Source organism: Streptomyces sp. NPDC104313 (assembly GCF_055583985.1).
The window spans coordinates 1-57,671 of the sequence record NZ_JBVJMW010000025.1 but is presented as its reverse complement, the minus strand read 5'-3'; the positions used below and the strand labels follow the sequence as shown (position 1 = coordinate 57,671).

Genomic DNA, 57,671 nt, shown 5'->3' with positions numbered 1-57,671 from the left:
TGCCGTACGCGCAGTTCTTCGACGGCGGCCAGGCGCTGCACGGGCGCCCCGACAATCTGTTCGACGGAGGCGGGTCGGCGGGCTGTGTGAACCTGCGGCTCGCGGACGCGGCGGCTCTGTGGGACCTGCTGGACACCGACGACGCGTTGTACATCTGGGGTACCAAGCCGGGCACGGCCGACTGAACGCTGTGGGGCCCCGGGGAGACGTGCCCGGGACCCCACAGCGGTGCTTTTCTCCGTACCTGCTTCTCCGTGCTGTGGGCCGCGTCACGGATCTGGTCGGTGACCAGGTCGGGGTGGGAGATCATCGCCACGTGCGAGGAGTCGACCTCGACGGTGTGCGACTTGGCGCGCTTGGCCTCGAAGCGTTCCAGGTTCGGGGCGATGGCCTTGTCGTTCTTGGCGACGATGAACCAGGAGGGGATCGTCTTCCACGCCGCCTCGGTCGCGTTCGGTGCGAACCCGGCCTGGGCGACGGGCCGCTGCTCGACCGCCATCACGCGGGTCTGCTCCTGGGGGAGGTCGGCGGCGAAGACAGCGTGGAACTTGTCGTTCTGGATGTAGAGGTCCGTGCCGCTGGTGGTGCCGTCGGTGTACGGGACCGGCCGCAGCGCGGGCCCGAGCTCACTGCCCGCGAACTTCGTGGACAGCGTGGCGGGGTTCTCGCCCACGTCCGGCATGAACGCCGACACGTAGACCAGTGCCTTGACGTTCTTGTTCCCGGCCGCCGCCTGACTGATGACCGTGCCGCCGTAGGAGTGGCCGGCGAGGACGATCGGACCGTCGATGCTCTTGAGGATACTGGCGACGTACGCGGAGTCACTGAGCACACCCCGCAGCGGGTTCGGCGGGGCGACCACCGGATACCCCTGGTCCTGAAGCCGCTCGACCACGGCGTTCCAGCCCGACGCGTCCGCGAACGCTCCGTGGACCAGCACCACCGTCGGCTTCGTACTCCGGCCGGCGGGCTCGGGGTTCCCGGCGCCGGACGGATCCCCGCCGGCGAAGGCGGGCCCGGTCGCGAAGACCGCCGCCAGTGCCAGGGGCAACGCGCCCACACGCGCTATCCGGCGGCGCACCGGACGGGGGGAGAGGGGTGATACAGCCATGAGAGGTCTCACTTCCGCTGGAGAGCATGGTCACTCTCAGCATTGACGCGACTCCTCCAGGTCCGCGCCCCGGTCGCGGTGGTGGAGTGGAATTCTCGGCCGTGCAGGTGACAGCAGAGCATGTTCCGGGCAGCGGTAGGCCGCATGGGCGAACAGTGAGCGGATAGCGGCCAGTCCGGCATTCCGGGTGGTCACGCTGTTGTTCCGGTCGTGTGCGAGATGATCCAGGAAGCCGCCGACGAACACGGCGTCGATGTCGGTCAGCTCCAGAGCCGACGGCGGACGGCCGAGCTGCTGCCGCCTGACCCGCACGGCTCAGGCCACGATGTGTCAACTAAGAATCTCGGCCACAGCAGCCGCCTGGGCGGGCCGTACAGGCTTTGCATAAAACTGCGTGAATGCGTATAGTCATGCCATCAATCAGGAGGGTTGCCGATGGTGGTACGAGCAGCAGTGGCAGGGGCGAGCGGGTACGCCGGCGGGGAGCTCCTCCGTCTCCTCCTTGCGCACCCGGAGGTCGAGATCGGTGCCCTCACCGGGCACTCCAACGCCGGGCAGGCGCTCGGATCGCTCCAGCCGCATCTGCGGCCCCTGGCCCACCGGGTGCTGGAGCCCACCACCGCCGAGGTGCTCGCCGGTCACGACGTCGTCTTCCTGGCGCTCCCGCACGGGCAGTCCGCCGCCGTCGCCGAGCAGTTGGGGGAGGAGGTCCTCGTCGTCGACATGGGGGCCGACTTCCGGCTGAAGGACGCCGGTGACTGGGAGACGTTCTACGGGTCCCCGCACGCCGGGACCTGGCCCTATGGGCTGCCCGAGCTGCCGGGCGGGCGGGCCGCGCTCGCCGGGTCGAAGCGGATCGCGGTGCCCGGGTGCTACCCGACCGCCGTGTCCCTCGCGCTCTTCCCCGCGTACGAGGAGGGTATCGCCGAGCCGGAGGCCGTGATCGTCGCCGCGTCGGGCACCTCCGGGGCGGGCAAGGCGGCCAAGCCGCATCTGCTCGGCTCCGAGGTGATGGGCAACATGACCCCGTACGGCGTCGGCGGCGGGCACCGCCACACGCCCGAGATGATCCAGAACCTCGGCGCCGCCGCCGGTGAGCCGGTCACCGTCTCCTTCACTCCCACCCTCGCGCCCATGCCGCGCGGCATCCTCGCCACGTGCAGCGCGAAGGCGAAGCCGGGCGTGAGTGCCCAGAGCCTGCGCGCGGTGTACGAGAAGGCGTTCGCGGACGAGCCGTTCGTGGACCTCCTGCCCGAGGGGCAGTGGCCCGCCACCGCCGCGGTGTACGGCTCCAACGCCGTGCAGGTGCAGGTCGCCCACGACGCGGCCGCCGGACGGATCGTGGCCATCTGCGCCATCGACAATCTCACCAAGGGCACCGCGGGCGGCGCCCTCCAGAGCATGAACATCGCCCTCGGACTTCCCGAGGACACAGGTCTTTCGACGATCGGAGTGGCACCGTGAGCGTCACGGCAGCACAGGGATTCACCGCGGCGGGCATCGCCGCGGGAATCAAGGAGAGCGGGAACCCGGACCTGGCCCTCGTCGTCAACAACGGCCCGCGTCGCGCCGCCGCGGGCGTCTTCACCTCCAACCGCGTCAAGGCCGCCCCCGTGCTCTGGTCGGAGCAGGTACTCAAGGGCGGCGAGGTCACCGCCGTCGTCCTCAACTCCGGTGGCGCCAACGCCTGCACGGGACCCCAGGGCTTCCAGGACACCCACGCCACCGCCGAGAAGACCGCCAAGGTGCTGGAAGGGCACAGCGCCGGCGAGATCGCCGTCGCCTCCACCGGGCTCATCGGCCTTCTGCTCCCCATGGACAAGCTGCTTCCCGGCATCGAGCAGGCCGCCGCCGCCCTCAGCGAGCACGGCGGTGAGAAGGCCGCCATCGCCATCAAGACCACCGACACCGTGCACAAGACGGCCGTCGCGGGCGGCGAGGGCTGGACCGTCGGCGGTATGGCCAAGGGCGCGGGCATGCTCGCCCCGGGCCTCGCCACCATGCTCGTCGTCCTCACCACCGACGCCGATGTGGAAGCCCCCGCGCTGGATGCCGCCCTGCGCGAGGCCACCCGCACCACCTTCGACCGGGTCGACTCCGACGGCTGCATGTCCACCAACGACACCGTGCTGCTGCTCGCCTCCGGCGCCAGTGGCATCACTCCGGAGCGGGGCGAGTTCGCCGAAGCCGTACGGGCCGTCTGCGCGGACCTCGCCCGGCAGCTCATCGGCGACGCCGAGGGCGCGTCCAAGGACATCCGGATCGAGGTGATCAACGCGGCCACCGAGGACGACGCCGTCGAGGTCGGCCGGTCCATCGCCCGCAACAACCTCCTCAAGTGCGCCATCCACGGAGAGGACCCCAACTGGGGCCGTGTCCTCTCCGCCATCGGCACCACGAAGGCCGCTTTCGAGCCGGACCGGCTCAACGTCGCCATCAACGACGTCTGGGTCTGCGCGAACGGGGGAGTGGGCGAGGACCGCGACCTCGTCGACATGCGCTTCCGGGAGGTCAAGGTCACCGCTGACCTCGCAGCCGGCACCGAGTCGGCCGTCATCTGGGCCAACGACCTCACCGCGGACTACGTCCACGAGAACAGCGCGTACAGCTCATGAGCACAGCGCGGAAGCACACCGCACTCCCGAAGGCGCAGATCCTCATCGAGGCGCTGCCGTGGCTGACCCGGCACCACGGCAAGACCGTCGTCATCAAGTTCGGCGGCAACGCCATGATCGACGAGGAGTTGAAGGCCGCCTTCGCCCAGGACGTCGTCTTCCTGCGGCACGCCGGCCTCAAGCCCGTCGTCGTACACGGCGGTGGCCCGCAGATCAGCGCCCAGCTCGACAAGCAGGGCCTGGTCAGCGAGTTCAAGGCCGGGCTGCGGGTCACCACCCCCGAGGCGATGGACGTCGTCCGGATGGTGCTCGCCGGACAGGTCCAGCGCGAGCTCGTCGGGCTCCTCAACCAGCACGGCCCCCTCGCCGTCGGCATGACCGGCGAGGACGCCCACACCATCACCGCCACCCAGCACCGGCCCACCATCGACGGCGAGCTCGTCGACATCGGCCGGGTCGGCGAGATCACCGCCATCGACACCGGGGCCATCCAGGCACTGCTGGACGACGGCCGCGTCCCGGTCGTCTCCTCCATCGCCCGCTCCGCCGACGACCACCACGTCTACAACGTCAACGCCGATACCGCGGCCGCCGCGCTCGCCGCCGCCCTGAACGCCGAGACCCTGATGGTCCTCACCGACGTGGAGGGGCTGTACGAGGACTGGCCCAACAGCGACGACGTCATCAGCCGGCTCACCGCGAGCCAGTTGGAGAAGCTGCTGCCGGAACTGTCCAGCGGCATGGTCCCCAAGATGCGGGGCTGCCTGCACGCCGTGCGCAACGGCGTGGAGACCGCCCGCGTCATCGACGGCCGGGTCCAGCACTCGATCCTGCTGGAGATCTTCACCGACGAGGGCATCGGCACCATGGTCGTGCCGGACGCCCCCATCGACGTACACGCGGCACGGACGGCACACGAACAGGGGGCATCATGACCGGCACCCAGACCGGACTCACCTCACGCTGGCAGGGCGTGCTGATGGACAACTACGGCACGCCCCGCCTGCCGCTCGTCCGCGGTGAAGGCTCCTATGTCTGGGACGAGGACGGCACCCGCTATCTCGACTTCGTCGGCGGCATCGCGGTCAACGCGCTCGGCCACGCCCACCCCGCCGTCGTCGAGGCCGTCTCCACCCAGATCGCCTCGCTCGGCCACGTATCGAACCTGTTCATCGCCGAGCCGCCCGTCGCGCTCGCCGAGCGGCTCCTCCAGCTGTTCGGCCGTCACGGCAAGGTCTTCTTCGCCAACTCCGGCGCGGAGGCCAACGAGGCCGCCTTCAAGATCGGCCGACTCACCGGGCGCACCCACATGGTCGCCACCGACGGCGGCTTCCACGGCCGGACGATGGGCGCGCTCGCCCTCACCGGCCAGCCCGGGAAACGGGAGCCCTTCCGCCCCCTGCCCGGCGACGTCACCCATGTCCCGTACGGGGACGCCGACGCGCTCCGGGCGGCGGTGACCACCGACACCGCGCTGGTCGTCATCGAGCCGATCCAGGGTGAGGCCGGTGTCGTCGTCCCGCCCAAGGGCTATCTGGAGGCAGCCAGGGAGATCACCCGGGCGACCGGCACCCTCCTCGTCCTGGACGAGGTCCAGACCGGCATCGGCCGCTGCGGCCAGTGGTTCGAGCACCAGGCCCACCAAGGCGTCGAGCCGGACATCGTGACCCTCGCCAAGGGTCTCGGCGGCGGTCTGCCGATCGGTGCGACCGTCGCGTTCGGCCCGGCGGCCGACCTGCTGAAGCCGGGGCACCACGGCACCACCTTCGGCGGCAACCCGGTCGCCTGCGCCGCCGGACTCGCCGTCATCGGCACTCTCGCGGCCGATGGTGCGCTCGAGGAGGTCAAGCGGCTCGGGGAGAAGATCCGCGACGGCGTGGAGGCGCTGGGACACCCGTTGGTCTCCCACGTCCGCGGCTCGGGCCTGCTGCTGGGTATCGTGCTCACCGGACCCCTCGCACCGCAGGTGCAGCAGGCGGCCCAGGGAGCCGGCCTCCTGGTGAACGCGCCCGCCCCCGATGTCGTACGGCTCATGCCGCCGCTGATCATCGGTGACGCGGAGGTGGACGCGTTCCTGGAGATCCTGCCGAGCGCTCTCGACGCGGCACACGGGGACGGACGATCCGGAGCATGACCCTCCGGAGAATGAGGCGACGACGATGACCGAGGCGCAGGAATCCGAGCACGGCGGGCCGTCCGTGCCGCAGACCCGCACCGCCCGCCACCGCCGGATCGTGGACATCCTGAACCGGCAGCCGGTCCGCTCGCAGAGCCAGCTGGCCAAGCGCCTCGCCGACGACGGGCTGAGCGTCACCCAGGCGACGCTCTCGCGGGACCTGGACGAGCTGGGCGCGGTGAAGATCCGCAACACCGGTGGCGAGCTGATCTACGCGGTGCCGAGCGAGGGCGGATTCCGCACCCCGCAGGCCCCGCTGGGCGGCTCGGCCAAGGAGGAGCGGATGCGCAGGCTCTCGGCCGAACTGCTCATCTCGGCGGAGGCCTCGGCCAACCTCGTGGTCCTGCGCACCCCGCCCGGCGCGGCCCAGTTCCTCGCCTCGGCCATCGACCAGGCCGAACTGCACGACATCCTCGGCACCATCGCGGGCGACGACACGCTGATGCTCATCAGCCGCGACCCGAACGGCGGCCAGGCGCTCGCCGACCACCTGCTGAGGCTCGCTCAGAACGAGCGCTGAGCGGTCCTGTTCAGTAACGCGTGATCGCGGTCGGGCCCGAACGGGTCCCGACCGCGATGTGCGGGGCGCGCTGCGGGTCCGCCCAGGCGAGGATCTCCGCCATGGAGTCGGCCGGGACCGAGACGCACCCGGCCGTCGCCCCGCGCCCGTTCACGTGCAGGAAGATTCCCGCGCCCCTGCCCCGTACCGGACGGTCGTAGTTGAAGCCGATCACCAGCGCGCGGGCGTACCGCGTGCCATAGGAGACCAGGTGCTCGGCCTCCGCGGCCCGGCAGTGGCCGGGGCGCGGTTCCACCCAACGGTTGTACGCCTCCGAGTCGTTGTCCTGACACCACCAGGAGTCGTCGTTCACCTTCCGGTACGGATACGTCGTGCCGGCCGGGGCTTCCTCGATGCCGAAGGCGTACGGCAGGTCGTACAGCCCGGTGGGTGTGGTGCTCGTGCCCTGTTCCCGGCCGCTGCCCTCGGCCAGCCCGTTCGCTCCGAACCGCGCGGGCGCGGACCCGGCCTCCGTCCACCGGCCCCCGCGCCGCTCCCACCAGGTCACGGTCCCCGTCGTGGAGCCGGTGTCGGGGGCCTCGGCGGTGATCAACTGGGAGCCGCCGCCCGTGTCCGCCAGCCGGTCCGGGAGGAGCGGGCCATCGGCTCCCTCGGGCCCGGCCCCGAGGGAGCCGATGGACAGGGTGAGGAGTACGGCGAAGGTCAGCAGAGGTCGGCGCATGCTCCGGACCGTACGGCGGCCGGGGGGCGACGGCCCACCGGACCTGCTCCGGACGGCCCAGCGGCTCACTTCTCTCACCCACCGCTGTCCGCTGTGCGGCCCTCCCCGTCGTCGGATACGGATGCCGATGCTAGAGGCGTTCGGGCCGAAGAGCGTCAGCACTTTCCGCCCGCACGACCAAGTGCACCGCCCTGACCTGCCACTTTGACAAACAATACGGAGGACTGCATAGTTATACCCATCAGTGATTGCACCGTAAGGAGAAACCCGTGACCGAGCGCGTCGTACTCGCCTACTCGGGAGGCCTGGACACCTCCGTCGCCATCGGCTGGATCGCCGAGGAGACGGGCGCCGAGGTCATCGCCGTCGCCGTGGACGTCGGCCAGGGCGGCGAGGACCTGGACGTCATCCGCAAGCGCGCGCTCGCCTGCGGTGCCGTCGAAGCCGAGGTCGCGGACGCCAAGGACGAGTTCGCCGAGGAGTACTGCCTCCCGGCGATCAAGGCCAACGCCCTCTACATGGACCGCTACCCGCTGGTCTCGGCCCTCTCCCGGCCGACCATCGTCAAGCACCTCGTCGCCGCCGCCCACAAGCACAACGCCGGGATCGTCGCCCACGGCTGCACCGGCAAGGGCAACGACCAGGTCCGCTTCGAGGCCGGCATCTCCGCGCTCGGCCCCGACCTGAAGTGCATCGCCCCGGTCCGCGACTACGCGATGACCCGGGACAAGGCGATCGCCTTCTGCGAGGAGAAGAACCTCCCGATCGCGACCAGCAAGAAGTCCCCGTACTCCATCGACCAGAACGTCTTCGGGCGTGCCGTCGAGACGGGCTTCCTGGAGGACATCTGGAACGCGCCGATCGAGGACATCTACGAGTACACCGAGAACCCCGCCGCCCAGCGTGAGGCAGACGAGGTCGTCATCTCCTTCAAGGAGGGCGTGCCCGTCGCGATCGACGGCCGTCCCGTCACCGTCCTCCAGGCGATCCAGCAGCTCAACGAGCGGGCCGGCGCGCAGGGCGTCGGCCGGATCGACATGGTCGAGGACCGTCTCGTGGGCATCAAGTCCCGAGAGGTGTACGAGGCGCCCGGCGCCATCGCGCTGATCACCGCCCACCAGGAGCTGGAGAACGTCACCGTCGAGCGCGAGCTGGCCCGCTACAAGCGGCAGGTCGAGCAGCGCTGGGGCGAGATGGTCTACGACGGCCTGTGGTTCTCCCCGCTGAAGCGCGCCCTGGACGGCTTCATCAACGAGGCCAACCAGCACGTCACCGGCGACATCCGGATGACCCTGCACGGCGGCCGAGCCGTCGTCACCGGCCGGAGGTCCGAGGAGTCGCTGTACGACTTCAACCTCGCCACCTACGACTCGGGCGACACCTTCGACCAGTCCAAGGCGCAGGGCTTCATCGAGATCTTCGGTCTCTCCTCCAAGATCGCGGCCAAGCGCGACCTCGCCTGACCCTCCTTCGTTGTACAGCCGCCTCCCCGTCGTCACGCGGCAGGGAGGCGGCCGCATATCCGCACCTTGGCCTACGCCTTGGCCTTTGCCTTTTTGAGGAGCACGCAGTGAGCAGCAACAACGGTGACGTCCGGCTCTGGGGCGCGCGCTTCGCCGACGGACCGGCCGAGGCGCTGGCCAAGCTGTCCGCCTCCGTCCACTTCGACTGGCGGCTCGCACCGTACGACATCGCCGGCTCCCGAGCCCACGCACGCGTGCTCAACAAGGCGGGCCTGCTCAGCGAGGACGAGCTGACCCGGATGCTCGCCGGGCTCGACCAGCTCGAAGCCGACGTCGCGGACGGCTCCTTCACCGGGACCGTCGCCGACGAGGACGTCCACACCGCGCTGGAGCGCGGGCTGCTGGAGCGCCTCGGCGCCGACCTCGGCGGCAAGCTGCGGGCCGGGCGGTCGCGGAACGACCAGATCGCCACGCTCTTCCGGATGTACCTGCGCGACCACGCCCGGACCATCGGCGGCCTGATCGCCGACCTCCAGAGCGCGCTGGTCGCTCTCGCCGAGGCCCACGCGGACGTCGCGATGCCGGGCCGCACCCACCTCCAGCACGCCCAGCCCGTGCTCTTCGCCCACCATGTGCTCGCCCACGTCCAGTCCCTGTCCCGGGACGCCGAGCGGCTGCGCCAGTGGGACGAGCGCACCGCCGTCTCCCCGTACGGCTCCGGGGCGCTCGCCGGATCCTCGCTCGGGCTCGACCCGGAGGCGGTCGCCGCCGATCTCGGGTTCGAGCACGGCTCGGTCGCCAACTCCATCGACGGCACCGCCTCGCGGGACTTCGTCGCGGAGTTCGCCTTCATCACCGCGATGATCGGCGTCAACCTCTCCCGGATCGCGGAGGAGGTCATCATCTGGAACACGAAGGAGTTCTCCTTCGTCACCCTCCACGACGCCTTCTCCACCGGCTCCTCGATCATGCCGCAGAAGAAGAACCCGGACATCGCGGAGCTGGCCCGGGGCAAGTCCGGCCGGCTCATCGGCAATCTGACCGGCCTGCTCGCCACGCTCAAGGCGCTCCCGCTCGCGTACAACCGGGACCTCCAGGAGGACAAGGAGCCCGTCTTCGACTCCTGCGACCAGCTGGAGGTCCTGCTCCCCGCCTTCACCGGCATGATGGCCACCCTCACCGTCCACCGCGAGCGCATGGAGGAACTGGCACCGGCCGGCTTCTCGCTCGCCACCGACATCGCGGAATGGCTGGTCAAGCAAGGCGTCCCCTTCCGGGTGGCGCACGAGGTGGCCGGCGCCTGCGTCAAGGAGTGCGAGCGGGGCGCCATCGAGCTCGACCAGCTCACCGACGAACAGTTCGCCACGATCTCCGAGCACCTCACCCCCGAGGTCCGTACGGTGCTCCATGTGCGGGGCGCCCTCGCCTCCCGCGACGGCCGGGGCGGAACGGCCCCCTCCGCCGTCGCCGTCCAGCTCACCGAGGTGAAGGAAGACCTGGCCGTCCAGCACGCCTGGGCCACCGCCCGTCGGCGGTAGCGCCGGTCAGGTGCGCGCGGCGGCGATGTCGCACCGGATGGACGAAGGGTGTCGCGGGCCGCGCTCACCGGGGTAGGAGTAACCGAAACCCGACCCCGAGGAGCCCGCGATGCCCTTCGCCGCCCTGGCCGCCGCGACGACCCCGACCGCCCACATCGGGCTGGGCCTTGCCGCCGTCGGGAGGCCCGGCTACATCAATCTCCACCGAGACCGGGACCTGCCCGCCGACCGCGACGCCGACGCCCTGCGCGCCCGCACCCACGAACTGCTGGACGCCGCCTACGCCCAGGGCGTCCGGTACATCGACACCGCCCGCTCCTACGGCCGCGCCGAGGAGTTCCTGGGGGAGTGGCTGGACGCCCGGCCCTCGTTCACCGACCTCGTCGTCGGCTCCAAGTGGGGGTACACCTACACCGCCGACTGGGCCGTCGAGGCCGAGGAACACGAGGTCAAGGACCACAGCCTCGCCGCCTTCGAGCGCCAGTACGCCGAGACCCGGGCCCTGATCGGCGACCGGCTCAGCCTCTACCAGGTCCACTCGGTCACCCCGGACAGCCCGGCGCTCACCGACAAGGAACTGCTCGGCCGGCTCGGCGCCCTGGCCGCAGACGGCGTCACCGTCGGCCTCTCCACCAGCGGGCCCGCCCAGGCCGACGCGATCCGGGCCGCCCTCGCCGTCACGGTCGACGGCGAACCCCTCTTCCGTACGGTCCAGGCCACCTACAACGCCCTGGAGACCTCGGCCGCGCCCGCGCTCGCCGAGGCCCACGACGCCGGGCTCGCCGTGATCGTCAAAGAGGGCATGGCCAACGGGCGCCTGGCCGGGGACGAGGCCCCCGCCGTGTTCCAGGAGATCGCCGCCGACGCGGGCGTGGGCGGCGACGCGGTCGCCCTCGCCCTGGTCCTGCACCAGCCCTGGGCGGGTGTCGTGCTCTCCGGCGCCGCCACGGTGGGCCAGCTCGCCGGCAATCTGCACGCCGCCGTCGTCGACCTGGACGACGAGCAGCGGGCCCGCCTCGACGCCCTGGTCGAGGAGCCGGACGCCTACTGGCGGCACCGGGCGGGGCTGCCCTGGCACTGACGCCCGGTGCCGCCAGTAGGCGGCCGACCCCGACGCGGATGCCCGCCCTGCCCCGGCGCCGCCCCGGTCGGCCCGCCCGGCGTCGAACCCCGCCCCGCCGGCCTCAGGAGCGCGTCAGGACGACGAGTTCCCGGGTCGCCCGGGTCATCGCGACATAGCGGTCCACCGCCCCCTCGACTCCCGAGCCGAAGTCCTCCGGGTCGACGAGGACGACCAGGTCGAACTCCAGGCCCTTCGACAGCTCCGGGGTCAGCGACCGCACGCGGGGCGTCGCCCGGAACACGGGGGAGCCGATGACGCAGGCGATCCCGTCGTCGTTCGCGGCGAGCCAGTCGGCGAGTACGGTGTCCAGGTCCCCGACGGGGCCGTACGTGACGGGGATGCCGCTGCTGCGGACCGATACCGGCACGTTGGCGTCGGGGAGCACGGCCCGGACCACCGGCTCCGCCTCCGCCATGATCTCCTCCGGCGTCCGGTAGTTGATGGTCAGGGAGGCCGGCGTGATCCGGTCGAGCCCGACCCGCTCCAGCCGCTCCCGCCACGACTCGGTGAACCCGTGCCGGGCCTGCGCGCGGTCCCCGACGACGGTGAAACTCCGGGACGGGCACCGCTGGATCAGCATCTGCCACTGGGCGTCGGTCAGTTCCTGCGCCTCGTCCACGACGATGTGCGCGAACGGCCCGGCCAGCAGGTCGGGTTCGGCGCCGCTCGGCCGGTCGGCGGTGGCCAGGGACTCCCGCAGATCCGCCCCGCGCAGCATCATCAGCGCGCCCTCACCGTCCGCGTCCGCCTCCGCCAGGGTCTCGTCGGCGAGCAGGCCCTCGACGACCCGGTCCATCTGCTCGCGATCCGCGGCGGCCGCCGCCTCGTGCCGGCGCCTGCGCCCGGACGCCTCCGGGTCGCCGAGCCGCTGCCGTGCCGCGTCCAGGAGAGGCAGGTCGGACACCGTCCAGGCCTGGGCGTCCGGGCGCTGCAACCGCCCGACCTCCTCCGAGGTCAGCCAGGGGGCGCACCTGCGCAGATAGGCGGGTACGGACCAGAGGTCGCCGACCAGGTCGGCCGCCTCGACCAGCGGCCAGGCCCGGTCGAAGAGGGCGAACAGCTCCCGGTTCCGTCGCAGCGCGGCGCGCAGCTGTTCCTCCGGGGCATCGCCGTCGTGCTTGTCCACGAGGATCGTGAGCAGTTCCTCCCAGATCACCTCGCGCGCCTCGTTGTGCGGAGTACCCGGGTCCGCAGCCCCGAAAGCCGAGGCCCAGTCGGCGGCGCTCAGCCAGATGTCGGACCAGTGCGTCTCCACCCGTACGCCCCGGGCGGGCGGCTCCTCGTAGAACCGGACGGCCGGCTCGACCGCCTTCACCAGGTCCGCCGACGCCTTCAGCCGTGCCACCCCCGGGTCGGCCTCGGAGCTCGCCGCCGCCCCCTCGGCGACCAGGTCCCGCAGGGTGCACGTCTGCACGCCGTCCTCTCCGAGGCTGGGCAGGACATCGGCGACGTACCCCAGGTAGGGCTCGTGCGGCCCGACGAACAGCACGCCACCGCGGCGGTGGCCGAGGCGCGGGTCGGAGTACAGGAGGTAGGCGGAACGGTGCAGCGCGACGACGGTCTTCCCGGTGCCGGGCCCACCGTCGACGACGAGCGCGCCCCGGGAGCCCGCCCGGATGATGGCGTCCTGGTCGGCCTGGATGGTGCCCAGCACATCGCGCATCCGGGCCGACCGGTTGCCGCCCAGACCGGCGATGAACGCGGACTGGTCATCCAGCGCGGCATGCCCGGCGAAGCCCTCCGGGGCGAACACCTCGTCCCAGTAGTCGCTGATCCGGCCGCCGGTCCAGCGGTAGCGGCGGCGGCTCGCCAGGCCCATCGGATCGGCGTGGGTGGCCCCGAAGAACGGCTCGGCGGCAGGGGAGCGCCAGTCGAGCAGCAGCCGGCGGCCCGTGCTGTCGGTCAGCCCGAGCCGTCCCACGTACAGAAGTCCGGAACCGTCCGCGGCGACCATGTGCCCGAGGCACAGGTCGAGGCCGAACCGGCGCAGGGCGCGCAGCCGGCCGGTCAGCCGGTGGATCTCCACGTCCCGGTCCATCGCCTGCCGGCTTGCCCCGCCGGGCGCCCTGCGTTCGGCCGCGAGCCGCTCGGTCAGCTCGGCGATCGACTGTTCCAGGCAGTGGGCGATGGCCGCGAAGTGCTGCTCGTCATCGGCGATCAGCGCCGGGTCGGCCTTGGGGGAGAGGCGGTCGGGGAGGTCGAACGCGCTGGCGGTCAGGGGTTTCACGGCATCGGTTCCGATCTGCGGTGCGTACGGGGGGCGGCGTCCCACTCCGGCTACGGCGGACGATTCTGCGGCATATGGGGGGTCTTGCCGCAAGGCCCCCCATGCGCTATAAGTTGAGAGTGGCAAGGAGTGGATCTACCTCCGGCCACTTTTTTTATCTCCCGCCCCGCCCCGCCCCGCCTTCCCCTTGCCTGCCCTCCCCCCCCCATGGTGAGACGATGCTGTCTCAGGTGGGTTATGGTTGTCTCATGACTCTTGACCGTGAGCAGGTGCTGCGCTGCGCCGCCGCCCTGCTGACCCGAAAATCGACCGCCACCATGGACGAGGTCGCCAGGGCGGCGGGCATCGGCCGGGCCACCCTCCACCGTCACTTCGCCGGGCGCGACGCCCTGGTGAGAGCGCTGGAGGATCTCGGCATCCAGGAGTTCGAGGCGGCCCTGGACACCGCCCGGCTCGACGAGGACACCTCCGAGGAGGGGCTGCGTCGCCTCATCGCGGCCGTCGAGCCCAGCGCCGGACTGCTGTCCTTCCTCGTCAACGAGAACCAGCTCTTCGAGGGCGACGAGGTCAACGAGGGCTGGAACCGGGCCGACGCCCGCGTCTCCGCCTTCTTCCGCCGCGGCCAGGAACGCGGCGAGTTCCGTATCGACCTCACCCCCGCCTGGCTGACGGAAGCCCTCTACGGGCTCGTCAGTGCCGGCGCCTGGGCTGTCCAGACGGGACGGGTCGCCACACAGGACTTCCAACACATGATCGTCGAGTTGCTGCTCGGCGGAGCACGCCGGAGCGTAGAGCAATGACCAGCATCGATCAGAACCCGGACACCACGGACGCCGTACGCCGCCCGGGGCGGTGGATCGCGCTCGCCGTCCTCGTCCTCGCCGTGCTGCTGGTGGCCGTGGACGCGACCGTCCTCGGTCTCGCCACCCCGTTCCTCAGCGAGGACCTCGAACCGACCGGCACCCAGCTGCTCTGGATCGGTGACGTCTACTCCTTCGTCATCGCCGGCCTGCTCGTCTCGATGGGCAGCCTCGGCGACCGGATCGGCCGCAAGAAGCTGCTGCTGGTCGGCGCCGTCGCGTTCGGCGCGGTCTCCGTGCTCAACGCGTACGCGACTACGCCCGAGATGATGATCGTGGCCCGGGCGCTGCTCGGTGTCGCGGGCGCCACCCTGATGCCGTCCACCCTGGCCCTGATCCGCAATCTCTTCCACGACCCGCGCGAGCGCAGCCTCGCCATCGGGATCTGGGGTGCGATGGCTTCGGCTGGCGCGGCCCTCGGTCCGGTCGTCGGCGGGTTCCTGCTCGAACACTTCTGGTGGGGTTCGGTCTTCCTCATCAACCTGCCCGTGATGGCCGTCCTCGTCGTCGTCGGCATCAAGCTGATCCCCGAGTCCAAGAACCCGGCGCCCGGCCCGTGGGACATGCTCAGCGTTGGGCTCTCCCTGGTCGGCATGATCGGTGTCGTGTACGCCATCAAGGAGGCGGCCGCGCACGGGGTGAGCTGGGAGGCCGGGGTGGCGGTGGTCGCCGGCGCCGGTGCGCTCACCTGGTTCGTCCGCAGGCAACTGCGGCTTCCCGCGCCCCTGCTGGACATGAGGCTCTTCCACCACCGGGGCTTCTCCGGCGCGGTCCTCGCCGACCTGCTCACCATCCTCGGCCTGTCGGGTCTGATCTTCTTCCTCTCCCAGTTCCTGCAACTGGTGCAGGGCCGTGGGCCGCTGGAGGCCGGGCTCGCCGAGCTGCCCGCCGCGATCGGTGCGGTGACCGCCGGTCTGCTGGCCGGGTTCGCCGCCCGCCGCTTCTCGGTCCGTTCCGTCGTCTCGGGCGGTCTGGCCGCGGTCGGACTGGCCCTCGGCAGTGTGACCCTGCTCGACCAGAACACCGGGTATCCACTGCTCGGCTCCATGCTGCTGGTCGTCGGCGTCGGCGCGGGCTTCGCCTTCACCGTCACCGCCGATGTGATCCTCTCCAGCGTCCCGACGGAACAGGCGGGCTCCGCGTCCGCCGTCTCCGAGACCGCGTACGAACTGGGCGCGGCTCTCGGTATCGCCCTGCTCGGCTCCATCGTCACCGGCGTCTACCGTGGCTTCCCGACCCCGTCGGGCGTCCCCGCCGACATCGAGTCGGCCGCCCACGAGTCACTGGGCGGGGCGGTCGAGGCCGCCGGGGCACTGCCCGCCGCCCAGGCGGGGCCGCTCATCTCGGCGGCCCAGGAGGCGTTCGTCGACGGACTGCGGTCGGCCGCGGGTATCGGCGCGAGCGTACTGCTGGCCGCGGCGGTCGCCGCCTGGTTCCTGCTGCGGGGCCAGAAACTGGAGGACGGCGTCGAGCACCCGTAGGGCGGTCGACCTCAGAGCGGTGACGACGCGGGGCCCGCACCCCCTGAAGGGGTGCGGGCCCCGCGTCGTCACCGTCGTACGGGGTCAGGCGGCCTTCGCCTTCGTCGCGTACATGTCCACGTACTCCTGGCCGGACAGTCGCATCACCTCGGCCATCACCGAGTCGGTCACCGCCCGCAGCACATAGCGGTCGCGGTCCATGCCCTCGTAGCGCGAGAACTCCATCGGCTCACCGAAGCGCACCGTGACCTTGCCCGGCCGGGGCAGGCCCGCTCCGCCCGGCTGCAGCTTGTCGGTCCCGATCATCGCGAACGGGATCACCGGAGCGCCCGTCATCAGGGTCAGCCGCGCGATGCCCGTACGGCCCCGGTAGAGCCGGCCGTCGGGGGAGCGGGTGCCCTCCGGGTAGATGGCGAAGGCCTGCCCCTTCTCCAGCACCCGGCGTCCCGTCATCAGCGCCGCGACCCCGCCCCGGCCGCCGTCCCGGTCCACCGGGATCATGCCGCAGCCGGTGAAGAACCAGGCCATCAGCCGGCCCTTGAGGCCCTTGCCCGTGACGTACTCGTCCTTGCCGATGTAGAACACCGGCCGGTCGCAGCAGATCGGCATGATCATCGAGTCGATGAACGTGAGGTGGTTGCCCGCGAGGATCACCGGCCCGGTCCCGGGAATGTTCTCGACGCCTTCCACCTGTGGGCGGAACATCAGGCGCAGAATCGGTCCGAGCACTGCCTTGATGACCGTGAGACGGGACAACGGTTCCTCCGGTGTCGTGGCCTGGCCGGCCGCGATGGAATGGGTCGTACGGGCGGTGGCCGGTGCCGACGGGTGATGGTCGGTGCAGGTGAGGACGATACTCGCGGGTATGCCCTGATCGCACATCGGGTTCACCAAGCGGATACGCGGTGTTGACGTGTGTTTCCGCCATGTTGGCCGACGGTACGCCCTCTCGTACACCTCCCAGCCTACGATCGGGCCTCGCTCGACCGGTCCCGGACATCACCAAGCGAGGAGTTTTCATGACGGAGCGTGCGCGGACGACCCCCGCCCGGCGGACCCTTCTGGGCGCCGCGGTCCTCGGCACCGCCGCCCTGGGCCTGCCCGCCGCCGCCCAGGCCGCCGAGCGCGGCGGGGGGCACGGCGGCGGCCACGGATCGCTGCGCGATCTGCCCGTGCCGACGGTGATCGGCCACCGGGGGGCCAGCGGCTACCGCCCCGAGCACACCCTCGGCTCCTATCAGCTGGCCCTCGACCTGGGTGCGCACATCGTCGAGCAGGACCTCGTGCCGACCAGGGACGGCCACCTCGTCTGCCGCCACGAGAACGACATCACCGCCACCACCGATGTCGCCGACCACCCCGAGTTCGCCGGCCGCAGGACGACCAAGAGCATCGACGGCCTCGCCCTGACCGGCTGGTTCACCGAGGACTTCACCCTCGCCGAGCTGAAGACCTTGCGGGCCAAGGAGCGCATCCCGGGCAACCGCCCGGACAACACCCTCTACGACGGCCGCTGGACGATCCCCACCTTCGAGGAGGTGCTGCGCTGGGCGGAGAAGGAGGGCCGTAAGCGCTCCAAGCCGGTCTGGCTGTACGTGGAGACCAAGCACCCCACCTACTTCCGCAAGCTTGGCCTCGGCCTGGAGGAGCCGCTCGCCCGGCTGCTGCGCCGCCACGGCCGGGACCGCAGGAACTCCGCGCTCATACTCCAGTCCTTCGAACCCGGCTCGGTCCAGCGCCTCGCGCGCCTCGTCGACACCCCGCGCGTCGTCCTGCTGTCCGGCCCGAAGGAGCGCCCCTGGGACTTCGTCGAGTCGGGCGACCCGCGCACGGTGGCCGACCTGGTGAAGCCCGCCGGACTGAAGTGGCTGGCCTCCTTCGCCCAGGGCATCGGCCCCACCCTCGACCTGGTCATCCCCAAGGACGCCTCGGGACGGCTCACCACCCCGACCACGCTGGTACGGGACGCGCACGCCAAGGGCCTGCTGCTGCACCCGTACACGCTGCGCAACGAGAACAGCTTCCTGCCCGCCGACTTCCGGCGCGGCACCGATCCCAACGCCTACGGCGACGTGTTCGGCGCCTGCGCCGCCTACCTCGCCACCGGCATCGACGGCGTCTTCGCCGACCATCCGGACACGGCGCTGCTCGCGGCGGCGGACCACGCAGGGCGCTGACCCGGTACGGAGGCGGGCGCGGCGCACCTCTCGCACCTCTCTTGTACTTCTCGCACCTCTTGTACTTCTCGTACTTCTCGTGCCTCTCGTGGACGAGGTGTGCCGTCAGCCACCCGCCCCGGCATCCCCCGGTCGGGTGGTGCCGCGCCGCCGGGGCAACCAGCGGCCGTCACCGGCACGTCAGCCGGGGCATGACGCTTCTCGATCATGACCCCGGTCCGGCCTCTTCCACCGCCCTCGTCGTCCGAGCCTTACAACCCCTGGTGCGCGCGGAGGCGAGGGCCGAGGCCCCGGCCGCCGGGCTCGACCCCGCCGACCTCGAACAGAGCGTCTGGGTGCGGCTGCTGGAGCGCCCGGCCGCTGCCGGACCACCCGCCGACGCCGCCCGCTGGGTGCGCGACACCGTGAGGGGCGAGGCCCGCCGCGGACGCCGCACGGTCCGGCGGGAACGTCCGTACGCCGGAACGGATCCCGCCGCCGGACCGGCCGACTGCCCGGAACGCGCCGCCCTCAGGGCCGCCGAACGCCGGGCGTTGCGCTCCGCGATGGCCCGGCTGCCCGGCCGCTGCCCCCGGCTGCTGGAGGCGCTGCTCTCTCCCGGCGACCCGACCTACCGGGAGATCGCAGGGGAGTTGGGTATGTCACAGGGGAGCTTGGGTCCGATCCGTTCCCGTTGCCTTGGATGTCTGCGCAGAATGCTGGCTGCGGAGGTTGTCGCTCCTTCCGTGCGGGAAAGGAGCGGTAGGCAACCGGCGAACAGGTGAGCGGGAGGCGTGCACACATGGGCATGAGCGTGACCATCTCGGCGGCGACGGCACAGGACGTCGAGCAGATCTTCAGACTTCAGTACCTCTGCTTCCAGAGTGAGGCGGAGCTGTACGACAACTACCGGATCGACCCGCTCGTCCAGACCCTCGAATCTCTGCGCGCCGAGGTCGCCGACGACCTGGTGTTCGTGGCCCGGCTCGGGGACGAAGTCGTCGGCTCGGTCCGAGGGGGCACCGACCCGGACGGCACGGGCCTCATCGGCAAGCTCTGCGTCCACCCCCGGCTCCAGGGTCACGGCCTCGGGGCCCGGCTGCTGCTCGCCGCTGAGTCGGCGCTCTCCGGGGAGCGGGCGGCGACCCGCTTCCGGCTGCGCAGCGGACACCGCAGCGAGGGCAATCTGCGGCTCTACAGGCGGGCCGGATACGCCCAGGTCGGGGCCGTCACCGGAGCCGACGGCGTCCGGATGGTCCTGCTGGAGAAGGACGCCGCGGACCGGGACTACGTGGCCAGCGCCTGACCGTGCGCCGCGCCCGGTGGGGCCGTAACCAGAAGAACGGCGTCGGCGGCGGCGGGGTGGGGGCGAGCCCTCAGGCCGCCACCGTCGATGCGAGAGCAGGCACTCAGACCGCCACCGTCCTCGCGCGGCGCAGCCAGATCATCCCGGTGACCGGCAGGATCACCGGGATGAAGAGGTAGCCCATCCCGAAGTCCGACCACACCGTCGAGTCCGGGAAGGCGGCCGGCTCGGCCAGCGTCCACGCGCCGACGACCAGCACGCCGAGCAGCTCCGCGGCACAGCACACCAGGGCCGCCCGGCGGGCCTTCTCCCCGCCGCGCACCAGCGAGTAGGTGATGAAGCCGTACACCAGGGCCGCGACGGCCGAGAGCGTGTACGCCAACGGCGCCCGGTCGAAGCCCCTGACCATCTCGACGATCGTCCGCGAGGCCGCCGCGACCGTGAACACCCCGTAGAACCAGACCAGGACCCGGCCGGGACCGGTGCCCAGTTCGAAGGGCGGCCTCGGGGCCGCGTCCACCTCGGGGCGGTCGGTGTCGCTCACGTCAGTTTCCCCAGATGTCATAGAGCCGGACCTCCAGAACCGCCAGTACGACCGCGCCCGCCGCCACCGTGACCGAACCCCAGCGGGTCCGCTCGGTCAACGACAGGAATCCGGCCGCGGGCACGGCGGCGAACGAACCGATCAGATAGGCGATGAACACCGCCATCCCCTGCTCCGGCCGCTCCCCGCGCGCCAGCTGCACGACGCCCACGACCAACTGGGCCAGCGCCAGCACGGAGACGACCGCCATCCCGATGAAATGCCAGTCCTTCGTCGGCTGGTCCCGGTAGGCGGCATGTCCGCACCAGGCGGCGAGGGCGAGCGCGGCCACGGCGACCGCGACCGTCAGGGCGTCAAGCATGAGTCGAGGGTATTACGGACGGAACGCCCGCCCGCGTGCGGCCCCGGCCACCACCCGGGCGGCCACCGCCCGGGGCCGTACATCGTGGCCTTGACCACAACCGGCGCCAGACGTTCCGCTCCCCGGGCGCCCGCTCACCGCTGAACCCGACCGCGCGATCGCCCTGTCATCGCAGGTCACAGCCGCGCGTCGCGAATCGGCCGAGGCAACTGGAAGGTCATCATCCGGCCATCCAGCACTGTCCGCTATGCGGACAGTCGAGATCGCGGAGACCTCACGTCTGTTTTACTTGGCCCATGACCACGACGAGCAGCCGCACCCTTGCGACCGAGGCGATCAGCACGCCCGGTGCTCGTTGTATGTGTCGAATGCGCGCCTTCTGAGGGCCCCCGCCTGAGCCTCGCGCCCCGAAGCGAGACCGAGCCTGCGCCGTCCGCACCCCGCGGAACGAGCGCGCCCGCGCATGCGCTGCCCCCCCGGCCGACCGCCGCGTACAGCCATGCCGAGACCTCCCGGCCGACCAGCCCGCACAGTCTCTTCAGACGAATGCCCCGTGCCCGGCGGACACCGCGCCGCGCACTCGACAGTGACGGAAACCCCTGTGATCACCACGACGGGCCTCACGAAGGTCTACCAGTCGCGCGACCGTGAGGTCACCGCCCTCGACGGCGTCGACCTGCATGTCCGCGAAGGCGAGGTGTACGGCGTCATCGGACAGAGCGGCGCCGGCAAATCCTCCCTGATCCGCTGCGTCAACCTCCTGGAACGCCCCACCTCCGGCACCGTGACGGTGGCCGGCCAGGACCTCACCGCCCTCGCCGGCCGCGGCCGGCGGGCGAGCGCCGAACTGCGCCGGGCCCGCACCCGCATCGGCATGGTCTTCCAGCACTTCAACCTGCTGGACTCCCGCACCGTCCTGGACAACGTGGAGCTGCCGCTGGAGATCCTCGGCATCTCCGGCCAGGCACGCACCCGCAAGGCCAAGGACCTCCTCGACCTGGTGGGCCTCGCCGAAAAGGCGAAGTCCTACCCCGGCCAGCTCTCCGGCGGTCAGAAGCAGCGCGTGGGCATAGCCCGCGCCCTGGCGGGCGACCCCCAGGTGCTGCTCTCGGACGAGGCGACCTCCGCACTCGACCCCGAGACCACCCGCTCCATCCTCCAACTGCTGCGCGACCTCAACCAGCAGCTCGGCCTGACCGTCCTGCTCATCACGCACGAGATGGACGTCGTCAAGACCATCTGCGACTCCGCGGCGCTCATGCGGCGCGGCCGGATCGTCGAGTCCGGGACCGTCGGCGAACTCCTCGCCACCCCCGCCTCCGAACTGGCCCACGAACTGTTCCCGGTCGGCGGGACCGCCTCCGGCCCCGACCGCACGGTGCTCGACGTCACCTTCCAGGGGGAGTCGGCCTCCCAGCCGGTCATCTCCCAGCTCTCCCGTACGTACAACATCGACATCTCGATCCTCGGCGCCGCGATGGACACCGTCGGTGGCCGGCAGATCGGCCGGATGCGCATCGAACTGCCCGGCCGCTTCGAGGAGAACGTCGTCCCCATCGGTTTCCTGCGCGAGCAGGGCCTCCAGGCCGAGGTCGTCGAGGACGGGACAGGGCCGAAGACTCCCGCCGTGAGCGACGGGGCCGACGCGACCACCGCGCCCGAGGCCGCCGGCGTACCGGAGCAGACGTCCCCCGCACTCACCAAGGAGGTCGTCAAGTGACCTGGTCCGAAATGCAGCCCCTGCTGACCCAGGGCACCGTCGACACCCTCTACATGGTGCTGTGGTCCGCGCTGGTCACCGTCGCCGGCGGACTTCCGCTCGGTGTTCTGCTGGTCCTCACCGACAAGGGCGGCCTGCTGCGGAACGCCGTGGTGAACAAGGTCATCGGCGTGATCGTGAACATCGGCCGCTCCCTGCCCTTCATCATCCTGCTGATCGCCCTGATCCCCTTCACCACCTGGGTCGTCGGCACCTTCATCGGTCCCACCGCGATGATCGTGCCGCTCGCCGTCGGAGCCATCCCGTTCTTCGCGCGGCTCGTGGAGACGGCGATCCGCGAGGTCGACCACGGACTCGTCGAGGCGGTGCAGTCGATGGGCGGCTCCATCCCCACGATCGTCCGCAAGGTGCTCCTCCCGCAGGCCCTGCCCTCGCTCGTCTCGGGTGTCACCACCACCCTCATCGTGCTCATCGGCTACTCCGCGATGGCCGGCGCGGTCGGCGGCGAAGGTCTCGGCTCCAAGGCCGTCACCTACGGATTCCAGCGCTTCGACAACCAGTTCATGCTGATCACCGTCGCGCTGCTGATCGTCATCGTCACCGTGATCCAGCTGATCGGCGACCTCACCGTCCGGCTGCTGGCCCGCCGCGGCCGCACCGCCTCCTGAGGCCCGGCCCCCAGAACTCTCCGTCCCCACCGAGCCCGAACTCCTTGTCCGGGCGCACCACCACAAGAAAGAGGCACTTTTCGTGCGCAAGAACATCAAGATCACCGCTGCCGTCGCTTCCGCCGCCGCCCTCGCCCTGGGCCTGAGCGCCTGCGGTACGGCCTCCGACCCGGCGTCCAAGAGCGAGACCGGCGCGAACGCCGACACCTCCAAGGCCCTGGTCGTCGCCGCGTCCCCGACGCCGCACGCCGACATCCTGAACTTCGTCAAGAAGAACCTGGCGAAGAAGGAGGGCCTCAACCTGGAGGTCAAGGAGTTCACGGACTACGTCCTGCCGAACACCGCCACCCAGAACGGCCAGGTCGACGCCAACTTCTTCCAGCACAAGCCCTACCTGGACGACTTCAACGCGAAGCAGAAGACCACCATCGTGCCCGTGGTCGACGTCCACCTGGAGCCGCTGGGCCTCTACTCCAAGACGGTCAAGGACCTCAAGGACATCAAGGCCGGCCAGACCATCGCCGTCCCCAACGACACCACCAACGGCGGCCGCGCCCTCCAGTTGCTCGCCGAGAACGGCCTGATCACCCTCAAGGACGGCGTCGGCACCAACGCCAAGCTGAGCGACATCACCGACAAGAAGGGCCTGGAGTTCAAGGAGCTGGAGGCCGCCACCGTGCCCCGCGCCCTGGACGACGTGGACGCCGCCGTCATCAACGGCAACTACGCCATCGAGGCCGAGCTGAAGCCCGGCAAGGACTCCCTCGCCCTGGAGAAGGCCGAGGGCAACCCGTACGCCAACTTCCTGGCGGTCAAGGACGGCAACGAGAAGGACCCGCGTGTCGAGAAGCTCGCGAAGCTCCTCAACTCCGGCGAGGTCAAGAAGTTCATCGAGGACACCTACCAGGGCGCGATCGTCCCGGCCTTCGGTGCCCCCGCCAAGTCCTGACGCCCGTCCGGCACTTGCCGACGGAGCCCCGCACCTCCCTCCCGGAGGCGCGGGGCTCCGTCGTCCCGACCCGCCCACGCACACGGCGGACCCGATGCTGCATGCTGTGCTTTTAACCGGTCTTCGGTATGGAGCTGCGCATGACTACCACCTTTCCGTCCATCTCCATCAGCACGGACAGGTTGGTGATGCGCCCCTTCGAGATGGCCGACATCCCCGCGTACATCGAGATGATGAACGACGAGACGGTCACCGCGTGGATGGACGGGCCGAACCCGTACACCCAGGTGGACGCCGAACGCTGGGTCCGCAGGATCGCTCCCGCCGAACGCACCGCGGGCCACGGCATCGCCCTCGCCGTCACCGAATTCCTCACCCAGCGGCTCGTCGGCAGCGTCCGCCTCCTCAACACCGACTGGCGCACCCTGGCCACCGAGGTCCGCTACATCACCGCCCCCTGGGCGCGCGGCGAGGGGTACGCCACCGAATCCGTGCTCGCCGTAGCCCAATGGCTCTTCCGTGACCAGGGTTTCGAACGCATCGAACTGCGCACCCCCGCCGACAACACCGCCTCCCAGCAGGTCGCCCAGAAGCTCGGCTGCATCAGTGAGGGCGTCCTGCGCAACGCCCGCATCGCCCGGACCCGGACCGAGAACGGCACCGACGGCGGCTGGACCGACATCCGCACCGACCTGATCGTCTGGGGGCTCCTCCCCGAGGATCTCGAAGGGGTCGCGGAACAGCTCGCCGACGCCGGCGACTACGGCACGTACAACAGCTGGAAGTAGAGCCCGAGGGCACCCGGACCCCCGAGGTCCGGACCAGGTACTCTCACCCCTGCCCGGCACCGCACGGGCGACGCCCGCTCCCTCCGACACCTCAGGAGACAGACGACGATGGCCGACCGGGTCACGGTGATCGGCTGGGACGGCTCGCCACTGACCAGAGCGGCCACGGCCGCGCTCTCGGCCGCCACGCTCGTCGCCGGCGCCGCCCACCACCTCGCCCTGCCGGAAGTGCCCCCGCACGCCGAACGCATCCGCCTCGGCAGCGTCGATCTCGCTGCCCGCAGGATCGCCGGACACCGCGGCAGCGCCGTGGTCCTCGCCGACGGCGATCCCGGCTTCTTCGGCGTCGTCCGCACGCTGCGCGCCCGCGAACACGGCCTGGAAGTCGAGGTCGTGCCCGCCGTCTCCTCCGTGGCCACCGCCTTCGCACGGGCCGGCATGCCCTGGGACGACGCCCAGGTCGTCGTCGCCCACCCCCGCACCCTGCGCCGCGCGGTCAACGTCTGCCGGGCCCACCACAAGGTCGCCGTCCTCACCTCACCGGGCGCCGGACCCGCCGAACTGGCCCTGCTCCTCGACGGCGTCCACCGCACCTTCGTGATCTGCGAGGAGCTCGGCACCGCCCGCGAGCGCATCACCGTCCTCACCTCCGACAAGGCGGCCGACCACGCCTGGCGCGACCCCAACGTCGTCATCGTCCTGGGCGGCGGCCCCGAGACCTCCGCCGCCGGCGCCTGGATCGCCGGCCGCCGGCCCGCCTGCTCCCGGGGCATACGGGGCTGGGCCCTGCCGGCCGAGGCCTACCGGGCCGCCGGGGCCGAGCGGATGCGGGAGTCCGGAGAAGGCGAGTTTCCCGGCCTGCGCGCCGCCCAGCTCGCCCGCCTCGGCCCCCGCACCGGCGACCTGGTCTGGGACATCGGCTCCGGCAGCGGCGCCCTCGCCGTCGAGGCGGCCCGCTTCGGCGCGGCGGTCCTGGCCGTGGACGCCGACCCGGCCGCCTGCGCCCGCACCGAGGCCGCCGCCCGCGCCTTCGGTGTACCCGTCCAGGTCGTCCGCGGCCGTGCCCCGCACGTCCTGGAACGGCTGCCCGAACCGGACGTCGTACGGATCGGCGGCGGGGGAGTCCCGGTGGCCACCGCGGTCGCCGACCGCCGCCCCGAACGCATCGTGACCCACGCCTCGACCCGCGACGAGGCCGAGGCCCTCGGCGGGGCGCTCACCGGCAACGGCTACACGGTCGAATGCGCGCTGCTCCAGTCCGTGGACCTGGACACCACCGCCTGGACCGAGCGCGAAAGGTCGGTCGTTTTCCTGCTGTCCGGACGCCGGTCCGACCTCGCCCCCTGACCCGTTCGGCCCGGTGCGGAAGGTAAGCTGGCCGATCGTTGTACCGCGCCCGGCCGTTCGTCGCTTCGTACGTCAGTGTCCGGAAAAGTGGGCCGTTTTGGTCCGCACTGTGGTACGGCACAACCCGGGGGACGCGCAACGTGGCGCAGTCCACAGTGAGCCGTGGCAGAACAGCCTGTCGCGGCGGCGAACGGCCGCGAGAATAGGAAGCCCCGCGGGCGTTTCGTGCCGCGCGGCGAGCCCGCTCGTTCTTGATGACGAGCACCGGCGTGCCGTGGTTCGGCGTCCCGGGCGAAGGGCCGAAGGAGCACTGACGATGGGCGAGGGGTACGCATGACTGACACCGGCCGGATCCCGGGCGAGGGACTGCCGGAGAACGCAGGCATGGTGGAGCAGCCGGGCATCCCCGCCCCGGACGCGTACACCTTCCTCGACCCCTCCGAGCACACTCCCGAGGACGACGACCTTCTGCTGATGCCGACCTCCCAGGGCGCCTGGAGCGACCCGCAGGTCGCCCCGGCCCCCGCGCAGGGCCAGCCCGCCGCGCAGACCACGCCGGCGCAGCCCGCCGCTCCCGAGCACGGCGCCCAGCAGCTCCAGCGGCAGGTTCCCGCGCAGCAGGGCCAGGAAGCTCCAGCCTCCGCCCCCGCGGAGACGCACAGCACCCATGAGTCCGGTGGCCGCGACTCCGGCTCCGTGGACCTCAACGGCGTACGCATCCCCGCGCCCGCACCGGCGCCCGCATCGGTCGGCGCGCCCGCCCCCGCCCGCCGCCCCCTGCACCGGGGCCCCGCCCCCGCCGAGGCCCCGGCGTACGGCGGTACCCAGGGCGGCGTCGTGCGCTCGCTGGCCGACCGGGGCCCCGCCGGAGCCACCCGGACCGCCGCCCCCGCCCGCCACGCGGGCCCGCCGACGACCGGCCCCGAGTACTTCGACGCCCCGGCCGAGGACCCCTCGACCCTGCCCGGCCCGCAGCTGGGCGAGATCCCGCCGCAGGCCGGCGCCCCGTGGGGGGCGCAGCCGCCGCAGCCGGAGCAGTTCGTCGCGGAGCAGGCGCCCACCGAGCAGGCGCCCGCCGAGACGGCTCAGCAGCCGGAGCGGATTCAGGTTGTCGAGGCCGAGCAGCCGGTGGCCGAGCCCGCTATGGTCGAGCGGACTGTGGTGGTTGAACAGGTCGAGGCCGTGGTCGAGGCAGAGGAGCCGGTTCAGGAGGTACAGCCGGCCGAGCCGGTGGCCGTGTCCGTCCCGGCAGCGGTTTCGGCGGCTCCGATCGAGCAGCCGGAGCAGCCCGCTGCCGCCCCGCAGTCCGAGCCGGCCCCGCAGCCCGCTGCCGCCCCGCAGCCCGAGCCGGCCCCGCAGCCCGAGCCGGCAGAAACGGTCGTTCCCGAGCCGGCCGCCGTGGAGATGTCCCCCGTCGTTCCCGTCCCCGTCGTCGGACCGGAGCCCGAGGCGGCCCGGCCGGAGGCTCCGGCAGAGGCACCTGTCCAGGCCCCGGCCGACGAGGTGGCAGCGTCCGGGACGCCGGAGCCGGTGGAGGCGCGGCACGCTGTCGCCACGGCCCCGGAGCCCGAGGCCGGGACCGTTCCGGTGGAGGCCGCAGCCCCCGAACCCCAGGCCCCGGCACAGGACACGCCTGTCGTCGAGCCGGTGGTGCAGCCCGAGCCGGTGGTGCAGCCCGAGCCGGTGGTGCAGCCCGTCGAGCCGGCCCCGGTGGCAGCAGTGGCCGAGAGCCCGGAAGCCGTTGCTGGTCCGGAAGCCGTTGTGGCTCCGGAAACCGTTGCGGCGGAGCCGGTGGCCGAGCCGCTCGCACCCGAGCCCATCGCCGCAGAGCCTGTGGTACCCGCAGCGCCTGTGGAGCCAGTGGCGCCTGTGGAGCCCGTGGTACCCGTGGAGTCGGCCGAGCCCGTGACGGAGGGAGCGGCGGCGCAGGAGCTGACGGCCCGGCAACTTCCCGCGACGGAGCAGGAAGCCACCTCGGTCCCCGCACCCGGGTCCGCTGTCGAGCCCGGCGGGGCAGCGTCGGCGGCAGCGGCCGACGTGGTCGCGCCCGAAGCCGAGGACGGCACCGGCCCCGAGGTCATCGAGACACCGGAACTCCCGGAGCCGCTGGAGGCCGACCAGCAGGCCCCCGCCGCCGACCAGCAGGCACAGGCTGAGGCACCGCAGCACACTGACCCACCGCAACCGGCCGAGGCGGCACAGCAGCCTGAAGGGCCCGCCGAACCCGCCGAACAGGCCGAGCTGTTCACCCCGCCCGCCCCCGGTTACGACGACGCCGAGCGGGAAGCGGTCCTGCGGGTCATGCGGGAGCGCCGGGACATCCGCAACGGCTTCCGCAGCGACCCGATTCCGCACGAGGTCCTGCTCCGGGTGCTGGAGGCGGCGCACACCGCGCCGAGCGTCGGCCACTCGCAGCCGTGGGACTTCGTCGTCATCCGCTCCGCCGAGACCCGTCGCTCCATGCACGAGCTTGCCCAGAGCCAGCGCGACGCCTTCGCGAAGTCGCTGCCCAAGGGCCGGGCGAAGCAGTTCAAGGAACTGAAGATCGAGGCGATCCTCGATACTCCGGTCAACATCGTCGTGACCGCCGACCCCACCCGTGGCGGCCGTCATACCCTCGGCCGGCAGACCCAGCCGCAGATGGCGCCGTACTCCTCGGCCCTCGCCGTCGAGAACCTGTGGCTCGCCGCCCGCGCCGAGGGCCTCGGCGTCGGCTGGGTCAGCTTCTTCGACGAGCGGGAGATGGTCCGCGCGCTCGGCCTGCCCGAGCACCTGGAGGTCGTGGCCTACCTGTGCGTGGGTTACGTCGACGAGTTCCCCGAGGAGCCCGAGCTGATGCAGGCGGGCTGGTCCAAGCGCCGCCCGCTGTCCTGGGTCGTCCACGAGGAGACGTACGGTCGCCGCGCGCTGCCCGGTGCCGAGCCGCACGACCTGCTCCAGGAGACCATCTCCGCGATCCGCCCGCTGGACGCGAAGGCGCTCGGCGAGGCGTGGGAACGCCAGAAGCGGATGACGAAGCCCGCCGGCGCGCTCGGCATGCTGGAGATCATCTCCGCACAGTTGTCCGGGCTGTCCCGGATGTGCCCGCCGCCGATCCCGGAGCCCGCGGCCGTCGCGATCTTCGCCGGTGACCACGGGGTCCACGCCCAGGGAGTCACCGCCTGGCCGCAGGAGGTCACCGCCCAGATGGTGGCGAACTTCCTGGGCGGCGGAGCCGTATGCAACGCCTTCGCGGCCCAGGTCGGCGCGGAGGTCTGTGTCGTGGACGTGGGCGTGGCCACCGACCTGCCGGCGACCCCGGGGCTGCTGCCCCGCAAGGTACGCGCGGGAACAGCGGACTTCACGACGGGCCCCGCACTCTCCAGGGAAGAGGTCCTCGCGGCGATCGAGGTGGGCATCGAGACCGCCCGGGATCTGGTGGCGGCAGGCAACAAGGCTCTGCTCACCGGCGAGATGGGCATCGCCAACACCACCGCGTCGGCTGCGCTGATCTGTGTGTACACGGGGGCCGACGCCTCCGAGGTGACCGGCCGGGGGACCGGCATCAACGACGAGATGCACGCCCGTAAGGTCGACGTCGTCCGCCGCGCCCTCGACCTGCACCAGCCGGACCCGGCCGACCCGATCGGCGTGCTCGCGGCGGTCGGCGGCCTGGAGCACGCGGCGATGGCCGGTTTCCTCCTGGGCGGAGCCTCCCTGCGTACGCCGGTGATCCTGGACGGCGTGAGCGCGGGCGCGGCGGCCCTGGTGGCCCGCGCCATCGCCCCCGAGGCACTGGCGGCCTGCATCGCCGGCCACCGCAGCGCGGAGCCCGGCCATGTGGCCGCGCTCAACAAGCTGGGCCTGCGCCCGCTGGTCGACCTCGACCTGCGACTGGGCGAGGGAACCGGCGCGCTGTTGGCGCTCCCGATCGTGCAGAGCGCGGCGCGTGCGATGCACGAGGTGGCGACGTTCGACTCGGCGGGCGTGACGGAGAAGTAGTACGGGGTGAGGCGGGGGCCTCCAGTCCCGGCCCCCGCCTCACCCCGCCCGTCCCCTCACCTCGCTTTCGGCCCTCGCCCCACCCCGTATCGTGTTCCCGACCCAGACCTCAGCCTTCCGCACGTCACAGCCGCTCCACCGCCGCAGCGGCCCTACGCAGCACCCGCACGAGGAGCCCGTACCGCCATGGCCGAGCACGCAGACCACGCCGACCGCGCAGGTCACGCAGACCGCGCCGACCACCCCGCGTACCTCGTCGGACTGCGCCTGCACGGCCGCCGCGTCGTCGTTGTCGGCGGTGGACAGGTCGCGCAGCGCAGGCTGCCGCAGCTCATCGCCACCGGGGCCGTCATCACGCTGGTCTCCCCGTCCGCGACGCCCTCCGTCGAGGCCATGGCGGACGCCGGGGAGATCCGCTGGGAGCGCCGCCGCTACGAGGACGGCGATCTCGCCGACACCTGGTACGCCCTGATCGCCTCCTCCGACACCACGGCCAACGACGCCGCCTCCGCCGAGGCCGAGCGCACCCGTACCTGGTGCGTCAGGGCCGACGACGCCGAGGCCGCCACCGCCTGGACCCCGGCCACCGGCCGCAGCGAGAACGTGACCGTCGCCGTCCTCACCACCACCTCCCAGGGCCGTGACCCCCGGCACTCCGCCGCCATCCGCGACGCCATCGTCGAAGGCCTGCGCGACGGCACCCTCGCCGCCCCGCACCACCGCACCCGCGCCCCCGGTGTCGCGCTCGTCGGCGGCGGTCCCGGCGACCCGGACCTGATCACGGTCCGTGGCCGCCGCCTCCTCGCCGAGGCAGACGTGGTCATCGCCGACCGCCTCGGCCCCCGCGACCTGCTCGACGAACTCCCGCCGCACGTCGAGGTGATCGACGCCGCGAAGATCCCTTACGGGCGGTTCATGGCCCAGGAGGCGATCAACCGAACGCTCATCGAGCACGCCAAGGCGGGCAGGTCCGTCGTCCGGCTCAAGGGCGGCGACCCGTTCGTCTTCGGCCGAGGCATGGAAGAGGCCCAGGCGCTGGCCGCCGAGGGCATCCCCTGCACGGTCGTCCCCGGGATCTCCAGCACCATCTCCGTCCCCGGGGCGGCCGGCATCCCCGTCACCCACCGGGGCGTGGCCCATGAGTTCACCGTCGTCAGTGGCCATGTCGCCCCCGAGGACCCACGCTCGCTGGTCGACTGGGAGGCCATCGCCCGGCTGCGCGGCACCCTCGTCCTGCTGATGGCCGTCGACAAGATCGGCGCCATCGCCGCCGCACTGATCGGCCACGGCAAGGACCCGGCGACCCCGGTCGCCCTCGTCCAAGAGGGCACCACCGCCGCCCAGCGCCGGGTCGACGCGACCCTCGCGGACGTCGGCGAGCGCGCGGTCGCCGAGGATGTGCGCCCGCCCGCCGTGATCGTCATCGGCGAGGTCGTCGCGGTCGGCCCGCACTCCGCACCGGGGACCGGCCAGGACCGGCCGGACGACGAGGCGTGAAGTAGCCCGCGGTCACCTATCTCCATCCCAGGCGTTGGCACCACACACCGGACAAGGCAGTATCACCCTGTGGCAGAACTCATCACCGTCGACGACCCTGACGACCCGCGGCTGAGCGACTACATCGGCCTGACCGACGTCGAGCTGCGACGACGGCGCGAACCCGCCGAAGGCCTCTTCATCGCCGAGGGCGAGAAGGTGATCCGCCGCGCCCGGCAGACCGGGTACGAGATGCGGTCGATGCTGCTCTCGGCCAAGTGGGTCGACGTCATGCGCGACGTCATCGACGAGGTCCCGGCCCCGGTGTACGCCGTCACCCCCGAACTGGCCGAACGCGTCACCGGCTACCACGTCCACCGCGGTGCGCTCGCCTCCATGCAGCGCAAGCCGCTGCCCGGCTCCGACGAACTGCTGGCCACCGCGCGCCGGGTGGTGGTCATGGAATCGGTGAACGACCACACCAACATCGGTGCGATGTTGCCTTTGGGCCCCCAGAAGGGCGCAGCTCAGCGCGTCGCCATCTTCGAGGACATCGTTGATCACACGAATCTGGGGGCTGCCTTCCGCAACGCAGCCGCTCTGGGCGTGGACGCCGTCTTCCTCACACCACGCTGCGCCGACCCCCTGTACCGGCGGGCGGTGAAGGTGTCGATGGGCGCCGTCTTCCACGTCCCCTGGACCCGTCTGACCGCGTGGCCGGAGGACGCCGAGCTGTTCCGCCGGCACGGCTTCGTGACGGCTGCCCTGTGCCTCGACGAGAAGTCGATCACGATTGACGAACTGGCCGCCCGCCGGCACGGGAAACTGGCCCTGATGTTCGGCACCGAAGGCGACGGACTGTCGACCGCCGCCCTGCGCGCGGCCGATGAATGGGTCCGGATCCCGATGGCCTCAGGAGTGGACTCCCTCAACGTCGCCGCCGCCTCCGCCGTGGCCTTCTACGCGACGAGGCTCCCGTGAGCGCAACAGTGCAAAGACGCACCTGAAGAGATCACCGGTGTTCGTGTGCTGCGTGTCGCGTGCTGGCTGCTTGCTGGCAGCGCCTCGGCGTATGAGTCCGGGCAGGTGCTGAGAAGGCACGTGCTCTATCCATTGAGCTAAAGCGGCTGACCTGCGTAGACGCAGCTCCCGGGCGCTGGCCCCCGAGCCCGGGGGACACCTGGGGGACTCCCGGTGAGCGGGGCGCGAGCGCTCCCCGATCGGCCGATCGTAGGGCCTCACACTGTCTTCACACCTCCAGAGCCTCTCGCGGAAGCAATTCCGACCCCGTCGGCGTCGGTGATTTCCGAGCCGAGGAGGGGAAGGTGTCGAGCCTGAAGCTGTTCCGCCTGAGATCGAGGCCGATGCGCAGGGCCTTGTCGAGGCGCACGTGGAGATGCTGCTGGGCGTCCGGTTCCTGGCGAGCGAATACGGTACTGGGCCGGGGCACATGGGCCGGATTGACTCGCTGGGGCCGGACGAGAACGGATCGCCGGTCATTGTCGAGTACAAGCGTGGCACGGATGCCGGCGTCATCAACCAGGGCCTGTTCTACCTTGCCTGGCAAATGGACCACCGGGCCGAGTTCGAGCACCCGGTCCGAGACCGTCTCGGGGTGGCAGCCGCTTCCAAGGTCCTGTGGAGCGGACCGCGTCTGATCTGTATCGACGGCGACTTGACGCGGTACGACGTGCATGCTGTGCGCGAGCACCGGCGCTCGATCGATCTGGTCCGCTACCGACTCTTCGGCAGCGACCTGCTCGGCCTTGGGATGGTGGCGTCCGTGAGCGGCGGCATGAAGGTGGCCCGCCGGGGGCGTAGGCAGGCGGTTACCCTGGCGGCAGTTGGCGTCGTGGGAGCGTCGATGGTGGAGCTGGCGAGCGCGGTCGACGAGGCGCTGCTTGGGCTTGGGGACGGTGTGAACCGTATGGAGCGCAAGCAGTACCGGGCGTACCAGCGGCTGCGGAACTTCGCCTGCCTCTGCCCGCCGCAGCGCATCAAGCTGTTGGTCTACCTGAAGGGGTCTTGACCCAAGCCCTGACCACCCGGCCTTGAGGAAAAGCCCCGATCCGCACCCAAACGAAAGGAGGGGCATCCAAGATCGTTGTGTGACGAACAATCTGGACACCCTCGCGACAGCACTTCCACGCTGTCCTGGAGCGGTGAAGGCCCAGACCGCGCCCCTTTGTGTTCGGTCGGTGGCACAAAAAACTTCGGTCCCGGTATCGGTACGGTCCGTGCTGTGCGTGGAGCGGCGGGTGGGCAAGCTGTGGGCCACGCGTGGCGCTTTGCAGCCGACAGGGTGCGCCAACTCATGGGGAGGACTAACCAGTGCTCAACATACCCACTGGCGGGAACCCGCCGACCACCTCCGATGCCGACCCCCGGGGGCAGATCCGGGCTCGGGTCGAGGTACCCGTGTATCTGGCGGACGACACTTGCCGCACCGCCGAAATGATCACGTTCTCCGGGCTCTGTGACGGACTGGAACACATTGCCGTTGTCTTCGCACCCGTCGCCGAGGTCCCCCTGGTGCGGCTCCACTCGGAGTGCCTGACCGGCGACGTCTTCGGCTCCACCCGCTGCGACTGCGGACCCCAGCTTGATGAGTCGATGCAGCTGACCGCGGAAGCCGGCGGTGTGCTGCTCTACCTCCGTCAGGAGGGCCGTGGCATCGGCCTCTACAACAAACTCGATGCCTACCGCGTGCAGGACGAGTTGGGTCTCGACACCTTCGCGGCCAACCGGGAGCTGGACTTCTCCGACGACCTGCGCGACTACCGGGCCGCCGCCCAGATGCTCCACGCATTGGGCGTGACCCGGATCGGCCTGCTCACCAACAACCCGGACAAGGTCAACCAGATGGTCTCGTACGGCGTGGCGGTCGAGGAAGTCGTTCCCACCGGGATCTTCCGTACCGAGCGCAACCACGGATACCTGAGCGCCAAGGTCGAGTTCAGCGGGCACAGCATCCAGCTCGTGGGGGAGTCCATATGATTCAGCACCGGGGCCCCATCAGCGGCATCGCCGCCTGGCAGGCCGACTACGTGGCCACTGCGGGCTACGACAACCAAGTGATCTGCTGGGACCAGGGCACCGGGCGGGCGCTGGCCCGCGCCTTCCACGACCACCTGGCCAACCAGTGCCTGTTCTCGCCGGACGGCCGCCATCTGCTCACTTCCTCCAGCGACTACACGGCTCGGCTGTGGACTGTTCCCGACCTGCGCCTGGTGGCGGTCTTCGCCGACCAAGAGGATGACGTGGAGATGTCCGTCTTCCATCCGTCGAAAGAGCTGGTCGCGACCGCCTCCCGCGACCACCGGGTCCGGGTCTACAACTTCACCGGTCGTCTCGTCACCACCTTCACCGGGCACACCGCGGACGTCATCTCCGTCGAATGGGCCTGCGGGGCAGACGAGTTGATCTCGTCCAGCGACGACGGCACCATCAAGCGCTGGTCGCTGGAGACGGGCGGCATGATCGCAGACCTGGACATGGGCGGCGTGGAGACGGACACCGTGGCCATCTCCGCGGGCGGCACCATCTTCGCGGGCAACGACGAGGGCCGGATCATCGTCGTCGAGCCGACGGGGCGGACCGTAGTGCCCGCCCACGAGGCGGGAATCAAGCGTCTGGTGCTCGACGACTCCCGCGATCTGCTGGTCAGCCTCAGCTACGACCGGACCATGCGGCTGTGGAACGTCGCCTCAGGCAAGCCGGAGCTGCGCGACACCACCGCACTGCCGGACGACGTGTGGCCCCGCTCCTGTGCGTTCGCCGGAGGCTCGCGGCTGGTCTTCGCCACCTTCGGTGCCAGCTACCGGGGTTACGACTACCAGGCCCGGGCCTGGGACAGCGCCGAGGTCGCCCCCACCCTGGGAGTCAACGCGGTCCTGCCCGCCCCGGACGGCAGCACACTCACGGTGGGCGACGCGGGGCTGGTGCGACGCGACGGCGCCCTCGTGGCGGAGACCGGCAGTCTCTGCAACTTCCTCACCCCGCTGGGCGGCCTGGTTCTCTCCGGTGGTCAGCTCGGCAAGCTCTTCGACGCGCTGACCGGGCGCGAGCTGCATCAGCACCGGTCGCCGCTGAACTGCGGAGCCGCCTTCAGGAGGGGCGGCGAGCGGTATGCGGTCGTGGGGGCGTACACGGGCGAAGGACTGTTGGTGAAGCTCGGCGCCGAGAGTGGCATCGAGTACATCAAGGACCTTCCGCTGCATGTCAACGCCGTCAAAGGCATCGCGGTCTCCGGTGACCTGATCTTCTCGGTGGCGGCCGATGCTTCCGCCACCTGGTACCGGATCTCCACCCTGGAGAAGGTCGCCACGCTGGAGGAAGTACACGGCAGGATCGCCAACGGCTGCGCTGGTCTGGGGGAGGGCTGGTTCGCCAGCGTCAGCCGCGACCTGACCCTGCGTATCTGGGACCCGGAGCAGCGCTCCGAAACCCTGGAGACGCCGCACACCCATTCCATCAAGTGCGTCGCGGCCTCCGACGACGGCCGGTTGGTGGCCACCGGCAGCTACAACGGCCGGGTCGCCCTGTACGACCGGGTGGACTGCCGCTGGACCGAGGTTGTCCGGCCCACCACGGCAGGCATCTCCTCGCTCGCGTACGACGCGGAGCGCAAGGTGTTCGCCGCCGCGTCCTACGACGGACAGGTGTACACGGTCGGCGACTGATCCGCAGGCACCCCGGGCGGTGGCGGGGAGGCGAAGCGGCTCTCCCCGTCACCGCCCGGGTGAGGGACCGCCGCGCCCTGTCGCGCCTCGTCGCCTCCCGCCATTCAGTCGTTCAGTCGTTCAGTCGTTCAACACAGGAACAGGACTCGGGACCGTATGGACAGTCATCGGATAGCCGACCAGTACACGATCGTCCCCGCGCAGGTGCCACCGCTCGACGTGGCTGCCTACGAAGCCGCGCTCCTCTGCGACTTCCAGGGGCACTACGCCGACGGGCGCGACGTATGGACCGACGAGCAGGCGATGCGGGAGACGCCACGGCTCCTGCTGGAGGCACTCGGCGCGGCCGAGGACGCGCACGTCCTGGACATCGGGACCGGTCGTGGCCTTGATGCGGACATCCTCATCGGCGGCGGGCACCGCGTCACCGGGATCGACCTCGTCGCGTCCCCCGAGTGGCCCGCGATCACCGAAAGCAGGCCCGGCCGGGCGCGTTTCCTCGCCATCTCGGCGACGGAGCTGACAGGCACCGCGGAGTACGACGCCGTCCTGGACAACGGCTGCCTGCACCATCAGCACCCCGACCGCTACCCCCGCTATCTGCGCCGGGTGCACGAACTGCTGCGGCCCGGCGGCCTGTTCACGGTATCCGTGTTCCAGTCGGAGACGGGTGCGGGCCGCCTCTACGTGAACGGCGGCAACCGTCTCTACCGGGAGTTCACCGCCGAAGAGCTGACCGGACTCGTCACCGGGCACGGCTTCGAGCCGGTCGACCTGCGGCCGGTGCCCCGGGGCACGGTGGGGCTCCACTATCTGGTCGGCACCTTCCGCAGCACCGTGCGGAGCGGGGCCCGATGAGCGCCGGGAGCCCGCGCCGGGGCCTGGCCGCCGGACTGCTCTCCCTGGTGTCCGCGGTGGGCCTGCTCCTGCCGTCACCGGCCGCCGCGGACAGCAGGCCCGCCGACAGCCGGTCCGTCGAGGCCGGCTGGGCCGGCACCTGGGGCACGGCCCCCGCGCCCGCCGCCCCCGACGGCACGTCCAGGGAAGGCCTGCACGATCGGACTGTACGCATGGTGGTGCACACCTCCATCGGCGGCAGCGACCTGCGGCTGCGGCTGTCCCACGCGTACGGGACGGGGCCCCTGACCATCGGCCGCACCACTGTCGCCCTCCCGGAGTCCGGGTCCTCACCGGCCGCGGCCACCGGCAGCCTGCGCCCGGTCACCTTCGACGGCGGCGCGGTCTCGACCACGCTGCCCGCCGGGACGGAAGCGGTCAGCGACCCGGTTCCCTTCGACGTGCCCGCCGGAGCGAACCTGCTCGTCAGCATCCATCTGCCGACGCCGACGGGGCCCGCCACCTGGCACTGGCTGGCGCAGCAGCGTTCGTACGTTTCCGAACCCGGCGACCACGCGGCGGACCAGGCCGGGACCTCCTTCTCCCGTACGGAGACCTCGTGGTTCTTCCTTACCGGCGTGGACGTGCGGGGGCCACGGGCGCAGGGCACGGTCGTTGCGCTCGGCGACTCGCAGACCGACGGCTCGGGCTCCACCCAGGATGGCAACGGACGCTGGACCGACGCCTTCGCCCGCCGCCTCGCCGCTGACCCGGCGGCCCGCGGCCTCGGCGTGCTCAACAAGGGCCTCGGCGGCAACCGCGTACTGCGCGACGGTACGGAGACTGACCGGCCGCAGCGCGGAACCAGCGCGCTCGGCAGGCTGGACCGTGATGTGATCCGTCAGTCAGGGGTGCGCACCGCCGTGCTGCACGAAGGCATCAACGACCTCCAGCTCGAACCCCGCGCGAGCGTCGGTGAGGTGCTGGGAGGACTGCGCACCATGGCCGGACGCCTGCGCGCACAGGGCATCAGGGTGGTTGTCGGCACCCTGACCCCGTTCAAGGGCTCGCCGTTGTGGACCGTCGGGGCCGAGCGGGCCCGCACCGAACTCAACGCGGCGCTGCGCACTTCCCCCGACTTCGACGCCGTGGCCGACTTCGACAAGGCCGCCCGGGACCCCGCCGACCCGCAGCGGGTACGGGCGGACTACGACAGTGGGGACCACATCCACCTCAACGACGCCGGCTACCGCGCGCTGGCCGACGCCGTGCCCACCGCGGCACTGTCCGCAGACCCCGTTCCGACCGACGCACGGAGGCACAGGTGACCAGAAGCACGCTGCCCGCGGGTCTGCCCGCCCGCATGTCCGTCGGCCCGCCCGCCGGCATGGCCAACCCCAACACCCTGTCCGACAGGGCGGCGATGGGGCTGCCCGAAGCCTTCGTGCCCCGTACCGAACCGTGGCCGCTGCGCGAGCACCGCGACCTCCTCGGGGTCCCGGCCGACACGCTCGTATCGGTCGCGGAGGACCCCGATGAGTCCTTCTCCCGACGCTGGGCCGCAGGCACCGTCCTCGGTCTGGTCGGTGACCCGCGCATCCGCCCGGACGACCCGCCCATGGCCGACGTCCCGGCGGCCCGGGTCCGGCTCGGACTCGCCCCGGAGCAGGTCGGGCAGGTCACCGCCCGCTGGAGGCATGTGGGCGTGGAGGAGGACTGGATCGCCAAGGAGTGCCCCGAGCACGAGACGGACCTCGCGGCCTTCCGCATCGCCTTCCACCCGGTCACCAACGCTGAGTACCGCCGCTTCGCGGAGGACACGGGCAGCACGCCGCTGCCTACGTCCTGGAGGTTCGGGAACTATCCCGAGCAGCTCGGCAACCACCCGGTGTGGACCGTGTCGGCCGAGGCCGCCGACGCTTACACCGACTGGCTCGCGGGCCGTACGGGCAGGGCCTTCCGGCTGCCGACCGAGGCGGAGTGGGAGTACGCGGCGGCGGGTCCCGACGGACGGGAATTCCCCTGGGCGAGACGTTCGGGACGGACCGCGCCAACACGGTCGAGCACGGCCCGCTGGCCACCACCCCCATCGGGGTGCACCCTGCCGGGCGCTCGCCGTTCGGTGTGCACGACATGGCGGGCAACGTCGAGGAGTTCACCGCCGACGACTACCGCCCGTACCCCGGTGGTGTGGACGTCGCCGATGACCTCGCGGTCACCCGGGGCACGTATCGCATCGCCCGCGGCGGCAGCTTCACCCGCTTCGGGGACCTGGCCCGCTGTCGCCGCCGGCACGGCTGGTACCAGCGCGACATCTACGCGATGGGCTTCCGGCTGGCGGAGACACCGTGACGGGCCGGAACGCCACGACACCGAGGGAGCGGGCCGAGGAGGCCGCCATGCGGCGGGCGGTCGCGCTCGCGGCCCACGCGCTGGGCCGCACAGGACCCAACCCCGTCGTGGGCTGCGTCGTCCTCGACCCGGCCGGGAACCCGGTGGGCGAGGGCTTCCACCGGGGCGCCGGGCACATGCACGCGGAGGTCGAGGCGCTGGCCGTCGCGGGCAGCCGGTCCTGCGGCGCGACCGCCGTGGTCACCTTGGAGCCGTGTGCGCACCAAGGGCGTACGGGGCCCTGCGTCGAAGCTCTGATCGGCGCGGGCATCGTACGCGTCGTGTACGCGGTGCCCGACCCGAATCCCGACGCCGCGGGCGGCGGGCAGCGGTTGCGCGAGGCCGGGGTGGAGGTCGTTCCGGGTGTGCTGCGCACGGAGGCGGAGCGCGGCAACGAGCTGTGGCTGACCGCGATCCGCCGGGCCAGGCCGTGTGTGACCTGGAAGTTCGGCGCCAGTCTCGACGGCAGGTCGGCGGCGCCCGACGGGACATCCCGGTGGATCACCGGACAGTCGGCGCGGGAGGACGCGCACGCCCTGCGTGCCGCGCACGACGCCGTCCTGGTGGGCTCCGGGACCCTGCACGCGGACGACCCGCACCTCGGTCTGCGGCACGGAGTGCAGGGCCGCCCGCCGCTACGGGTGGTGCTGGACCGTACGGGCTCCATCCGGCCGGGCGCGCGCGTCCTCGACGACGCGGCCCGCACCCTGGTGGTTATCGGTAAAGGCGCGCCCAAGCCGCAACTGCCGGACCGCCACGAGGTCCTGGAAGTCCCCGTGGTGGCCGGCTCCCTCGACATCGAGGCACTGGCCGGGGAACTGTACGCACGCGGCCTGCGCTCGGTGCTGCTGGAGGGCGGGGCCCGGCTGGCCGGGGCCTTTGCCGCGCGCGGCATGCTCGACCGGGTGGTCGCCTATGTGGCTCCGCTGCTGATGGGCGCGGAAGGACGGCCGGTGCTCGACGGGTTCGGGGTGCGGACGCTGGGCGACGGGCTGCGGCTCGAACTCGACGACGTACAGCGGATGGGCGACGACGTACGGCTCGTACTGCGCACCGGGCGACTGCCGGGGGCGGCGGCGTGAGGCCCCGGATAGCGGTCGTCCACCACAGTCGCCGCGGCACCATGCGGACGCTGGCCCTGCGGGCCGCGGAGGGCGCGCGGGCCACCGGTGCGGACGTACGGTTGCTGCAGGTGGGGGACGAGGGCCCGACGAGTACCGCGTGGCCGGAGCGTGCCGCAGAACCGGACGACGTGCGGTGGGCGGACGGTCTGGTGCTGGCGACCCCCACCTACTTCGGCAACGTGTCGGCGCCCTTCAAGCAGTTCCTGGACACCACCAGCCTGCTGTGGCGGCAAGGGCTGCTGGCGGACCGGACGGTCACCGGCATGACCTCGTCGACGTGTACGCACGGCGGCCGAGAGGCAACCTTGCTGGCGCTCCATCAGACCGCCTACCACTGGGGCTCCTGGGTGATCGGGGCTGATCCGTCCGACCCGGCCTTCGGATCGATGGGAGGCAATCCGTACGGCCTGTCCGTCGCCAGCCGGCCGGAGGGCCCCGACCTCGGTGAGCGCGACGCGGCTCGGCGCCTGGGCCACCGGCTGGCGGACCTCACCGCCAGGGGCCACCGGACGGTGGCGGTCGCCGAGGCGCCGGACCCCGTCAAAGTGACCGTGGTGCACTGCGCCGACGAAGGCCCCGCGCGGCTCCTGGCCCAGGAGTGCGCGGCGGGCGCCCGGTCCGTGGGTGCGCGGGTGCGGCTGCGGCGGGTCGAGGGGCGGACCCGGCATCCGGAACGCGCGGCGAGCGTCGTCACCCCCGAGGACGTGGCCTGGGCGGACGCGGTGGTGTTTGGTGCCCCGGCACGGCTGGGCGGCATGGCGGCGTCGCTGATGGGCTTCGTGCAGTCGCTGGATTCCGTCGTCGGCGCCGACGGGCGGGGGCCGCTGTCCGACAAACCCGCGTCGGGCTTCGTGACGACGGCGCGCACCCACGCGGGCAGCGAGTCGGCGCTGCTGGCCTTCCACCACGCGCTGCTCCACGGCGGAGCGGTAGTGGTCCCGCCGGGCTACACGGACCCGGTCGTCTTCGAGGCGGGCGGCAATCCCTATGGCACTTCGTACGCGACGACCGCCGGAGCCCTGCTGACCCAAGAGGCCCTGGCCGCCGTCGCGTACCAGGGACGCCGCACGGCACTCGCGGGTGACCTGCTGCGCCGCCGGGCCCTGGACCACAGCGGCAGCAACCGTAACAACAGCGACGAGAGCCTGGGAGGGCTGCGGGATGAGCCTGCATCAGTACGACGAGATCGGCGAGTCCTACGAGGGGTTCAAGACGCTGCCCATGGCGCGCTACCCGGAGCGGACCAGTTTCCTGCGGATGCTCGGTGACGTGCGCGGCAGGTCCGTGCTCGACCTGGCCTGCGGCACCGGCTTCTACACCCGGCAGATCAAGCGGCTCGGCGCCGCGGAGGTGCTGGGGATCGACATCTCGGGCGAGATGGTGGCCGCTGCCCGGAACATCGAGGCGCGCAGCCCGCTCGGCGTCCGCTACGCCGTCGGTGACGTGGCCGAACTGCCGATGCCCGAGCGGCCCTTCGACGCCGCGACGGCGGTCTACCTGCTCAACTACGCCGAGGACGCCGCCGCCATGGAACGGATGTGCCGCAGCGTGCACCGGAGCCTGGCGCCCGGCGCCGAGTTCTTCGTCCTGACGCAGGCGCCCGGCTACCGGTTCGACGGGCCGCCCATGAGTCCCTATGGATTCCGCTACGAGCAGGTGGGCGTAGGCCGGATCGGGCCACGGGTGCGGATCACCGCACTGCTCGACCCGCCGGTCGAGTTCGTCACCAACTACCCGCGCGCCGAGGTCTACGAGGACTGTCTGCGGGCGGCGGGCTTCGGTGAGGTGTCCTGGTTGCCCCTGGAGGTCCCGGACGAGGGCGTGCGACAGCTGGGGGAGGAGTTCTGGGCCGACTTCCTGGCCAACCCACCGCTGGTGATGCTGCGCTGCCACGCCTGACGGGACGCCGGGTGGTAGCTCGGCCCGGCACGGGTGGAAGGGACTGCGTCCCGCCGCTTCCGAGCGGTGGGACGCAGTCCCTTTCGTTCCTGTCACCGTGGGGATGCGGCCCTGTCGCCGAGACTACAGCCAGGGCCGGAATTCCTCCCCGGACAAGAAGCACGAGGCGGCGAGGGCCGCCTTGGCGGTGCGCCGGAGGTGGAGCAACAGCCGTATGGCCGCGGCGGGATCGGCGATGAGCGTCCTGCCGCTGCCATCCAACTGGTCCTGCAGGACCTTCCCGGCACCCGCCGTGATGGTGCGCGGGCCGATGATCTCGCATCCGGTGCCGAGCAGTATCCGCTCGGTCTCGGTCGGCACCGAGGGGTCTCCGGTGCCGACCGACGTGGTGGTCAGCACGGCGACCGGCTTGCCCGTCAGCGGAGAGCCGGCCCGGGGCAGGGCGAGCCAGTCCAGGGCCGTGAGCAGCGGTTCCGGCGGCAGGGACGCCGATTCGGGCACGGCGAGCAGGAGTGCGTCCGCATCGGCCACCCTGCGGCGTAACTCCTGTGCCCCAGAGGGCAGTTGGCGGAGGGCGACTTTACTGTGCGGCGGCAGGTCGGACGGCGCCGGATGGACTTCCAGCCGCACACCGGTGGGGCCGGGCGCCGCGAGGGCGCGCAGCAGCGCCTCGCCGAAGGGGTCGGCTTCCGGCGGGGCGCAGAGACCGAGCATATGGACAACGTTCACGTCACTTCCTCCTCGTCCCCCGTGTGGTCGAACAACGGATGTTCTGGACTCCGCTGGTGTGCCCGGGCGTCCGTTGCGGTGCCGGGGCGGGGCGGGCTCAGCGGTCCCGCCCCGCCCCGGCAGAGTCCAGGTGCGGGGCGCGCAGCGATGCTGACGGCCGGTCGGAACGCTCAGGGCCGACTACTGGGAGCTGTGGGCGGTGGACGAGGGGCGCAGGCGCCGGGCGAGGAGGACACCGCTGAGGGCGAGGAGCCCGGTGAGGGCGAAGACGCCGAACAGGGCGGTGCGGATGTCGGCGTCGTAGTGCTGTGCGATGGCGATGGCCGCCCCGCCCAGACCTGCGATCAGGCCGGTGGCGAGGGTCTGTGCGAGCTGCAGTGCTCCGCTGACCTCGCCCTGCCGTTCGGCGGGTGCCTGCTCCAGGGTGTCGGCGGTCGCGGCGTTGAACGCGACGCCCATGCCGATGCCGCCGACTCCCCAGCCCACCACGGCGATCCAGGACGGGACGGACTCGACGAGGACGGCCAGGGTGATGATCGCGACACCGGCCAACAGGACGAGGAAACCGAAGGTGACGCTGCCGGTGCGGCTGCCCTGGTGCTTGCCGTCTCGTTTCGCCTGCAGGGCCGAGCCCACCACCCAGGTGATCGCACCCGCGGACAGTCCGAGACCGGCCTGGGCGGCGCTCACCCCGTGCAGTTCCTGGAGACCGAGAGGCAGGAACGCCTCACTGCCGAAGTAGACGCCGCAGAGGAGGCCGCGGATCACGATGCCCGCGCCGAGTCCCGGGCGGGCGCTGAGGGTGCCCTTCGGCGTCACTTGACGCAGCGCGGGAACGGCGATGGCCACACCCAGCAGGGCGAGCGGGACGAGCAGTGCGAAGTTCTTCAGCAACAGGGCCTGGAGGAGGAGGCCGGTGCCCGCGGTGAGCAGGACGGCGCTGGCCAGCGGTCCCTTCCACCAGGGCAGTTCGGTGGTGTCTGCCGGGGCGGCAGCGGCATCCTGAGGACGGTTGAGCTTGCGCAGTCCAGGAAGGGTCAGGATGACGGCGATCGCGATGAGCGGCAGCATGAGCAGGAAGACCGCACGCCAAGAGGTGGCATCGGCGAGCGTGCCGGCGATGACCGGTCCGATGAGCGAGGGGATCGTCCACGCGGACGAGAGCAGTGCGAACATGCGGGCCCGCAGGTGCTGGGGATACGCCAGCCCGATCACCGTGTATGCCATGGCCATGACGGCGCCGACGCCGAGGCCCTGAGTGAACCGGCCCAGCAGGAACAGCGGCCAGGAGGTGGCGACTCCCGCCACCGCGCAGCCCACCGCGAAGACGCCCATGCCCACTATCGCCGCACGCCACGGGCCGACCCGGTCGGCGGACCTGCCCGCGAGGACGGTGCCGATGATGTTGGCGAGCATGAGTGCGGACAGGCCCCAGCCGTAGGCCCCCAGGCCATCCAGATCGCGGGCGATGTCGGGCAGGACGGTGGCCACGCCGAGTGACTCGAACGCGACCATGCCGACCGACAGGATGACACCCAGCGTGAGTGCCCGGTATGGGCCGGCGAAGACGCTCTCCGCCTGCTTCGGTTCCGTGGCGGCCGGTGATGCGCCGGGTCCGCCGGGTCCTTCCGTTGCCTCGTCGACGTGCTGGGACATGGTGGTCACTCCTCGCAATATATTTCCGTTCCATTGTGGAACGGAACGGAAGCATACCTATACTGGTGCGATGGTGAACACCCCGAACGGCACCCCGGCCAACACGAGACCGCCCGCCAGGCAACGCTCCGGAAGACCGCGGGACGAACGCATCGACGCGGCCGTGCCCAACGCAGTGATGGAGATCCTCAGCGAGAAGGGTTACGCCAATCTGACGCTTGAGGCGGTCGCCGCGCGTGCCGGTACGAGTAAGCCGGCCCTGCGCCGCCGCTGGCAGTCCCGTCAGCATCTCGTCGTGGACGCTATCGCCACGACGATCGGAACCCAGCCCACTCCGGACACCGGGTGCACGCACTGCGACCTCATCGCCGGGATCGGCACCCTTAGCCAGGCGTTCACCACCACCGTGGGGCGGCGCACGCTGCCCGCCCTGGTCGCGGACCTCGCCGACGACCCGGAGCTCGAATCGGCGTTCCTCGACAAATTCTTCCACCCGCGCCGAGCCTCCACGGCCGAGGCCCTGCGGCGCGGGATCCGACGGGGGGACATCCGGGCCGACGCCGACATCGACCTGCTCCTGGACATGCTGGCCTCGACCGCGTACTACCGGGTGCTCTTCGCACACCTGCCCGTCACGGCCACGCTCGCGGAGGACGTGGTCCAACTGGTCCTTGCGGGGGTGGCCACCGAGCAGTGGCGGACCCGGAGCGGGGGCGTGGACGGTACCTGATCGCGGGTCAACGTTCGGGTGCGCCGGGTCAGCCCGGCTACGAGGCGAGGAAGTGCTGCTTTGCTCAGCCGAGATTTCGAACTGTCCGCCCTTGAAAGGGCTCTGGTCTCTGCGGCTTCCGGAATGGGAGCCAGCCTTCTCCTGGAAGGCGGTATCGGCGTCGGCAAGTCCCATCTGGTGCGCGCCACGCTGCGGGCCGCCCGGAGCAGGGGATTCGAGGTGATCTTCGCCCGCGCGCGGCAGTCCGAACGGGAGCTTCGGTACGGCCTGTTGGATCAGGTCCGCGACCGGCTTCCCAATGGCGCCATCCCCGCCTCTTCCGCCGCACGTGCCGCCCCCGCACACGCGGCGGAAGAGGCGGGGGCGGCCCCGGCCCCCGTGCACCGTCTCGTCGCGGAACTCACCGCGCGGGCTCCGCTGCTGCTGGTCGTGGACGACCTTCAGTGGGCCGATCCGTACTCGCTGCACTGGCTCGGCCGCTTCATGAACAGCCTCGAAGGGCAGCCGGTCGCCCTCGTCGCGACCCTGGCGTGGGACCACTTCGAGGTGAAGGACGCCGATCAGCGGCCCGCCGGTACGACGTCCTTGGCCGGGGTGGCTTCCGAGTTCCACCGGCGCGAGGTGCTGCAGGGCCTGAACACCGACAGCGTCGGCTATCTGCTGGCATCCGCCTTCGGCGAACCCATGAACATGGAGTTCGCCCGCGCCTCTCACGAGGCCACGGGCGGCAACCCCCGGCTGGTACGGGCCCTCCTGCGCGAAATGCGACGCTGCGGCGTCGCCTCGGCCGACCTGTCCACCGGGCGCATCGCCGAGATCGGTTCGGCGGAGGTCGCGGAGATGTTCGTCGCCCGGTTCGAGGAGCGCTTCCCCGCGGTCGGCCGGACCCTCGACATCATCGCCGTTATGAACCGTGTCGAATCCCCGCAGGTGGTCGCCGAATTCGTCGGTGTCACCAGTGGGTCGGCCGCCGACGAGCTCCACGCACTCGTCCGCTGCGGCGTCCTGGACGAGACCCCGGAGGGCATCGGATTCAGCCGGACGATGATCCGGATGTCGTTCCTCACCGTGATGCCCCCCAGTGAGCGCGCCCGGCTGCACGCCGAGGCCGCCAGAGTGCTGCACAGCATGGCCGCTTCCCGCGACGAGATCACCGCCCACCTGCTCCGTGCCGAGCCGGTGGCCGAACCCTGGTCCTGCAGGCTGCTCGTCGACGCGGCCGACACCGCACTCGCCGAAGGCGACCTGAAGAAGGCCAGGACCTGTTTGGAACGCGGCTTGGACGAGTGCAGCCCGAGAGAGGAACAGGGGCTGCTGCGGCGGCTCGGGCACGTCGAACTCGCCGAGAACCCCGCTGCTGCGGTCGCCGTGTTCCACCGCACCCTGGACCACGCTCACGAGCCTGACGAACGGCGGGCCGTCGCCCTCGTCGACCTGGCCCAGGCGATCGGGCTGACCGGTGACATCGCGGAAGCCCTACGGACCGTGGAGGACGAGGTGACGAATTTCGAAGATGCCTCCGCGGACAAGGAGTTATGCGCCGGCATCTCCGCCGTACGCGACCTGCTCACCCTGCTCAATGGCAGGAGCGCACCGCGGATGCGGGCAACGGTCCCCCCGGAGGCCTCCGCCACACCCTGGGTCCGGCGTGCCCAGGCCGCCTTGGCGGCCGTATGCGCGCAATGGAGCGGCGAGCGGCGTGAGGAGGCGGTGCGGCATGCCCGGCTCGGACTGAGTGAACCGGTCGAATCCGTCAACGCGCACGCCGGCGTACGTCTCGTCCTTGTCCTGGTGCTGTCGCGTGCGGGTGAACACGAGGAGGCGGCGAAAGCGTGCGGCGCGATCCTCTGCGAGGCGACGGCGGAGGGCTCGGGCAGCGTGGCGGCGCTGGCCCGCGCGGTGCTCGCGGAGTGCGCCTTTCGGATTGGCCGCATCCAGGAGGCCGAGGACGCGGCGCGCGAGGCGCTGGAGTACGGCCCGGGCCGCCAGTGGCTGGGATCCGCGCTGGCCCGCTGCTGGCTGGGCGCCACCCTCCTCGAATCCGGAGACCTCAAGGGAGCCCAGCGGCTGCTCCTCGACGACCGGCCCCACACCCCCGACGTACTGCTTCCCGGGCTGCTGTTCCACCGCGGGCGGCTTCAGGTCGCGGTGGGCCGGGCCGAAGCTGGCCTGGCCGACCTGGAGGAGTGCGGCCGTCAGTTACAGATGCGGGGCTGGTCGAACCCCGCGGTATACCCCTGGCGCTCCGAAGCCGCCCTCACCCATGCACAGCTCGGCAACCACGCCGACGCCGAGCGGCTGGTCAGGGAGGAGCTCGACCAGGCGCGCGGCTGGGGTGCGCCGCACGCCATCGGCAGAGCTCTGCGGGTGCTCGGCCTGCTCGCCCGTGGCGACCAGCGGGCAGCGCTCCTCGGCGAAGCGGTTGGGGTCCTCCGGGAGTCGGGCGCCGCCCTCGAGGAGGCCCGCGCCCTGCGCGACCTGGGCCGCGAACTGCTGCGCACCAGCAAGGCCCGGCTGGCCCGGGAGTATCTGCGCGCGGCCATGGGAATGGCCGAGAAGTGCGGCGCTCACATGCTCGTCCGCGAGCTGGGTCAGGATCTGGCGGAGGCGGGCGCGAGACCGCGCCGCGACACCGAAATAGGCCTGGGGTCTCTCACCCCGGCCGAGCACCGCACCGCACTGCTCGCGGCCGAGGGCCTTACCAACAAGGAGATCGCCAACCGCAGGTACGTCACCCGCCGCACGGTGGAGATGCACCTGAGCAGGGTCTACCGAAAGCTGTCGATATCGAACCGCCGCGACCTCTCGGCGGTGACGGGCGCGACATCCCTCACCCCGGCCGCCATCGGCTCCGAGGAAGGAGGCGGCCGGATGTCCTGCACTTCGTAGCCCCGACACGACCTCGTACGCGAAACAGCAAGGGACCGACCCCCGGCGGAGTCGACCTCTTCTGAACTGTACGTTTGCCACGTCATCGACGTGGTGTTATTTCACCCACTCAGACGTGGAAGCGGAACGCCGGCACCAGATTTTGACCTGCGGAAGCGGCGGAGTGCTGGTGCTGATCCAGCCGGGATCCAGCCGCCGAAAACCGCAAGGCTGACGATCGCCCGCTCCCCCGCCTTCCGCAGTAACGCCTCCCATCAGAATGACACCATTCCGTGGAAATGTTTGGTGTCGTTTATCCTGGTGAGGAGAGTCGCGAATGTCCCGGACAATGATCGTTCTTGATGACGAAATGGTTGCGCAGGCCAAGGAGATCTACGGCACAAAGAGCTAGGCGGCCGCCGTGCGTGCGGCTGCGGAGGATGCGGTGAAGCGCCGTCTCCGTCAGCAGTTCATCGACGCCGTCAAATCGGGCGAGCTTGATTTCGGTGAGATCGTCGAGAAGACGAAGGTGACGGACCCTGACCGGGACGAGAGGACAGTCTGAGTGAGCGCTCCGTTCCTGGTCGACGAATCCGCCCTCGCACGCCGGCACCTGCCCCTGGTCGCCGCCGTTCTCGATCCGCTCGACGAACGAGGACTGCTGGCGATCTGCCCCGCCGTCGAGTACGAACTCATGTACAGCATTCGCGGCAAGAGTGAGGCCCCTGTCGTCGCGGAGCGGCTACGGGGCTTTGATTATCTCTATGGCGACGACTGGGTCTTTGATCGCGCCCTTGAGGTTCAGCGCGCTGCCATCGAGCGTGGATTTCACCGTGCACTGTCCCTCCCGGACCTGCTGGTTGCCGCGACCGCCGAGCGGAGCGATGAAGTCGTCCTCCACCACGACGCCGACTACGACATGATCGTCGGCATCACCGGGCAGCGCTGCCCGTGGGTCGTGGAGCCAGGAACGGCCGACTGACGCGCCGCGCACTGCCGTCGGATTCGACGACGGCGGTGTCTCCGGAGCATGCGCACCGAAATCCCGGCACCGCACCTCGCGTTCTGGTGGCAGTCGAATTTCACGACGACGCGGACAGCGCTGGATCGTGCCCCTCCACGTGGTGTAGCCGATCAACTGGGGGTGGTGTTCGGGGTGTCGGGAAGCTCGGGGGTGGTGTTCTCGGTGTGTTCACCGGTGTAGATGTCGGCCATGCTGCCCTCGGAGAGGTAGCGGCGGGGGAAGGGGGTCCATTCGTCATGCATCTCGGCGAGCACGGCGGTGACGAGCCATTCCAGGGCGGCGGGGTTGGGGAAGGCCTGGACGACGTCGGTGCGACGTTTGATCTCCCGGTTGATCCGCTCCAGGGGATTCGCGCTCTCGACCAGGACGGCTCCTTGCGTCAGGGGGCACAGGTCGCCGAGCTGACCGGCCTGGTCGATCTGCCCGGCCACCCGGACGGCACCCGCCTGATCGTGCGTCGTGAACGCCCTCATCCCGGCGCCCAGCTCTCGCTCTTCGACCAGGACGAAGGCATGCGCCACCGGTGTTCCTCACCGAAACCTGCCATGACGGCGGCGGTTCCCTCAAGCATCTGGAGGTCCGGCACCGCGGACACGCCACCGTCGAGGACCACATCCGCTGCGGCAAGGACACCGGCTTCGGCCGCTTTCCCTCCTGGCGCTTCACGGTGAACGCGGCCTGGCTGGAGCCGTACCTGGCCGCGATCGACCTGCTCGCCTGAACCCGCACCCTGCTACTGGACGGCGACCTCGCCCCCGCCGAACCCAAGAAGCTCCGCTACCGGCTCCTGCGCGTCGCCGCCCGCCTCACCCGCCGCCTGCTTGAGGATCTCCGAAACCCGGCCCTGGCGAAACGAACCCGCCACCGCCTTCCACCGCCTCGCCGCCCTGCCCCGCCCAGTCTTCTGACGGACAGCTGTCCCGACCGCCTCAATCCGAAAGACCTCGGAGACTCCGACCCCCGCGTCGGCACCCCCGCATGCCCACACAAGGGAAACAACCCCGGGACACCCACGAGTTGACGACAGTCAGCAGACCGTCACGGCAACCGAAACGGCGAGGCCAATCTGCGACGGGCGCGGCACCCTGCTCAAACCCAGACCCTCGCCGTGGTCGACGGCGTCCCACCCGTCGAAGGGCGACCCGGACGACCTCGCCGAAGGCCCGAGGCCCTCCTCGGCGACAAGGGCTACGACTCCAACCCGAACCGCGACGCACTGCGCAAGCGCCGGATCATGCCCGTCATCTCACACAAGGGCCGGCCGAACATCAAGGGCCTGGGCAAACTCCGCTACTTGGTGGAGCAGACCTTCGCCCTGCTCCACCACCTCAAACGACTTGCCGTCCACTGGGAACGCCGAACCGAACTCCACGACGCCTTTGTCTCCTTTGCCTGCTGCCTCATCTGTTACCGGTGCCTCAATGAAGACCCGTTCATAATCGCGTTTACGAACTCTATGAGTGATCCGCGTCACATACAGACATGCAAGGTGAATGTAGCATGCGAGATGTTATCGAGGAGCTTTATCCTAGCGATCGCACGGGAGAACGAGTGGGCCAGCAGAAAAATATCGGCATTCTTTTGGTCTGTGGAGACGAATTAGAATGTGCCGGGATGGCCGCCTTACTTGGAAGCCATAGGGGGCTTTTAGTTGTCGGAGATGTGTCATCCTTATCGGCAGCGGAATCGGCAATTAAGTCCTTGAGGCCTGATATAATCCTATGCAGCGAACGCGCGCTTTCCTGCGATACGATGGCGCTTGCTGAAATGCTTGCGGGGCAGCCCAAGGGTGCCAAGCCCACCCACCTCATCGCCCTGCTTTCTTCGCTGGACAGCCAAGACATCGAGTTTTTGCGCATCGACCGGTGTATCGTGCTCGACCGCCGCATGAGTTCGGACGAACTCGTCGCTGGCATCCGCGTAACCGCAGCAGGATATCTGCCGGTGCGTAGCGATTTGGCTGGCAATTTGGCGCGAGCATTAGTCAGCGTTAAGGGGGCTAGGGGGCAGGCTGGGGAGCGCGTACAGAATTTAACCAAGCGTGAACTTCGGGTATTTGAGCTCATGATCCAAGGGCTATCGAATCCGGAAATTGCGACTTACCTTAAAGTGGCCGAATCCACAGTCAAGTCACACGTACAGGGCGTTCTCGGCAAACTAAATCTCCGCGATCGTATCCATGCGGTCATCTACGCATACGAAGCCAACCTCGTGCGGCGCCCTTTCAAGCTACAGGCACACGACTCTTTCGTTACCTCTCTGCTGAATTGAATTTATGGCGTCGTGGCGCGGTCCGGTCGCTCATGTCGCGAAGGACCTGGGCATCCAAAGGAGGCACATTCCTGGTACCCCAGATGCGATCTGCGGAACGGAGGTATCGGAACGCGACCTGAGTTCGTCAAAATCAGGCTGCTGGCAGCGTCGGTCCCGGACGATCTACTGCAGGATGGCGGCATCCATCGCCACCGACAGGCTCCTCGGCCGCATGTCTGCCCAGTGGCTCTCAACGAAATCGAGGCATGCGCTCCGGCTGTCCGCCGGCTTCGCCATGGCCCAGCCTGCCGGCACTTCATTGGTGGCGGGCCAGAGAGAGTACTGATCCTCTTCGTTCCGCAGAACCAGGTAAAGGGAATCCTCGTTCTCGAAAGGGTTTGTCATCTTCATCTCCATGCGTCTACTGGACGGATGCTTATGGAGACACGCTACGCGCAGACAAGGGTTCAGTAAACCCTCTCGCGGAGCCAGAGAACGGATGAACAGACTGATGGGGGAGGCCGTTTCAGCCATTGCTCCACCGATCGGATGAGGCTGCGGCGGATGCGCTTTGGGAACTGCGGCCACTATCACCTCTCTGAGGCTTACACAACGCGTTCATGGGGTGGGGCAGATAATCAAACCCCAGTTCTTTTTTATCGGGTCCAGTCGGCGCTGACGACCCGCGCGAGCGCCTCCACGCTCCCTCCAAGGGATGACGCCCATGCCCCGAAGGGCCTCATCCGACAGGAGGAGAGGGCCTCGAATCACACCGGTCGACTCATTTACAGAACCTCTCTCGCATACCTAGCGTGAGCATCCGGGGGATCTTGGTTCGATATTTTTGGCGCGCCGGGTGCTGGTTCTCGAAACGTGAACCACGATCCCCAGCGCGGAGATTTGATCTGGGAGAATCGCCAATGGCAGGTGAGGGCTCATATCACGCGCCTCGGGAAGAGGTTCTGTGCGGCCTGGTCGCGGACATCCTGGGACTGCCCCAGGTCGACGGAGGCGGTCGCTTCTTCGATCTCGGTGGCGACAGCATCATGGCGATGCAGCTGGTAAGTCGAGCGCGTGAAGCGGGCCTGGAAATCACCCGCCGGGAAGTGTTCCGCAGTGCGTCGGTGGCGGAGCTGGCTCGGGTCGCGCGTGAGGTGGAGTCGGTGGGGGTCCCCTGTCCGGCCGGTGACGGTGTGGGTGTGGTGCCGTTGACTCCGGTCATGCACGCCTTCGATGTGGACGGTGCTGACTTCGACAAGTTCCAGCAGTCGGTGCTCGTGCGTGTTCCCGCTGATGCTGGCCTCGGCCGGCTGGCCGAGGTGCTGCAGGCGGTCCTGGACCATCATGATGTGCTGCGTGCGCGACTGAGCGGTGTGGTTGGTGACCGGGCGCTGGAAATCGATGAGCCCGGCACGGTGCGGGTGATAGAGCGTCTGGAGCGGGTCGATGTTTCCTGCATGGATGCCTCGGCGCTGAGAGCGGCGGTGACTGCCGCACTGCGTGAGGCCCAGGCACTCCTGAACCCGGGTGCGGGTGTGATGGTCCGTGCTGTCTGGTTCGATGCGGGTGCGAACCGGCCGGGGCGGCTTCTGCTGGTGGTGCATCATCTGGTGGTCGACGGTGCCTCCTGGCACATTCTCCTGCCCGATTTCGCGACGGCTTGGGGCGCGGTGGCCGCAGGCCGGTCCGTCGTACTTCCGCCGGTCGGGACACCGTTTCGCCGGTGGGCCCACCTCCTCACCGAGGAGGCACAGAACCCCGCCCGGCTCAAGGAGTTGCCGGCCTGGATCCGGCTTCTTCAGCGGCCCGAACCTCTCATGGGAGGACGGAGGCTGGACCCGGTACGCGACACCCGTGGCACCTCGGCCACCATGTCGTGGACGCTGTCTGCCGCGGAGGCCGAGCCCCTGCTGAGCCGCGTGCCGTCTCTGTACTTCTGCGATGCCGACGATGTGCTGCTGACTGGCCTGGCGCTGGCCTTCGCCCAATGGCGGGGTGCCCGAGGTGAGGGGAATGGCCGGTCGCTGCTGGTGGATCTGGAGGGTCACGGCCGTCAGGAGATCACCGATGGCGTCGAACTCTCCCGCACCGTGGGCTGGTTCACCAGCATCCACCCCGTACGCCTCGATACGAGCGGCGACGGCGGCCGGTCCGTCGGCGACGTACTGAAGCAGATCAAGGAGCAGCTCAGGGCGCTGCCCGACCACGGCATCGGTTACGGCATGCTGCGCCACCTCAACCCGCATACCGGGAACAGGCTGGCCCAACTGCCCACTCGCCAAGTAACGTTCCGGCGCCTCGGCTCCTCCCTGGCTCGCGTGGACACGGACTGGGCCCCGGCTGAGGGGATCGAAGAGATGGTCGGTGCCGGGTCGACGCCGCTGCGACACGCCCTCAGCATCAATGCCGTCACTCAGGACGATGAGGACGGGTTGCGGTTGACGATCAGCTGCACCTGGCCGCGCGAGCTGCTCACGGAGGATGACGTCCGGGAGCTCGGCGAGGCCTGGATCGCCGCGCTGAACACCCTCGCCGCACACGCGGACGACCCGCAGGCGGGCGGACGCAGCCCCTCCGACCTTGGCCTGGTCTCCCTCAGCCAGGGGGAAATGGACGAGATTACCCAGCAGTTGCTGCTCTGAGCGGAACGAGGCGCTTGTGATCGGAACCAGGCGGGTTCCCTAGCCCCGTCGGACAGGGAGCCGTCAAGCGTTTGCTCTCTGCCGGCAGCCGTCCCCATCTCGTAGCCCGACGCCTTGTCGGCGGCCGCGTCTTTCTCGGTATCCGCGCCTTGCCGCGGTTTCTGACAGCGATGTCACCCATCTGCCCCAACAGGCAGTGGCGTGTTCGAGTTCCGAACTCAGCAATAGACCAAGGTAACTAAGAGGGGTATTGGTAATGCAGCGGGGATTTCTTGACATCTTGCCTCTGTCTCCGTTGCAGGAGGGGCTGTTGTTCCATGCTCTGTACGACGAGCGGGGTCCGGATGTGTATGTGGTGCAGTTGGCTCTCGAGCTGGAGGGTGAGGTGGACGCGGAGCGCCTGCGGGCCGCCGGTCGGTCGCTGCTGGGGCGTTACCCGAATCTGTCCGCGGGCTTCGTCGTACGGGGCGGCGGTCAGCCCGTCCAGGTCATCCCGGACTCGGTGGAACTGCCGTGGCGGGAAGCGGACTTGCGCGGCTTCACGCCTGATGTCCGGTCGGTGGAACTGGAGCGTCTGGTCAAGGAAGAGGCATCGCGACGCTTTGATATGAAGCGGCCCCCGCTGCTCCGGTTCGCCCTGGCCCGCCTGGATGACGACCGCTTCAGCCTCGTCCTCACCTTCCATCACATCCTGCTCGACGGCTGGTCGATGTCCGTGTTCATGCGTGACCTGTTCGCGCTGTACGGTGCGGACGGTGAGGGTGCGGATGAAGACCGTGCGGGACTGTCGCAAGCGGCGCCCTACAAGGAGTACCTGTCGTGGCTGGCGGGCCAGGACCGCGAGGAGTCGAATGCGGCGTGGGCCAAGGCGCTGGCCGGCCTGGAGGAGCCGTGCCGCCTGGCACCCGGTGAGCTGATACGCGCGACTGAGGCACCCGCGCAGGTCACACGTGTGATTCCGGAGGAACTGACCACGCGATTAGTGGAGTTGACACGCAGTCGTGGCCTGACGATGAACACCCTGGTCCAGGGCGCTTGGGCGCTGCTGCTCGGCTCGCTGACCGGCCGCGACGACGTCGTCTTCGGTGCGACGGTGTCCGGGCGGCCTCCGGAGCTCCCGGGTGTGGAGTCCATGGTGGGCCTCTTCGTCAACACTGTCCCTGTCCGTGTCCAGCTCGACGCGTCGGAGCCGCTGATCGGCTTTCTGGCACGGGTACAACACGAGCAGGCAGAACTGCTCGACCACGGATACCTCAACCTGGCCGAGATTCAACGGACGGCCGGCTTCGGTGAACTTTTCGACACCACGACGGTCTTCGAGAACTACCCTCTCAACCCCGAGGGATTCGTCGATGCTGTCGACGACCTGGGCATCGAGTCCTTCACCGCGTACGGCGACGGAATCACTCATTACCCGATGACCCTCGCCATCGTGCCCGGCCGTGAGATCGAGCTCAAGCTTGCCTATCGAACCGATGTGTTCGACCGGAAGGCCACCGAGGACATCGCCTCCCGGTTCCTTGCGGTGTTGCGGGCGGTGGTGGAGGATCCGGAGTCGCGGGTGGGGCGAGTGGATGTGCTCTCGGTGCAGGAGCGCCGGGATCTGCTGGTCGAGTGGAATCAGCCGGGCCCTGAGACCGTGCCCGGTTGCCTACCTAAGGTGTTCGAGGCCCAGGTGGCACAGGCCCCGGACGCGGTGGCCCTGTCCTGCGGCAACGAGCAGCTCACCTATGGCGAACTGAACGGACGCGCCAATCAACTGGCACGTCTGCTGATCAGCGAGGGGGTGGGTCCCGAGCAGGTGGTGGCCCTGGCCCTGCCCCGCTCGCTGGATCTTGTCGTGGGTGTTCTCGGGGTTCTCAAAGCCGGTGCCGCATACGTACCGTTGGACGCCGACTACCCTGCCGAACGCCTCGCCTACACCCTCAGCGACGCACGCCCCGTACGTCTGGTGACTACTACCGCGATTGCCGCTGAGCTTCCCGCCACCAGCACACCGGCCGTGCTGCTCGACAGTACGGCCGTGGTGGAGACGCTGGCGGGACATACGGCGGCAAACGTCACGGACACGGAACGCATCGCACCGCTGGCCCCGGACAACACTGCCTATGTGATCTACACCTCCGGCTCCACCGGCAGGCCCAAGGGGGTCCTCGTCCCGCACGCCAATGTGCTGCGCCTGCTGGATGCCACCGATAACTGGTTCGGGTTCGGCGCCGACGATGTGTGGACGCTCTTCCACTCCTACGCCTTCGACTTCTCCGTCTGGGAGATCTGGGGGCCCCTCCTGCGCGGTGGCCGCCTCGTCGTCGTCCCCTATGCCACCACCCGGACACCCCAGGAGTTCCTCCAGCTCCTGGAACGCGAGCGAGTCACTGTGCTCAACCAGACGCCGTCGGCGTTCTACCAGCTCGCCCAGGCCGACGAGGAAGATCCCACAGCCGGCCACGGCCTGGCCCTGCGCCATGTCATCTTCGGCGGTGAGGCCCTCGACCCCAGCCGCCTCACGGGTTGGTATGACCGGCACCCGGACAACGCGCCGGTCCTGGTGAACATGTACGGCATCACCGAAACTACCGTCCACGTCACCCATACCACCCTTGACCAGGCTGCCGCCGCCTCCACCACCAGCCCCATCGGGCGCGGCATCCCCGACCTGCGCCTGTATGTTCTTGATGCGGGTTTGCGGCTGGTGCCGATGGGTGCGGTTGGTGAGTTGTATGTGGCGGGTGCGGGTCTGGCGCGTGGGTATCTGGGTCGTCCGGGGTTGACTTCGGAGCGGTTTGTCGCTGATCCGTTCGGTGTTGCCGGGACTCGTATGTACCGTTCCGGTGATTTGGTCCGTTGGAATGCCCGGGGCCGGCTCGAGTATGTCGGTCGGGCCGATGACCAGGTCAAGATCCGTGGTTTCCGTATCGAGCTCGGTGAGGTCGAGGCGGTGCTGGCCGCTTTGCCGGGTGTCGCGCAGGCTGCTGTCGTGGTGCGCACGGACCGGCCCGGTGACAAGCGGCTCGTCGGCTACGTCGTGCCCACTTCCGGCACCGGGCTTGACTCCGCCCACCTTCGGCGCGAAGCGGCAACCGGACTTCCGGACTATATGGTCCCGGCGGCTGTGGTGGTGCTGGACGGGCTGCCGTTGACCGTGAACGGGAAGCTCGACCGCAAGGCCCTGCCCGTCCCCGACTTCGGCGTGAGTGTCGGTGACCGGGCACCCCGTACTCCGCGTGAGGAGGTCCTTGCGGCTCTGTTCGCGGAGGTGCTGGGGCTTGCCCGGGTCGGGATCGACGACAACTTCTTCGAGCTCGGCGGCCATTCCCTCCTCGCCACCCGCCTCACCAGCCGCATCCGTACTGATCTGAGCATCGAGGTCCCGCTGCGGACCCTTTTCGAGACCCCCACCGTCGTGGGGCTTGCCGCACGTTTGGGTTCAGGTGAGGAGCGTGCCGAGGTTCGGCCGAAACTGGTCCCGATGTCCCGTCCGGACAGCGTTCCGTTGTCCTATGCGCAGCGGCGCCTGTGGTTCCTCAATCAGCTCGAGGGCCCCAGCCCCACATACAACATCCCCTTGGCTGTCCGTCTCACCGGACGCCTCGACCGCAGGGCGCTCGGTGCTGCTCTGGCGGACCTGCTCGAACGCCATGAAAGCCTGCGCACGGTATTCCCCGACCATTCCGGCACCCCCTACCAGGTGGTCCTCGACACCCC

General features: G+C 70.3%; 46 protein-coding genes and 5 pseudogenes (1 of these 51 running past the window's edge). 39 read left to right on the top strand and 12 right to left on the bottom strand.

Going from position 1 to position 57,671, the window contains the following annotated elements; all coding sequences use genetic code 11:
* Nucleotides 1-185 carry the 3' portion of a L,D-transpeptidase gene (locus ACZ60Q_RS34685; RefSeq protein WP_469641555.1) on the top strand. The gene continues 493 nt to the left of window position 1, outside the view, so the window shows 185 of its 678 coding nt (coding positions 494-678); its start codon lies beyond the left edge, outside the window; the stop codon is at nt 183-185.
* 107 nt (nt 186-292) lie between these two features.
* Here the strand turns inward: ACZ60Q_RS34685 and ACZ60Q_RS34680 are convergent.
* Nucleotides 293-1,111, bottom strand: a pseudogene (locus ACZ60Q_RS34680) (alpha/beta hydrolase); the annotation flags it as partial.
* Nucleotides 1,112-1,147: 36 nt separating this feature from the next.
* Complete coding sequence (locus ACZ60Q_RS34675) at nt 1,148-1,423, bottom strand: hypothetical protein (protein WP_469641546.1); 276 nt, start codon at nt 1,421-1,423, stop codon at nt 1,148-1,150.
* 123 nt (nt 1,424-1,546) lie between these two features.
* On the opposite strand from ACZ60Q_RS34675, the gene argC reads away from it, so the two are divergent.
* Genes argC through ACZ60Q_RS34650 form a run of 5 tightly spaced genes read left to right on the top strand, consistent with a single transcriptional unit; the run spans nt 1,547 to nt 6,422 of the window.
* Nucleotides 1,547-2,575, top strand: a complete 1,029-nt coding sequence (gene argC, locus ACZ60Q_RS34670; RefSeq protein ID WP_469641545.1) for an N-acetyl-gamma-glutamyl-phosphate reductase — start codon at nt 1,547-1,549, stop codon at nt 2,573-2,575.
* Complete coding sequence (argJ, locus tag ACZ60Q_RS34665) at nt 2,572-3,726, top strand: bifunctional glutamate N-acetyltransferase/amino-acid acetyltransferase ArgJ (RefSeq protein ID WP_469641544.1); 1,155 nt, start codon at nt 2,572-2,574, stop codon at nt 3,724-3,726. The genes argC and argJ overlap by 4 nt, the downstream gene beginning before the upstream one ends.
* A complete protein-coding gene (gene argB, locus ACZ60Q_RS34660) occupies nt 3,723-4,661 on the top strand; it encodes an acetylglutamate kinase (RefSeq protein WP_469641543.1) in 939 nt (312 codons plus the stop codon). Before argJ ends, argB begins: the two co-directional genes overlap by 4 nt.
* Complete coding sequence (locus ACZ60Q_RS34655) at nt 4,658-5,860, top strand: acetylornithine transaminase (protein ID WP_469641542.1); 1,203 nt, start codon at nt 4,658-4,660, stop codon at nt 5,858-5,860. Before argB ends, ACZ60Q_RS34655 begins: the two co-directional genes overlap by 4 nt.
* Before the next feature lie 25 nt (nt 5,861-5,885).
* Complete coding sequence (locus ACZ60Q_RS34650) at nt 5,886-6,422, top strand: arginine repressor (RefSeq protein WP_469641541.1); 537 nt, start codon at nt 5,886-5,888, stop codon at nt 6,420-6,422.
* A gap of 10 nt (nt 6,423-6,432) precedes the next feature.
* On the opposite strand, the gene ACZ60Q_RS34645 is transcribed toward ACZ60Q_RS34650, so the two are convergent.
* Nucleotides 6,433-7,143, bottom strand: coding sequence for a L,D-transpeptidase family protein (locus ACZ60Q_RS34645; protein ID WP_469641540.1), 711 nt, complete (start codon nt 7,141-7,143; stop codon nt 6,433-6,435).
* Between the two features lie 269 nt (nt 7,144-7,412).
* Between ACZ60Q_RS34645 and ACZ60Q_RS34640 the strand changes: the two genes are divergently transcribed.
* From ACZ60Q_RS34640 to ACZ60Q_RS34630, 3 genes are all read left to right on the top strand, one after another.
* Nucleotides 7,413-8,606 (top strand): argininosuccinate synthase, encoded by a 1,194-nt coding sequence (locus ACZ60Q_RS34640; RefSeq protein ID WP_469641539.1) that lies wholly within the window; start codon nt 7,413-7,415, stop codon nt 8,604-8,606.
* 107 nt (nt 8,607-8,713) lie between these two features.
* Nucleotides 8,714-10,144, top strand: a complete 1,431-nt coding sequence (gene argH, locus ACZ60Q_RS34635; RefSeq protein WP_469641538.1) for an argininosuccinate lyase — start codon at nt 8,714-8,716, stop codon at nt 10,142-10,144.
* A gap of 109 nt (nt 10,145-10,253) precedes the next feature.
* Nucleotides 10,254-11,225: an aldo/keto reductase gene (locus ACZ60Q_RS34630; protein WP_469641537.1), complete on the top strand. Its 972-nt coding sequence runs from the start codon at nt 10,254-10,256 to the stop codon at nt 11,223-11,225.
* 103 nt (nt 11,226-11,328) lie between these two features.
* Here ACZ60Q_RS34630 and helR read toward each other — a convergent pair whose 3' ends face one another.
* Nucleotides 11,329-13,494 (bottom strand): RNA polymerase recycling motor ATPase HelR, encoded by a 2,166-nt coding sequence (helR, locus tag ACZ60Q_RS34625; protein ID WP_469641536.1) that lies wholly within the window; start codon nt 13,492-13,494, stop codon nt 11,329-11,331.
* A gap of 248 nt (nt 13,495-13,742) precedes the next feature.
* Between helR and ACZ60Q_RS34620 the strand changes: the two genes are divergently transcribed.
* Together ACZ60Q_RS34620 and ACZ60Q_RS34615 are read left to right on the top strand one after the other, a co-directional pair.
* Complete coding sequence (locus ACZ60Q_RS34620) at nt 13,743-14,294, top strand: TetR/AcrR family transcriptional regulator (protein WP_469641535.1); 552 nt, start codon at nt 13,743-13,745, stop codon at nt 14,292-14,294.
* Nucleotides 14,291-15,835, top strand: a complete 1,545-nt coding sequence (locus ACZ60Q_RS34615; protein ID WP_469641534.1) for an MFS transporter — start codon at nt 14,291-14,293, stop codon at nt 15,833-15,835. Before ACZ60Q_RS34620 ends, ACZ60Q_RS34615 begins: the two co-directional genes overlap by 4 nt.
* Before the next feature lie 84 nt (nt 15,836-15,919).
* On the opposite strand, the gene ACZ60Q_RS34610 is transcribed toward ACZ60Q_RS34615, so the two are convergent.
* Complete coding sequence (locus ACZ60Q_RS34610; protein WP_469641554.1) at nt 15,920-16,591, bottom strand: lysophospholipid acyltransferase family protein; 672 nt, start codon at nt 16,589-16,591, stop codon at nt 15,920-15,922.
* A 263-nt stretch (nt 16,592-16,854) separates the two neighbouring features.
* Between ACZ60Q_RS34610 and ACZ60Q_RS34605 the strand changes: the two genes are divergently transcribed.
* The 3 genes from ACZ60Q_RS34605 (at nt 16,855) to ACZ60Q_RS34595 (ending at nt 19,297) form a co-directional block, all read left to right on the top strand.
* Nucleotides 16,855-18,012 (top strand): glycerophosphodiester phosphodiesterase, encoded by a 1,158-nt coding sequence (locus tag ACZ60Q_RS34605; protein WP_469641533.1) that lies wholly within the window; start codon nt 16,855-16,857, stop codon nt 18,010-18,012.
* A gap of 191 nt (nt 18,013-18,203) precedes the next feature.
* Nucleotides 18,204-18,776: a sigma-70 family RNA polymerase sigma factor gene (locus ACZ60Q_RS34600; RefSeq protein WP_469641532.1), complete on the top strand. Its 573-nt coding sequence runs from the start codon at nt 18,204-18,206 to the stop codon at nt 18,774-18,776.
* 17 nt (nt 18,777-18,793) lie between these two features.
* A complete protein-coding gene (locus ACZ60Q_RS34595; protein WP_469641531.1) occupies nt 18,794-19,297 on the top strand; it encodes a GNAT family N-acetyltransferase in 504 nt (167 codons plus the stop codon).
* A gap of 103 nt (nt 19,298-19,400) precedes the next feature.
* Here ACZ60Q_RS34595 and ACZ60Q_RS34590 read toward each other — a convergent pair whose 3' ends face one another.
* Together ACZ60Q_RS34590 and ACZ60Q_RS34585 are read right to left on the bottom strand one after the other, a co-directional pair.
* Nucleotides 19,401-19,841: a hypothetical protein gene (locus ACZ60Q_RS34590; RefSeq protein ID WP_469641530.1), complete on the bottom strand. Its 441-nt coding sequence runs from the start codon at nt 19,839-19,841 to the stop codon at nt 19,401-19,403.
* A 1-nt stretch (nt 19,842) separates the two neighbouring features.
* Nucleotides 19,843-20,202 carry a hypothetical protein gene (locus ACZ60Q_RS34585; RefSeq protein ID WP_103507461.1) on the bottom strand — a complete coding sequence of 120 codons (360 nt, stop codon included), beginning with the start codon at nt 20,200-20,202 and terminating at the stop codon, nt 19,843-19,845.
* A 601-nt stretch (nt 20,203-20,803) separates the two neighbouring features.
* On the opposite strand from ACZ60Q_RS34585, the gene ACZ60Q_RS34580 reads away from it, so the two are divergent.
* The 18 genes and pseudogenes from ACZ60Q_RS34580 (at nt 20,804) to ACZ60Q_RS34495 (ending at nt 42,064) form a co-directional block, all read left to right on the top strand.
* Nucleotides 20,804-21,922, top strand: a complete 1,119-nt coding sequence (locus ACZ60Q_RS34580; RefSeq protein ID WP_469641529.1) for a methionine ABC transporter ATP-binding protein — start codon at nt 20,804-20,806, stop codon at nt 21,920-21,922.
* The gene (locus tag ACZ60Q_RS34575; RefSeq protein WP_469641528.1) at nt 21,919-22,590 is read left to right on the top strand and encodes a methionine ABC transporter permease; all 672 of its coding nucleotides are present in this window, start codon (nt 21,919-21,921) and stop codon (nt 22,588-22,590) included. Before ACZ60Q_RS34580 ends, ACZ60Q_RS34575 begins: the two co-directional genes overlap by 4 nt.
* A gap of 82 nt (nt 22,591-22,672) precedes the next feature.
* Nucleotides 22,673-23,539 (top strand): MetQ/NlpA family ABC transporter substrate-binding protein, encoded by an 867-nt coding sequence (locus ACZ60Q_RS34570; protein WP_469641527.1) that lies wholly within the window; start codon nt 22,673-22,675, stop codon nt 23,537-23,539.
* Nucleotides 23,540-23,679: 140 nt separating this feature from the next.
* Nucleotides 23,680-24,327, top strand: a complete 648-nt coding sequence (locus ACZ60Q_RS34565; protein ID WP_469641526.1) for a GNAT family N-acetyltransferase — start codon at nt 23,680-23,682, stop codon at nt 24,325-24,327.
* Between the two features lie 108 nt (nt 24,328-24,435).
* On the top strand, nt 24,436-25,674 hold the full coding sequence (cbiE, locus tag ACZ60Q_RS34560; RefSeq protein WP_469641525.1) for a precorrin-6y C5,15-methyltransferase (decarboxylating) subunit CbiE: 1,239 nt from the start codon (nt 24,436-24,438) through the stop codon (nt 25,672-25,674).
* Nucleotides 25,675-26,007: 333 nt separating this feature from the next.
* On the top strand, nt 26,008-29,655 hold the full coding sequence (gene cobT, locus ACZ60Q_RS34555; protein ID WP_469641524.1) for a nicotinate-nucleotide--dimethylbenzimidazole phosphoribosyltransferase: 3,648 nt from the start codon (nt 26,008-26,010) through the stop codon (nt 29,653-29,655).
* Nucleotides 29,656-29,841: 186 nt separating this feature from the next.
* A complete protein-coding gene (cobA, locus tag ACZ60Q_RS34550) occupies nt 29,842-31,152 on the top strand; it encodes a uroporphyrinogen-III C-methyltransferase (protein ID WP_469641523.1) in 1,311 nt (436 codons plus the stop codon).
* A gap of 69 nt (nt 31,153-31,221) precedes the next feature.
* Nucleotides 31,222-32,112: a TrmH family RNA methyltransferase gene (locus ACZ60Q_RS34545; protein ID WP_469641522.1), complete on the top strand. Its 891-nt coding sequence runs from the start codon at nt 31,222-31,224 to the stop codon at nt 32,110-32,112.
* Nucleotides 32,113-32,527: 415 nt separating this feature from the next.
* Nucleotides 32,528-33,151 (top strand): annotated as a pseudogene (locus ACZ60Q_RS34540) (DUF5655 domain-containing protein); the annotation flags it as partial.
* 434 nt (nt 33,152-33,585) lie between these two features.
* Entirely contained in the window at nt 33,586-34,128 is a 543-nt protein-coding gene (locus ACZ60Q_RS34535; protein ID WP_469641521.1) for a GTP cyclohydrolase II, read from the top strand.
* Nucleotides 34,125-35,813, top strand: coding sequence for a WD40 repeat domain-containing protein (locus ACZ60Q_RS34530; RefSeq protein WP_469641520.1), 1,689 nt, complete (start codon nt 34,125-34,127; stop codon nt 35,811-35,813). The genes ACZ60Q_RS34535 and ACZ60Q_RS34530 overlap by 4 nt, the downstream gene beginning before the upstream one ends.
* A gap of 156 nt (nt 35,814-35,969) precedes the next feature.
* On the top strand, nt 35,970-36,671 hold the full coding sequence (locus tag ACZ60Q_RS34525) for an SAM-dependent methyltransferase (protein ID WP_469641519.1): 702 nt from the start codon (nt 35,970-35,972) through the stop codon (nt 36,669-36,671).
* Nucleotides 36,668-37,978: an SGNH/GDSL hydrolase family protein gene (locus ACZ60Q_RS34520; RefSeq protein WP_469641518.1), complete on the top strand. Its 1,311-nt coding sequence runs from the start codon at nt 36,668-36,670 to the stop codon at nt 37,976-37,978. The genes ACZ60Q_RS34525 and ACZ60Q_RS34520 overlap by 4 nt, the downstream gene beginning before the upstream one ends.
* Nucleotides 37,979-38,013: 35 nt before the next feature.
* Nucleotides 38,014-38,631, top strand: a pseudogene (locus tag ACZ60Q_RS34515) (formylglycine-generating enzyme family protein); the annotation flags it as partial.
* Nucleotides 38,631-39,002 (top strand): formylglycine-generating enzyme family protein, encoded by a 372-nt coding sequence (locus ACZ60Q_RS34510; RefSeq protein ID WP_469641517.1) that lies wholly within the window; start codon nt 38,631-38,633, stop codon nt 39,000-39,002. The pseudogene ACZ60Q_RS34515 and the gene ACZ60Q_RS34510, both read left to right, overlap by 1 nt.
* Before the next feature lie 47 nt (nt 39,003-39,049).
* On the top strand, nt 39,050-40,123 hold the full coding sequence (gene ribD / locus ACZ60Q_RS34505) for a bifunctional diaminohydroxyphosphoribosylaminopyrimidine deaminase/5-amino-6-(5-phosphoribosylamino)uracil reductase RibD (protein ID WP_469641553.1): 1,074 nt from the start codon (nt 39,050-39,052) through the stop codon (nt 40,121-40,123).
* Nucleotides 40,120-41,433, top strand: coding sequence for a flavodoxin family protein (locus tag ACZ60Q_RS34500; protein WP_469641516.1), 1,314 nt, complete (start codon nt 40,120-40,122; stop codon nt 41,431-41,433). Before ribD ends, ACZ60Q_RS34500 begins: the two co-directional genes overlap by 4 nt.
* Nucleotides 41,327-42,064: a class I SAM-dependent methyltransferase gene (locus ACZ60Q_RS34495; RefSeq protein WP_469641515.1), complete on the top strand. Its 738-nt coding sequence runs from the start codon at nt 41,327-41,329 to the stop codon at nt 42,062-42,064. Before ACZ60Q_RS34500 ends, ACZ60Q_RS34495 begins: the two co-directional genes overlap by 107 nt.
* A 123-nt stretch (nt 42,065-42,187) precedes the next feature.
* Here the strand turns inward: ACZ60Q_RS34495 and ACZ60Q_RS34490 are convergent, their stop codons facing one another.
* Both ACZ60Q_RS34490 and ACZ60Q_RS34485 read right to left on the bottom strand, forming a co-directional pair.
* On the bottom strand, nt 42,188-42,793 hold the full coding sequence (locus tag ACZ60Q_RS34490) for an NAD(P)H-dependent oxidoreductase (protein WP_469641514.1): 606 nt from the start codon (nt 42,791-42,793) through the stop codon (nt 42,188-42,190).
* A 180-nt stretch (nt 42,794-42,973) separates the two neighbouring features.
* Nucleotides 42,974-44,449, bottom strand: a complete 1,476-nt coding sequence (locus ACZ60Q_RS34485) for an MFS transporter (RefSeq protein WP_469641513.1) — start codon at nt 44,447-44,449, stop codon at nt 42,974-42,976.
* A 70-nt stretch (nt 44,450-44,519) separates the two neighbouring features.
* On the opposite strand from ACZ60Q_RS34485, the gene ACZ60Q_RS34480 reads away from it, so the two are divergent.
* From ACZ60Q_RS34480 to ACZ60Q_RS34470, 3 genes are all read left to right on the top strand, one after another.
* Nucleotides 44,520-45,179: a TetR/AcrR family transcriptional regulator gene (locus ACZ60Q_RS34480; RefSeq protein ID WP_469641512.1), complete on the top strand. Its 660-nt coding sequence runs from the start codon at nt 44,520-44,522 to the stop codon at nt 45,177-45,179.
* Between the two features lie 18 nt (nt 45,180-45,197).
* Nucleotides 45,198-48,068, top strand: coding sequence for an AAA family ATPase (locus ACZ60Q_RS34475; protein ID WP_469641511.1), 2,871 nt, complete (start codon nt 45,198-45,200; stop codon nt 48,066-48,068).
* 544 nt (nt 48,069-48,612) lie between these two features.
* Entirely contained in the window at nt 48,613-49,029 is a 417-nt protein-coding gene (locus ACZ60Q_RS34470; protein WP_469641510.1) for a PIN domain-containing protein, read from the top strand.
* A gap of 152 nt (nt 49,030-49,181) precedes the next feature.
* Here the strand turns inward: ACZ60Q_RS34470 and ACZ60Q_RS34465 are convergent.
* Nucleotides 49,182-49,427: pseudogene (locus ACZ60Q_RS34465) on the bottom strand (transposase); the annotation flags it as partial.
* Between ACZ60Q_RS34465 and ACZ60Q_RS34460 the strand changes: the two are divergent.
* Nucleotides 49,419-49,979 (top strand): annotated as a pseudogene (locus ACZ60Q_RS34460) (transposase); the annotation flags it as partial. The pseudogenes ACZ60Q_RS34465 and ACZ60Q_RS34460 sit on opposite strands and share 9 nt — an antisense overlap.
* Before the next feature lie 338 nt (nt 49,980-50,317).
* Here ACZ60Q_RS34460 and ACZ60Q_RS34455 read toward each other — a convergent pair.
* Nucleotides 50,318-50,545: a hypothetical protein gene (locus ACZ60Q_RS34455; RefSeq protein ID WP_469641509.1), complete on the bottom strand. Its 228-nt coding sequence runs from the start codon at nt 50,543-50,545 to the stop codon at nt 50,318-50,320.
* A 26-nt stretch (nt 50,546-50,571) separates the two neighbouring features.
* On the opposite strand from ACZ60Q_RS34455, the gene ACZ60Q_RS34450 reads away from it, so the two are divergent.
* Nucleotides 50,572-51,342, top strand: coding sequence for a response regulator transcription factor (locus ACZ60Q_RS34450; protein ID WP_469641508.1), 771 nt, complete (start codon nt 50,572-50,574; stop codon nt 51,340-51,342).
* Between the two features lie 165 nt (nt 51,343-51,507).
* Here the strand turns inward: ACZ60Q_RS34450 and ACZ60Q_RS34445 are convergent, their stop codons facing one another.
* Complete coding sequence (locus tag ACZ60Q_RS34445) at nt 51,508-51,741, bottom strand: MbtH family protein (protein ID WP_469641507.1); 234 nt, start codon at nt 51,739-51,741, stop codon at nt 51,508-51,510.
* Between the two features lie 503 nt (nt 51,742-52,244).
* On the opposite strand from ACZ60Q_RS34445, the gene ACZ60Q_RS34440 reads away from it, so the two are divergent.
* Nucleotides 52,245-53,966: a condensation domain-containing protein gene (locus ACZ60Q_RS34440; protein ID WP_469641506.1), complete on the top strand. Its 1,722-nt coding sequence runs from the start codon at nt 52,245-52,247 to the stop codon at nt 53,964-53,966.
* A 310-nt stretch (nt 53,967-54,276) separates the two neighbouring features.
* A partial coding sequence (locus ACZ60Q_RS34435; RefSeq protein ID WP_469641505.1) for a non-ribosomal peptide synthetase occupies nt 54,277-57,671 on the top strand: 3,395 nt, incomplete at its 3' end.

Excerpts from the sequence above, each read along its gene's own strand:
- argC (WP_469641545.1), top strand. The coding sequence starts at position 1,547 with ATGGTGGTACGAGCAGCAGTGGCAGGGGCGAGCGGGTACGCCGGCGGG.
- argB (WP_469641543.1), top strand. The coding sequence starts at position 3,723 with ATGAGCACAGCGCGGAAGCACACCGCACTCCCGAAGGCGCAGATCCTC.
- ACZ60Q_RS34655 (WP_469641542.1), top strand. The coding sequence starts at position 4,658 with ATGACCGGCACCCAGACCGGACTCACCTCACGCTGGCAGGGCGTGCTG.
- ACZ60Q_RS34650 (WP_469641541.1), top strand. The coding sequence starts at position 5,886 with ATGACCGAGGCGCAGGAATCCGAGCACGGCGGGCCGTCCGTGCCGCAG.
- ACZ60Q_RS34645 (WP_469641540.1), bottom strand. The coding sequence starts at position 7,143 with ATGCGCCGACCTCTGCTGACCTTCGCCGTACTCCTCACCCTGTCCATC.
- ACZ60Q_RS34630 (WP_469641537.1), top strand. The coding sequence starts at position 10,254 with ATGCCCTTCGCCGCCCTGGCCGCCGCGACGACCCCGACCGCCCACATC.
- ACZ60Q_RS34620 (WP_469641535.1), top strand. The coding sequence starts at position 13,743 with ATGACTCTTGACCGTGAGCAGGTGCTGCGCTGCGCCGCCGCCCTGCTG.
- ACZ60Q_RS34615 (WP_469641534.1), top strand. The coding sequence starts at position 14,291 with ATGACCAGCATCGATCAGAACCCGGACACCACGGACGCCGTACGCCGC.
- ACZ60Q_RS34605 (WP_469641533.1), top strand. The coding sequence starts at position 16,855 with ATGACGGAGCGTGCGCGGACGACCCCCGCCCGGCGGACCCTTCTGGGC.
- ACZ60Q_RS34600 (WP_469641532.1), top strand. The coding sequence starts at position 18,204 with ATGACGCTTCTCGATCATGACCCCGGTCCGGCCTCTTCCACCGCCCTC.
- ACZ60Q_RS34595 (WP_469641531.1), top strand. The coding sequence starts at position 18,794 with ATGGGCATGAGCGTGACCATCTCGGCGGCGACGGCACAGGACGTCGAG.
- ACZ60Q_RS34585 (WP_103507461.1), bottom strand. The coding sequence starts at position 20,202 with ATGCTTGACGCCCTGACGGTCGCGGTCGCCGTGGCCGCGCTCGCCCTC.
- ACZ60Q_RS34565 (WP_469641526.1), top strand. The coding sequence starts at position 23,680 with ATGACTACCACCTTTCCGTCCATCTCCATCAGCACGGACAGGTTGGTG.
- cbiE (WP_469641525.1), top strand. The coding sequence starts at position 24,436 with ATGGCCGACCGGGTCACGGTGATCGGCTGGGACGGCTCGCCACTGACC.
- cobT (WP_469641524.1), top strand. The coding sequence starts at position 26,008 with ATGACTGACACCGGCCGGATCCCGGGCGAGGGACTGCCGGAGAACGCA.
- cobA (WP_469641523.1), top strand. The coding sequence starts at position 29,842 with ATGGCCGAGCACGCAGACCACGCCGACCGCGCAGGTCACGCAGACCGC.
- ACZ60Q_RS34535 (WP_469641521.1), top strand. The coding sequence starts at position 33,586 with ATGATCACGTTCTCCGGGCTCTGTGACGGACTGGAACACATTGCCGTT.
- ACZ60Q_RS34530 (WP_469641520.1), top strand. The coding sequence starts at position 34,125 with ATGATTCAGCACCGGGGCCCCATCAGCGGCATCGCCGCCTGGCAGGCC.
- ACZ60Q_RS34525 (WP_469641519.1), top strand. The coding sequence starts at position 35,970 with ATGGACAGTCATCGGATAGCCGACCAGTACACGATCGTCCCCGCGCAG.
- ACZ60Q_RS34520 (WP_469641518.1), top strand. The coding sequence starts at position 36,668 with ATGAGCGCCGGGAGCCCGCGCCGGGGCCTGGCCGCCGGACTGCTCTCC.
- ribD (WP_469641553.1), top strand. The coding sequence starts at position 39,050 with ATGCGGCGGGCGGTCGCGCTCGCGGCCCACGCGCTGGGCCGCACAGGA.
- ACZ60Q_RS34495 (WP_469641515.1), top strand. The coding sequence starts at position 41,327 with ATGAGCCTGCATCAGTACGACGAGATCGGCGAGTCCTACGAGGGGTTC.
- ACZ60Q_RS34485 (WP_469641513.1), bottom strand. The coding sequence starts at position 44,449 with ATGTCCCAGCACGTCGACGAGGCAACGGAAGGACCCGGCGGACCCGGC.
- ACZ60Q_RS34480 (WP_469641512.1), top strand. The coding sequence starts at position 44,520 with ATGGTGAACACCCCGAACGGCACCCCGGCCAACACGAGACCGCCCGCC.
- ACZ60Q_RS34450 (WP_469641508.1), top strand. The coding sequence starts at position 50,572 with ATGCGAGATGTTATCGAGGAGCTTTATCCTAGCGATCGCACGGGAGAA.
- ACZ60Q_RS34445 (WP_469641507.1), bottom strand. The coding sequence starts at position 51,741 with ATGGAGATGAAGATGACAAACCCTTTCGAGAACGAGGATTCCCTTTAC.
- ACZ60Q_RS34440 (WP_469641506.1), top strand. The coding sequence starts at position 52,245 with ATGGCAGGTGAGGGCTCATATCACGCGCCTCGGGAAGAGGTTCTGTGC.